45 protein-coding genes (2 of these 45 cut by a window edge) are annotated in these 57,671 nt (G+C 44.5%); 11 read left to right on the plus strand and 34 right to left on the minus strand.

Features of this window, described 5'->3' with window-relative positions:
- The 13 genes from sov to LX99_RS16575 form a co-directional block, all read right to left on the minus strand.
- A protein-coding gene (gene sov, locus LX99_RS16515) for a T9SS outer membrane translocon Sov/SprA (RefSeq protein WP_109609046.1) crosses the window boundary here: on the minus strand, nt 1-5,804 show its 5' portion. Its footprint begins 1,162 nt before the window's first position; 5,804 of the gene's 6,966 nt are visible here — the first part of the coding sequence; it begins with the start codon at nt 5,802-5,804; its stop codon lies beyond the left edge, outside the window.
- 89 nt (nt 5,805-5,893) lie between these two features.
- A complete protein-coding gene (ruvA, locus tag LX99_RS16520; protein WP_109608882.1) occupies nt 5,894-6,478 on the minus strand; it encodes a Holliday junction branch migration protein RuvA in 585 nt (194 codons plus the stop codon).
- A 330-nt stretch (nt 6,479-6,808) separates the two neighbouring features.
- Nucleotides 6,809-9,085, minus strand: coding sequence for an NADP-dependent malic enzyme (locus LX99_RS16525; RefSeq protein ID WP_109609047.1), 2,277 nt, complete (start codon nt 9,083-9,085; stop codon nt 6,809-6,811).
- 147 nt (nt 9,086-9,232) lie between these two features.
- Complete coding sequence (locus LX99_RS16530; RefSeq protein WP_109608883.1) at nt 9,233-9,601, minus strand: iron chaperone; 369 nt, start codon at nt 9,599-9,601, stop codon at nt 9,233-9,235.
- A gap of 110 nt (nt 9,602-9,711) precedes the next feature.
- Nucleotides 9,712-10,971, minus strand: a complete 1,260-nt coding sequence (locus LX99_RS16535; protein ID WP_109608884.1) for a lytic transglycosylase domain-containing protein — start codon at nt 10,969-10,971, stop codon at nt 9,712-9,714.
- Between the two features lie 66 nt (nt 10,972-11,037).
- Complete coding sequence (gene gatA / locus LX99_RS16540) at nt 11,038-12,462, minus strand: Asp-tRNA(Asn)/Glu-tRNA(Gln) amidotransferase subunit GatA (RefSeq protein ID WP_109608885.1); 1,425 nt, start codon at nt 12,460-12,462, stop codon at nt 11,038-11,040.
- Between the two features lie 104 nt (nt 12,463-12,566).
- Nucleotides 12,567-12,743 (minus strand): Sec-independent protein translocase subunit TatA/TatB, encoded by a 177-nt coding sequence (locus tag LX99_RS16545; RefSeq protein ID WP_022831519.1) that lies wholly within the window; start codon nt 12,741-12,743, stop codon nt 12,567-12,569.
- Between the two features lie 34 nt (nt 12,744-12,777).
- Entirely contained in the window at nt 12,778-13,215 is a 438-nt protein-coding gene (locus LX99_RS16550) for a Sec-independent protein translocase subunit TatA/TatB (RefSeq protein WP_109608886.1), read from the minus strand.
- Between the two features lie 59 nt (nt 13,216-13,274).
- Complete coding sequence (locus tag LX99_RS16555; protein WP_109608887.1) at nt 13,275-14,582, minus strand: murein hydrolase activator EnvC family protein; 1,308 nt, start codon at nt 14,580-14,582, stop codon at nt 13,275-13,277.
- Between the two features lie 16 nt (nt 14,583-14,598).
- On the minus strand, nt 14,599-15,387 hold the full coding sequence (locus LX99_RS16560) for a DUF4292 domain-containing protein (protein ID WP_109608888.1): 789 nt from the start codon (nt 15,385-15,387) through the stop codon (nt 14,599-14,601).
- Nucleotides 15,365-17,149, minus strand: a complete 1,785-nt coding sequence (locus LX99_RS16565; RefSeq protein ID WP_109608889.1) for a tetratricopeptide repeat protein — start codon at nt 17,147-17,149, stop codon at nt 15,365-15,367. Before LX99_RS16565 ends, LX99_RS16560 begins: the two co-directional genes overlap by 23 nt.
- Nucleotides 17,150-17,186: 37 nt before the next feature.
- Nucleotides 17,187-18,710 carry an oligosaccharide flippase family protein gene (locus LX99_RS16570; RefSeq protein WP_109608890.1) on the minus strand — a complete coding sequence of 508 codons (1,524 nt, stop codon included), beginning with the start codon at nt 18,708-18,710 and terminating at the stop codon, nt 17,187-17,189.
- Between the two features lie 35 nt (nt 18,711-18,745).
- Nucleotides 18,746-19,027, minus strand: coding sequence for an acylphosphatase (locus LX99_RS16575; protein ID WP_109608891.1), 282 nt, complete (start codon nt 19,025-19,027; stop codon nt 18,746-18,748).
- Nucleotides 19,028-19,177: 150 nt separating this feature from the next.
- Here LX99_RS16575 and LX99_RS16580 point away from each other — a divergent pair, with 150 nt between their 5' ends.
- Nucleotides 19,178-19,699, plus strand: coding sequence for a YceI family protein (locus tag LX99_RS16580; RefSeq protein WP_109608892.1), 522 nt, complete (start codon nt 19,178-19,180; stop codon nt 19,697-19,699).
- 222 nt (nt 19,700-19,921) lie between these two features.
- Here LX99_RS16580 and LX99_RS16585 read toward each other — a convergent pair whose 3' ends face one another.
- Entirely contained in the window at nt 19,922-21,091 is a 1,170-nt protein-coding gene (locus tag LX99_RS16585; protein ID WP_109608893.1) for an amidohydrolase family protein, read from the minus strand.
- A 151-nt stretch (nt 21,092-21,242) separates the two neighbouring features.
- Between LX99_RS16585 and rlmN the strand changes: the two genes are divergently transcribed.
- Nucleotides 21,243-22,310 carry a 23S rRNA (adenine(2503)-C(2))-methyltransferase RlmN gene (gene rlmN, locus LX99_RS16590; RefSeq protein ID WP_109608894.1) on the plus strand — a complete coding sequence of 356 codons (1,068 nt, stop codon included), beginning with the start codon at nt 21,243-21,245 and terminating at the stop codon, nt 22,308-22,310.
- Between the two features lie 23 nt (nt 22,311-22,333).
- On the plus strand, nt 22,334-23,032 hold the full coding sequence (locus LX99_RS16595) for a ComF family protein (protein WP_109608895.1): 699 nt from the start codon (nt 22,334-22,336) through the stop codon (nt 23,030-23,032).
- A gap of 60 nt (nt 23,033-23,092) precedes the next feature.
- On the opposite strand, the gene LX99_RS16600 is transcribed toward LX99_RS16595, so the two are convergent.
- On the minus strand, nt 23,093-24,895 hold the full coding sequence (locus LX99_RS16600; RefSeq protein WP_146203147.1) for a hypothetical protein: 1,803 nt from the start codon (nt 24,893-24,895) through the stop codon (nt 23,093-23,095).
- A 208-nt stretch (nt 24,896-25,103) separates the two neighbouring features.
- Between LX99_RS16600 and LX99_RS16605 the strand changes: the two genes are divergently transcribed.
- The 5 genes from LX99_RS16605 to secG all read left to right on the plus strand — a co-directional run bounded on the left by LX99_RS16605 (nt 25,104) and on the right by secG (nt 30,222).
- On the plus strand, nt 25,104-26,603 hold the full coding sequence (locus tag LX99_RS16605; protein WP_109608897.1) for a MiaB/RimO family radical SAM methylthiotransferase: 1,500 nt from the start codon (nt 25,104-25,106) through the stop codon (nt 26,601-26,603).
- 103 nt (nt 26,604-26,706) lie between these two features.
- Nucleotides 26,707-27,966 (plus strand): sigma-54 interaction domain-containing protein, encoded by a 1,260-nt coding sequence (locus LX99_RS16610; protein WP_109608898.1) that lies wholly within the window; start codon nt 26,707-26,709, stop codon nt 27,964-27,966.
- Nucleotides 27,967-27,972: 6 nt separating this feature from the next.
- On the plus strand, nt 27,973-28,497 hold the full coding sequence (locus tag LX99_RS16615) for an LptE family protein (protein ID WP_109608899.1): 525 nt from the start codon (nt 27,973-27,975) through the stop codon (nt 28,495-28,497).
- A 33-nt stretch (nt 28,498-28,530) separates the two neighbouring features.
- On the plus strand, nt 28,531-29,868 hold the full coding sequence (locus tag LX99_RS16620) for a hypothetical protein (RefSeq protein WP_146203148.1): 1,338 nt from the start codon (nt 28,531-28,533) through the stop codon (nt 29,866-29,868).
- Between the two features lie 9 nt (nt 29,869-29,877).
- A complete protein-coding gene (gene secG, locus LX99_RS16625; RefSeq protein ID WP_022831245.1) occupies nt 29,878-30,222 on the plus strand; it encodes a preprotein translocase subunit SecG in 345 nt (114 codons plus the stop codon).
- Nucleotides 30,223-30,500: 278 nt separating this feature from the next.
- Here the strand turns inward: secG and LX99_RS16630 are convergent, their stop codons facing one another.
- The 10 genes from LX99_RS16630 to LX99_RS16675 all read right to left on the minus strand — a co-directional run bounded on the left by LX99_RS16630 (nt 30,501) and on the right by LX99_RS16675 (nt 44,528).
- Complete coding sequence (locus LX99_RS16630) at nt 30,501-30,839, minus strand: hypothetical protein (RefSeq protein WP_022831243.1); 339 nt, start codon at nt 30,837-30,839, stop codon at nt 30,501-30,503.
- An 89-nt stretch (nt 30,840-30,928) separates the two neighbouring features.
- Nucleotides 30,929-31,798 carry an aldose 1-epimerase family protein gene (locus LX99_RS16635; RefSeq protein ID WP_245927949.1) on the minus strand — a complete coding sequence of 290 codons (870 nt, stop codon included), beginning with the start codon at nt 31,796-31,798 and terminating at the stop codon, nt 30,929-30,931.
- 127 nt (nt 31,799-31,925) lie between these two features.
- On the minus strand, nt 31,926-34,379 hold the full coding sequence (locus LX99_RS16640) for a bifunctional YncE family protein/alkaline phosphatase family protein (protein ID WP_109608901.1): 2,454 nt from the start codon (nt 34,377-34,379) through the stop codon (nt 31,926-31,928).
- Between the two features lie 220 nt (nt 34,380-34,599).
- Nucleotides 34,600-37,725: a PAS domain S-box protein gene (locus LX99_RS16645; protein ID WP_109608902.1), complete on the minus strand. Its 3,126-nt coding sequence runs from the start codon at nt 37,723-37,725 to the stop codon at nt 34,600-34,602.
- A 6-nt stretch (nt 37,726-37,731) separates the two neighbouring features.
- Complete coding sequence (gene glyA, locus LX99_RS16650; RefSeq protein ID WP_109608903.1) at nt 37,732-39,018, minus strand: serine hydroxymethyltransferase; 1,287 nt, start codon at nt 39,016-39,018, stop codon at nt 37,732-37,734.
- Nucleotides 39,019-39,215: 197 nt separating this feature from the next.
- The gene (locus tag LX99_RS16655; protein WP_109608904.1) at nt 39,216-39,512 is read right to left on the minus strand and encodes a type II toxin-antitoxin system RelE/ParE family toxin; all 297 of its coding nucleotides are present in this window, start codon (nt 39,510-39,512) and stop codon (nt 39,216-39,218) included.
- Nucleotides 39,512-39,745, minus strand: coding sequence for a hypothetical protein (locus tag LX99_RS16660; protein WP_109608905.1), 234 nt, complete (start codon nt 39,743-39,745; stop codon nt 39,512-39,514). The genes LX99_RS16655 and LX99_RS16660 overlap by 1 nt, the downstream gene beginning before the upstream one ends.
- Before the next feature lie 48 nt (nt 39,746-39,793).
- Nucleotides 39,794-42,208, minus strand: a complete 2,415-nt coding sequence (locus tag LX99_RS16665; protein WP_109608906.1) for an ABC transporter permease — start codon at nt 42,206-42,208, stop codon at nt 39,794-39,796.
- Nucleotides 42,209-42,385: 177 nt separating this feature from the next.
- The gene (locus LX99_RS16670; protein WP_109608907.1) at nt 42,386-43,159 is read right to left on the minus strand and encodes a segregation and condensation protein A; all 774 of its coding nucleotides are present in this window, start codon (nt 43,157-43,159) and stop codon (nt 42,386-42,388) included.
- Nucleotides 43,160-43,235: 76 nt separating this feature from the next.
- Nucleotides 43,236-44,528: a hypothetical protein gene (locus tag LX99_RS16675; RefSeq protein WP_109608908.1), complete on the minus strand. Its 1,293-nt coding sequence runs from the start codon at nt 44,526-44,528 to the stop codon at nt 43,236-43,238.
- A gap of 184 nt (nt 44,529-44,712) precedes the next feature.
- Here LX99_RS16675 and dxs point away from each other — a divergent pair, with 184 nt between their 5' ends.
- The 3 genes from dxs to LX99_RS16690 all read left to right on the plus strand — a co-directional run bounded on the left by dxs (nt 44,713) and on the right by LX99_RS16690 (nt 49,312).
- On the plus strand, nt 44,713-46,644 hold the full coding sequence (gene dxs / locus LX99_RS16680; protein ID WP_109608909.1) for a 1-deoxy-D-xylulose-5-phosphate synthase: 1,932 nt from the start codon (nt 44,713-44,715) through the stop codon (nt 46,642-46,644).
- 216 nt (nt 46,645-46,860) lie between these two features.
- Complete coding sequence (locus tag LX99_RS16685) at nt 46,861-47,730, plus strand: ABC transporter ATP-binding protein (RefSeq protein ID WP_109608910.1); 870 nt, start codon at nt 46,861-46,863, stop codon at nt 47,728-47,730.
- A 4-nt stretch (nt 47,731-47,734) separates the two neighbouring features.
- Nucleotides 47,735-49,312 (plus strand): hypothetical protein, encoded by a 1,578-nt coding sequence (locus LX99_RS16690; protein ID WP_109608911.1) that lies wholly within the window; start codon nt 47,735-47,737, stop codon nt 49,310-49,312.
- Nucleotides 49,313-49,336: 24 nt separating this feature from the next.
- Here LX99_RS16690 and LX99_RS16695 read toward each other — a convergent pair whose 3' ends face one another.
- The 9 genes from LX99_RS16695 to lptC form a co-directional block, all read right to left on the minus strand.
- A complete protein-coding gene (locus tag LX99_RS16695) occupies nt 49,337-49,570 on the minus strand; it encodes a Txe/YoeB family addiction module toxin (protein WP_281270975.1) in 234 nt (77 codons plus the stop codon).
- A 17-nt stretch (nt 49,571-49,587) separates the two neighbouring features.
- Complete coding sequence (locus tag LX99_RS16700; RefSeq protein WP_109608912.1) at nt 49,588-49,806, minus strand: DUF2683 family protein; 219 nt, start codon at nt 49,804-49,806, stop codon at nt 49,588-49,590.
- 40 nt (nt 49,807-49,846) lie between these two features.
- Complete coding sequence (locus tag LX99_RS16705; protein ID WP_109608913.1) at nt 49,847-51,433, minus strand: gliding motility protein RemB; 1,587 nt, start codon at nt 51,431-51,433, stop codon at nt 49,847-49,849.
- Between the two features lie 23 nt (nt 51,434-51,456).
- On the minus strand, nt 51,457-52,593 hold the full coding sequence (gene gmd / locus LX99_RS16710) for a GDP-mannose 4,6-dehydratase (RefSeq protein WP_109608914.1): 1,137 nt from the start codon (nt 52,591-52,593) through the stop codon (nt 51,457-51,459).
- 327 nt (nt 52,594-52,920) lie between these two features.
- The gene (locus LX99_RS16715; RefSeq protein WP_109608915.1) at nt 52,921-53,484 is read right to left on the minus strand and encodes a DUF3109 family protein; all 564 of its coding nucleotides are present in this window, start codon (nt 53,482-53,484) and stop codon (nt 52,921-52,923) included.
- A gap of 10 nt (nt 53,485-53,494) precedes the next feature.
- A complete protein-coding gene (locus LX99_RS16720) occupies nt 53,495-54,289 on the minus strand; it encodes a DUF3108 domain-containing protein (protein WP_109608916.1) in 795 nt (264 codons plus the stop codon).
- Between the two features lie 93 nt (nt 54,290-54,382).
- A complete protein-coding gene (locus LX99_RS16725; RefSeq protein ID WP_109608917.1) occupies nt 54,383-54,898 on the minus strand; it encodes a DUF2480 family protein in 516 nt (171 codons plus the stop codon).
- Between the two features lie 69 nt (nt 54,899-54,967).
- Entirely contained in the window at nt 54,968-57,094 is a 2,127-nt protein-coding gene (locus tag LX99_RS16730) for a peptidylprolyl isomerase (RefSeq protein ID WP_109608918.1), read from the minus strand.
- 93 nt (nt 57,095-57,187) lie between these two features.
- On the minus strand, nt 57,188-57,671 hold the 3' portion of the coding sequence (gene lptC / locus LX99_RS16735; RefSeq protein WP_022831398.1) for an LPS export ABC transporter periplasmic protein LptC. It continues 98 nt past the right edge of the window; 484 of the gene's 582 nt are visible here — the last part of the coding sequence; its start codon lies off the right edge, out of view — the gene reads right to left on this strand; the stop codon is at nt 57,188-57,190.

Below are 57,671 nucleotides of genomic sequence, written 5' to 3' on the forward strand. Positions count from 1 at the left end.
TTGGCCACGGCCTTGGCCCTGATATCGGCCTGGCTCCCCAGTAAAAAGCCTAAGCCAGGCGCACCGCCGCTCGAACCAAAAAAGCCCGATTGCGGCAAATAACCCGGTATAAACGTGCCTTGCGTATGCGTATAGGTAGCGCTCAGGTTTTTAACGCTGGTTAAAAGGCCAATCAACACATTGGGCTTTTTATTGGGATTATTGGCCTTGCGTATAAACGGAAATTTATTGTACAGGGAGGTAAGGTTAAGCGTTGGGTTAAGCTGGATAGCCCGCGAGTTTTGAATGCTGTTACCCACATCATAACCTGGGTTGTTAATAGCAAACAGCGGCTGTGTTTGCCAGTTAAAGTGTGTGCTGTAGCGGGCAATGGCCGATACCCAATCCAACCCCGGTATTTTATTAACAGGTACTGTGTAGTTAAAGTTAATGGTGTGGTTGTAATTGGTGGTACGGCCCAGCTTTTTCAGGTTATCCCAAAGGGTGTCGCGCTTTAAACCGTTAATACGGCCAGCCGGCTCATCCACTACCGCCAGGTTGGTAGCATCGATATCCATCTGCAAGGATTTGCTTAAATTCCAGCCGATACCGTAAACCCGGGTTATGTTAAAGTACTTGTTGAAGGTGGTTGTTGGTACCGGGATAAAGTTATTCGGATCGTTATCGCGGAGTGTGTTTTCGGAGTAAAAACGATCAAAGTTGATACTGAAATTTAACCGCGACGGCAGCAAGCTAAAATTAAAGTCCCTCAATAAGGCCAGCGTATTTTTTTTGATGATTTTGGCAAAGGGGCTGTAATATTTAGGTTGATTGGTATAGTTATACGCCAGCATTAAGTTATAAGTTTTCTCGATATCGTTCTGGGTTACAAAATCGTGGTGGTTATACTCGGTATAAGCGTAGCTGGCGTTAAAGTTTTCAATATCCCATATATGGTTTAAGGCATTGGTATTGGTACGGGCCTTACGCACGTTGGTAAAATTGATGCTTTTACGCATGGTAATATCAAGGGCGGCATTCCTGATCGAATCGCGCTCTTTAGTGCTTGTAGCCGCGGCCAGCGATGACTTCAGCTCTATATCAGGCGCGCCGGGATCATACTGCGGCATGCTGCGCTGTTTGGATACATTGATATAAGCAGGGATGTGAATGCCGCTTTTATCAGGAAAAAACTTACCAAGCTCCACATTGGCCGATACATCATAGGTTTGGTCGTCGCTCTGGCTCCTGTCGTTCAACCTCGAATCCAGGGTACCAAAACCTACGGTCGTTTTACTGCCAGATACGGTTACATCGGCAAAGTCGGCAAGTTTGGCATCTATTCTTGCAGTAGCCGCCCAGCCGCCGCGCTGGTCAAAGTCGGTCAGGCGCAACTCGTCAAACCAAACCGTGCCCGATTTATCCAACCCGTCATCAGCTATCACGCTGCTGCCTTTGTAAGGGTTGCGTACGCCCAGCATAATGGTACGCAGGCGACTTAAATCGGGCTGGCCTTTGATATATACCGTTTTATCCCCCTCAACATATTTAAACAATGTATTGTAAGCCACGTTCGAGTGGTTGCGGGCAAGCTTGGCGCGGATCAGCAGGTCGAGTTCCAGGTCCATCTGGTTGGCATCCGGCCAGATCGCCTGCGGATCGCTTGTGCCGGGCTGCGTAATTTTTAAAGGCAGTTCATATTCGTAGTAGTTATCCTGGTAGTCAACGCCTAAACGGATAAATGCGTTCAGGTCGTTATCTTTCAAATAATCGCCTTCAGCATGGATAAACATCTGCATCCGTTTATAACGGCGTAAATCATTATAAAACGTACGGAAAGCCGCCCGCGAGTAACCATCGCGCAGGTTTTTAATATTCAGCGACAAAGATTGCTCATTGAGCTTGGTATTGGTTTGCAGGTTGTTATAATTACGCTGGCGGTTAATACCCGGCGGTACCACGTAAGGCACAGGTGTGCGGTTACCGTTTTCCTCAATATTTACCGCCTGCACATCAATGGTGGAGTTATCGGCCGGTGGATTTTTAATAGCCGGATCGGCAATCACATTCAGCGGGTTTTTCTCGTTATTAAAAGCGCGCCATTCGCCGCGTACCAGTTCAAGCGCCGCGAAGCGGAGCACGGCCGTATCGGCAAAGTTGGTCATAAACATCCGCATAAAACGGATGGCCTTAAAATCCTGAATATTGCCAACTTTGCTTTGATAATCGGTAATCGGGATCCTGAACTGGTACCAGTTAACCGCCTGCGTGGTACCATTGGGCAGTTTTACCTGCGCGGTAACCTTATCGCTGATATAATTCTGGCCAACCACCAGATCCGCCGGGCGCATAGATACTTTATATTGAAAGTACGAATCTTCCTGGCTCATGTTGTTATCCCTGTTGATGTCTTCGCCATCGGGCAGCGAAGTTGATGCCGAGTTTTGCAAGCCAAGCTCGGCCTGAGATTGCTGCGCGGTTTTGGAGTTACCATCGGTGCCGTTGTACCTGCTGTACCTGTCAAGGATACCGGCACGGGCCTGGTCAAGCGCAGGGCCCTGGTAGTACTGGTAATCGTCAGACGATGGGTCGGCCGCAAGGTTAGCGGCGGCCTGCGCGTTCAACTGCCCCTGTAGCTGTTGTACTACGGGTGCGAACTTGGTTTTCTCATCCTGGTCGTTCAAACCATCCAGCCCCACGTCCTGCAGTTTACGGGCATCCGGATTGTTATCAAAAGCGTTAATAACCGGCTGCAGTTTTGATACCCGGCCCCAGTTGGTTTCATCAACCTTGGTCAGGTCGCCGTCAACCGGCAGGGCATTTTCCAGGCTCTTGCGGCCATCCTTTAAAATATCTTCAGATAGCGAACCCAGGTTAAAGTACAAATCCCCTCCCGCCGAGTTCGGCTTGTAGATAAAAGGGTCAAGCACCCAAAATTCAATGTACGATACGTTGAGCGATTCAAAATCATTGGTTTCCAGCTTTCTGAACATACCGCCCCAGCGGTTTTTAGGGTTTTGCAGCGTACCATCAGGGTTAATGCCGGTGGTAGCGTAGTTATAAGGCCCGCGGATGGTTGGATAAAAGGCCATATTTAAAGTAGCCAGGCTTAAGGGCTGCCCGGTGGCCGATTGCTTGTACGGGAAAACTTCCTGCTCAATAACCTGCCTTACGTAATGGTTTGAAAGTTCGCTCCGGGTTATAGGTATCGAGCCTGTGTTGGTGTAAAATATCGGGTCGATATTGTAAAAGGCCAGCCTTGCGCGGTTGTAGCCATAGCTGAGGTCATCAAACAAACCCGACTCGGAAAAAAGCTGCGGCGTACCCGAAATTTGCCAGGCATTAGCGCTTTTTAAATCGATAACCGACTGGCTGTTTTCAAAATCATCGAGGTAGGAAGTGCCGTTTTTCGATCCCGCGAAATTGAGCGCGCCTGGGCTGCCTGGCATCAGCCTGGCAAACTCGCCATAAAAATTGATGGATGAAGGAACTTTGGTATGAATACCCGGAATTTTATCAACCAGGCGGGTTAAAAACCTTGAGTTGGAGCTATAGTTTGCATCAAAGCCCCAAATGGTGTTCGATATTGATTCTTCGCCGGCAATTTCATTCTGGGTAATGGGTTGCTCGGTTAAGTGCATCAGGGTAGCCCCTAACTGCAGTTTATCGCTGGCGCGATAATCCAGCCGGGTTCCGTACAATGATTTTTGTTGTACGCCAAACAGTTCATTGTTTTCAAGCTTAACGGTAATAGGCTGGCCCGATGATAATAATGCCTGGTTAAGGATCCTGATACGGCCGGCGTTGTAATCAACCGTATAGTCATTCCCCTCCTGCAGTTTAACCGTACCGGCGGTAACCACTACCGATCCCTGCGGAATGTTCACCGCGTTAAGCTGGTACTCCGAACCGCCTGTTGATGTGTACGTACCTTTAATTACGTAGCGGTTAAGCGCCGGGAAGTATTGCTGGGCGATGGTTTTGGTAGAATCGTACAGGGGCTGGTAAACGTAGCGTTTGGCCAGGTCGGCCTCGCCCGCTGTAAATTTGGATGCCAGGTCAGAGCCGAAAGGCTCAACCGTTGGGAACGAAATGCGCCCGTTTTGCGAATCGATGGTGATCCCCTCCAAAAAGTCGAAATAACCATCCGGCTTTTTATCACCCTGCTGGTTCAGGTTATCCAAACCCGATACCTGCAGCCACAGTTTGCCTTTAAGGTTCTGTCCGTCTTCCATCACGGTTTTTTCAATGCCAGATTTATCGTCGAGGCGGGTAACGGTGAGTTTAAAGTTGGATGGCGAGATCTGGAAGGCCCCAAGGGAATAGATATTTTTCATCATCAGGTCCCACTGCGGCAAATTCGTTTTTAACAATTCACCTTTCAGCAATTTTACATACAGCATTTTAGGCGTAACCGGATCAACCGCTACATCGCTGCTAAACTCACCAACCTGGTACTGTACACCGTTAACCGTGTATTGGTAGGCTACGGCCAGCACCTCGTCATTATTTAAAGGATAATTCAGGGAGATATAACCCAGCTGCGGGTGCAGGGTAAACTCCTTATCGGTAAGCTTACGGGCGTAAGTGAGTTTTGAATAGTTATCGGTACTGCCCGAGCCCTGGAAAAAGCTGGCTATAGCGTTGGAGTTGGTTTGCTTTGGGTTGCCCGGCAAAGCGCCTATGGTAGCCAACAGGTTGTTTGACTGCTGTGTAAAACCCTGCCCGCTAAAACCGGCCGGCAAACCGCTGAAACCTGCACCGCCCCTGAAACGCGTTTTATTGTAAGGATTATTTTCGCCCAGATCGGTGAAAGCCATAATATCGCGCGAATCGGTAGTTACGTTGGTACGGTTGGTTGTCCAAACCTCAATTTTGGTGATGGTAACGTTCGAGCTGATGATGGGGATATTGGCCAGCGCCCTGTTGTAATTATTACGGAAATACTGCGCCAAAAAAAAGTGCTTGTTGGCCTCATAATCGGCCGGGGTAAGCCGGAACTCGCCCTGCTGCGAACCATTGGTAATAGTGATGGTTTTTGACTGCGAACGCTGCTGCGAAAAAATGCTGGTAACATCCAACCTGCCAAACCTAAGCTTTGTTTTAACGCCAAAAAGTGCCTGGCTGCCGGTAATCAGCGTGGTATTTAAAGGCATACTTACCGTACCGGCCTCAATTTTTTGAATAATTTCATCCGGCGAACCTGTATAATCAAGCTTGATCTGGTTTTCAAACTGGAACTGCGCGTCGGTATTGTAATTGGTAGTGACTTTTAGTTTATCACCTATATTACCGGTTACATTCAGTTGGATGCGCTGATCAAAATTAAAATTAAACTGGCTGCGCTGGCGGGTGTTAAATAAAGGGTTTTGATTTTTGTTCACCTGCCCGGCCATGATCATCTCGGCCGAGCCCTGGGGGCGGATATCGATCACCGAACTGCCAAAAATTTGCTCGAAGGTGCGGCTCCTTACCTTGATAGGCGGGATAAAGCCCGGCTGCTGCGAATCGTAAGCATAAGCATCGGCCTGTTGCTGGAAATTAATACGCCGGGTTGAACGCTGCCTTAGTTTTAAATATTGATCGAAGGTGAGGTATTGCGGCGGGCGATATAATAAATTGCCCACCCTTTCGTATAAAATATAGCGGTTGGTAACCGGGTCGTACTCAACTGTTCGCACCAAATTTGCAGGATCGGGACTAAAAATACCTTCCCTTAGCCGTGCGCTGCGCGGCGTAATGAGGTTTATAGGTGCATTGGTTTTAACTGTATCATTTTTGGTTGCAGGCTGGGTTTGCTGCTGTTGTGCATACGCGCTTCCCATCCCACCTAATACCACGATGAACAACACACTTATAAGAAGCTTATAAGTAAATATTTTGATCAAAAGTTTAGTCGAAATTTATTCACTAATTATAGGGTTTTTAATGCAAATTTAATAAGTTCCTCAACCGTTAATTCACCATTATTTTTCTTTATTTCCTGATCCAGTACTTTTTCGGCCGCGTTGCGTGCAAAACCCAGCATTACGAGGGCCGAAAGCGCCTCATCTTTAACCGTTGCGCTTACCGGAACCACGGTTAACGTATCCGGGCCTTCCTTCTTCAGTTTATCCTGCAACTCCAATATAATACGCTGCGCCGATTTGGGGCCTATGCCTTTAATACGCTGGATAAGCGATACATTACCATTTACAATAGCCGCCTGGATTTCGGTTGGGGTAATGGACGAAAGCATCATCCGCGCGGTGTTAGGCCCTATGCCCGAAATGGAAATTAAATGTAAGAACAAGCGCCGTTCGCCCTCGGTGGCAAATCCGTACAAGGTATGCGCGTCCTCTTTTACGTGCAACCATACAAACAGTTTGCACTTTTCATCCTCGTTTATACCCGAATAAGTATTTACCGAAATATTGATATGATAACCAATGCCGCCCGCGTCAATAACCACATACGAAGGGCTTTTAAACATCAGCCTCCCGCTAATATAATCATACATAAATTACTGCTTTGTTAAATTCTGTTAAAATAATCTGCAGGCATTGTTTTCGCGCAGCAGGAAAATATCCAAAGTTAATATTTCCCGCGGCATTGTCTGAACGCGAATTTGGGGGAATGAAGTAATTAATAGGATATCGGTCTTCTTCCCTATAGCAAGTTCATTGCATCTGATCCGGAGTTGCAAACTCCGGGCATAGCTAATTCGAAGTCGGAAATCGAACAGCGGAGTGCCTCGTTATAAAAGCAATATCGTAAGGGGCCGGGCACTAAACAACAAAGGTGCTAACATTTAAATGCCAGCACCTTTGTTAGTTAAATCTAAATAAAACTATCCTTTAGCCGCTTTTGCCTGCGCGTCGACCACGGCGATAGTAACCATATTCACAATCTCGCGCACCGAACTGCCTAACTGCAGTACATGCACGGGCTTTTTCAAGCCAAGCAATATCGGACCAACCGCTTCAGCCCCTCCTATCTCCTGCAATAATTTATAGGCAATATTGCCCGATTCCAGGTTAGGGAAAATCAAGGTATTGGCCGGTTTGCCGTTCAATGTTGAGAAAGGAAAATTATCTGCCAATAAATCGGAGTTTAAGGCGAAGTTGGCCTGCATATCACCGTCAACCACCATATCCGGGTATTTTTCATGAAGGATGGCCACCGTTTCTCTTGTTTTTTCAGGGATTTCACCTTCGTTTGATCCGAAGTTAGAGTAAGATAAAACTGCTATCCGCGGGTTAACGTTGAATTGCCTTACAGAGCGCTCCATCAAAACGGTAATATCTACCAGGTCATTAACACAGGGGTTTACGTTTACCGTGGTATCGCCAAAAAACACGGGGCCTTTAGCCGTGATCATCATATACATACCGGCTACGCGGTTAACGCCCTCTTCGGTACCTATAATTTGCAGGGCAGGTTTTACGGTAGTTACGTAATTTTTGGTTAAGCCCGAAATCAAAGCGTCGGCACGGCCAAACTGTACCATGCAGGCACCGTAATAGTTCCTGTCAATCAACAGCTTCCTGGCTTCGAACAGGGTAACGCCCCTGCGCTGGCGTTTGTTATACAGGTATTCGGCATACTCGTCTATATGTTCACAGCCTTCGCGCGGATCGATGATCTGTACATCGCCCAGATCAAGATCATTATCACGAATAATCTGTTTGATCTTATCCACATTGCCCAGTAAAATCGGGGTGGCTATACCTTCCTCTTTTACAATCTGGGCGGAGCGTAGTATTTTGTAATTATCGGCCTCGGCAAATACCACCCTTTTAGGGTCCTGTTTCGCCTTGGCGGTAAGGTTACGTAACAATTTATCGTTGGTGCCCAAACGCAGTCTTAATTCTTCGGCATAGGCGTCCCAATCGGTAATAACCTTACGGGCCACACCCGAATCAATAGCTGCTTTTGCAACCGCCATCGATACCTCGGTGATGAGCCTTTGGTCCATTGGTTTGGGTATAATATAATCCTTACCAAATTTAAGGTTGGTTAAGTTGTAGGCGAGGTTCACAGCCTCCGGCACCGGCTTTTTAGCCATTTCGGCAATAGCATGGGTGGCTGCAATCTTCATTTCCTCGTTAATGGCAGTGGCCCGTACATCCAACGCGCCCCTGAAAATATAGGGGAAACCCAATACGTTATTCACCTGGTTAGGATAATCAGACCGACCGGTTGCCATAATAATATCATCGCGTGTGCCCGCGGCCAGGTCATAATCAATTTCGGGAACTGGGTTAGCCATGGCAAAAACAATAGGTTTTTTAGCCATGGTTTTCAGCATATCCGGTGTTACCACGTTACCTGCAGAAAGACCCACGAATACGTCGGCGTTTTTCATGGCATCGGCTAATGAATGAACATCCTTACGATCGGTTGCAAACTCCATCCTGATCTCGTCGAGGTCGGTACGTTCGCGGTTCAGTACGCCGTTAATGTCAAACATCACCAGGTTTTCTTTCTTCACCCCTAACGACAGGTACATTTTTGAGCAGGAAACCGCGGCGGCACCGGCGCCATTTACCACCATTTTTATTTTATCCAGCTTTTTGCCCTGGATCTCGCAGGCATTCATCAGCGCGGCGCCTGAGATGATGGCCGTACCATGTTGGTCATCATGCATTACCGGGATGTTCATTTCGGCTTTCAGCCTGCGCTCAATTTCAAAGCAGGTTGGCGCCGAAATATCTTCGAGGTTCACCCCGCCGAAAGTTGGTTCGAGCGCTTTAACAATGTTCACAAATTCATCCACACTTTTAGCGTTCAGCTCCAGGTCGAACACGTCGATATCGGCATATATTTTAAAAAGCAGGCCCTTACCTTCCATTACCGGTTTGCTGGCTTCAGGACCGATGTTGCCCAGGCCCAAAACCGCTGTGCCATTGCTGATTACGGCTACAAGGTTGCCTTTGGCGGTATATTTATAAACATCTTCGGTGTTATCGGCGATCTTTAAACATGGCTCGGCCACACCTGGCGAGTAGGCCATGGTTAAATCGCGCTGCGAATTTGTTGGTTTGGTAGGTACAACTTGTATCTTTCCGGGACGGCCTTGCGAATGGTAATTAAGCGCATCCTGTTTACGATTGATTTTATTCATTTTTTTCAAATTGAAGCGCCCAAAATTACAATTCTTTTTATGCACCATGCATAAAAAAGCCCCTTTTTACAATTATGATAAAAAGAGGTTAAAATACGGTTAGTGTTTTGCAAAGATTGGGTTAAAAGAATGAAATATGCCTCAGCATCATTTTTTCTTCTTCGTTTTTTCCAAATTTTTCTGCACCCTGAACTTTACTATTTTGGTGATCAGTTCCAAAGGCAACGGCTCATCCAGCGGAAATTGCACTGATCCCTTAGCGCCTTTATACACGGAAAGTTCGTCCTTAAACCCCTCCAATCCCTGTGGGGCCGGGTAAAAACCAATATGATTTTTGAAACCGCCAAAGTGTACCAGGTTGCCGTTCAGGATAAAAGTGGGGATGGCATATTTAATAGCTTCCACTGCATCCGGCGCGGCGGCTTTTATGGTAGCTCGCACCTGTTGAAGTTTTTGCTGAACTTCCGGGGAGAAGTCGGCAATGTATTCATCGATAGTTTCCTTTGGCTTTTGCATATTTTCTGAATCAGAATTTACAGAATTTTAGAATGCACAGAATTAAAGTCGAAACCTATTTACAGCATTCTGAAAATTTTAAAATTCTGTAAATTCTGATTCAGACAACTCTAATTCTTCGAATACCCCTCATCGTCCTGCACGTTGGCAGCCACCTCGCCTGCCGATACTTTAAGCATTGTACCTACCGGCGCACGGTTGGTTTTTAAGTGGTTCCAGGCTTTCAGGTCGGCTACTTCGCAGCCAAATTTATCAGCTATCGAAGCCAAAGTTTCACCTTTGCGTACTTTATGATGTGTGGGCATCCTGCGCTCGGTCTTGCCGGGCGTGTAAGCAGCAGCTACATATGTATTAGTGTTAGCAGCGGCGGCCGGTATTGGCGCATCTCCGCCGTTTAAAACATTATATAAAGCGGCATAATTATCTTTAGCTGTTTGCGGTAATATTAACCTGCGCGGGGTTTTGGGGCTACCATTCACTATAGCCATCCGGTACGATGGGTTCAATATCGTAATCTCCTTTAAGCTTACATTCAATGCCTGGGCCACGCTGCTTAACGGCACTATTCTTTTAACCATAACCGTATCAGTACGGATGCTGAAATTACAGGCCTGCGGTACGATGTTATGTTTGTTAAAATAGTTCATCACGTAATTCATGGCGATAAAAGCCGGAACGTAGCCCCGGGTTTCTGCCGGTAAATACTGGCGGATGCTCCAGAAATCGGTAACGCCGCCTGCCTTTTCAACAGCACGCTCCACATTGCTTTTACCGCAATTGTATGAGGCTATGGCCAGCAGCCAGTCGCCAAATTCCTGGTAAGCATCTTTTAAATAGGCAGCGGCAGCATAGCTCGACTGGATGGGGTCACGGCGATCATCAATATAATTATCCATGTTGAGGCCGTAAATTTTGGCGGTATTACCCATAAACTGCCAAAGCCCTGTGGCCCCTACCCGCGAAACGGCATTAGGGTCAAGCTTAGATTCAACTATCGAAAGGAATTTTATTTCTTCGGGGATGCCTGCCTCGCGGAAGGCTTTTTCATAAATGGGGAAGTAATATTTGGTTAAGCCTACTACCTGTCCCATTTCTTCGCGGTTGCGCATGTACAGATCAATATAGGCCTGTACGTATTCATTATAATCCAACTGGATATCCTTGCGGATCGAATCCAATCTGCGCTTATAGATCCCCCCATAGCTGCTGCCAAGCGGCAACGGCTGGTTTAGCACCGGCAAAATGGTGGTATCGGCATCAATAGTCCGGGGTTTAAATTCAATTAAACCTGAGGAAGCGGCAGGAAGTGTTTTGGCTTGTAAAATTTGCAGTGATAAAAGGCAGATGGTCAGCGTAAATAATCTCTTCATTCTTTATGGATTTGATTAATTTATTAATGCCCAAAGCATCAGCATTTTACTAAAGTAACATTTTTATTATAGTTCAAGAAAATATTTGGCAAAATCCAACAGCTGCTGTTCGCCAAAATGCTTTGTTAATAACTGTAACCCTAACGGCAAACCTTTGCTGTTATTGCCCGTAGGTACTGATATGGCCGGCACACCGGTTAACGACGCTTGTACGGTAAAAATATCAGAAAGATACATTACCACCGGGTCTTTCTCCTCGCGGCCAATATTAAAGGCAGGTTCGGGCGCGGTTGGCACTAAAATAAAATCGTATTCCGCCAATATTTCATTGGTTTTCTGCCTGATCAGGCGGCGCACCTTCTGGGCCTTGGCGTAGTAGGCATCGTAATAACCGGCACTTAGCACAAAGGTACCTGTCATAATACGGCGCTTTACCTCTTTACCAAAACCCTCAGAACGGGATTTTTTATAAGTTGATTGCAGATCGACAGCCTGCGGACTGCGATAACCGTAGTGTACCCCATCATACCGGGCCAGGTTTGATGATGCCTCGGCCATAGCCAAAATATAATAAGTAGGCACCAGGTAATCCAGCAATTCAAAAGCTATGGGGGTAACCGTATGGCCTTCTTTGCGCAGTTTTTCGATATAGGTTATCAGGTTATCTTTTACCTCGGTATCCACGCCCGGGCTTGAAATAGCTTCCTGTAAATAGGCGATCTTCTTTTTACCAGGCTTTTGGAAGTTGGTATATGATGCAGGCGGAGGCGTTTGCGATAATGTACTATCGTAATCATCCGGACCGGCAAGCACTTCCAGCAGCAGGGCTGCATCCTCAACAGATTTGGTTACAGGGCCAACCTGATCAAACGATGATGCATAGGCTATAATGCCATGCCTTGAAATGCTGCCATAAGTAGGCTTTAAACCTACCACCCCGCAAAACGCGGCTGGCTGCCTTACCGAACCACCAGTATCAGTGCCCAGCGCCGCATGGCACATACCCGCCTGCACGGCTACAGCCGAGCCGCCTGATGAGCCCCCGGATACGCGGGTTTCATCAGCAAAGTTTTTTACCGGGCCAAAGTACGATGACTCGTTGGTGGCCCCCATGGCAAACTCATCGCAGTTGCAACGGCCTATAATCACCGCGTCTTCGGCCAGCAGGCGTTCAACCACGGTTGATGAAAAGATGGATTTGAAACCGGTTAGTATTTTTGATGAGGCGGTAACCTCATGGCCCTTATAGCAGATGTTATCCTTAATACCGATAACCATACCGGCCAGTTTACCGGCGGTGCTATTTTTTATTTTATTGTCAACTTTTTTCGCAGCAATCAGCGCCTCATCTGCAAACACCTCGTTAAAAGCGTTTAAATGAGCGTATTTTTCAATTTGAGCCAGGTAATCTTCTACAAGACCCTCAACAGTAATTTCTGCACGTTGCAACCCACTCTTTATTTCGGTCAAAGTGGAATAAGTAATAGCCATGGGGCTAAAATAAAAAACTTATCCGTTGAAATAAGAAATAAATCAACAGATAAGTTCATATAGTAAGTAAAAGCGGCTGTAAAACCTAATCCCCGTCAGGGCAATTACGCTTTTTTCTCTTCAGATGATGCTGAAGATGAACCTTCGCCGTTTTGCGCGTCTTTAAATTCTTTAACGCCTTTTCCTAAGCCTCTCATTAGTTCAGGGATTTTTTTACCGCCGAATAATAAAAGTATCGCAATGATGATCAGAATAATTTCTGGTGCGCCTAATCCACCCATGATTTTAAGTTTTTATGTAATGATTAATATAGTACTATAATTTATGCTCTTCCCTTTCGGCATCTATGTGGTTGCCCGTAATGGTTTTATCCAGGTCAACATGATCGCCGTTATGATGTTCTGCAGGAGTATTTACGTGATAATCGCTGATAGCGATTGTATTTGGAACAGTATTTTCAACAACCGGTTTTTCGTATTCAGCGGCGGTATTTTCCGGGGCTTCAGAAGCGTTTTCCTCTATTAAAGGAGTTTCCTTTTTTGGCTCCGGCTTTTTCTCTTCGTAATTGTTGATCTGGTTATTGATTTCGCGTTTTACATCCTCAGATGCATCTTTAAAATCGCGGATGCCTTTACCTAAGCTTCGCGCCAGGCCGGGCAGTTTTTCGCCGCCAAATAGCATCAATGCTGCAAAAAGTATCAGTACCATCTCGCCCGTACCAATATTTAAAAATAACAAAACTGAACTTAACATAGCATTTTGTTTAAGGATACAAATATATACAATTAAATTTTCTTATAATTCAAAACTAATTAGTTAGGCGCCAGCCACAGCTTAGGGTTAACGGGTGTTGTGCCTTTGTAAATTTCAAAATGGGCTTCCGTTTCACCGGTAGATGGTTCGGTTGCCACCGTTCCTAATGATTGTTTGGTAGTCACTTTCTGGCCTCTGGCTACATTTACCGAGCGCAGGTTGGCGTAAACCGTAAAATATTCGCCATGCCTAACCATCACCAGGTAAGTACCGCTTACATCAACTACCTTAATCACCTCCCCGTCAAACACCGACCGTACATTGGCTCCGGCATTGGTACGGATATCTATACCTGTACTTTCACTCCTGATCCCTTCGGGCGTGGTATAAATACCAAATCCTTGTGTGGTAACGCCATTGGCTACCGGCCATGGCAGGCTGCCGCGGTTCCCTAAAAAGTCATTAGACAATTTCGCAGCTTCAGGTGTAGCGTTAAGTACGCTTGAAGTAGTGCGGGTAACCGGCTTTGGAGCCGCCGCCGCAGCGGGAGCCGGCCTGTTTTCGGCTTTAGCTTTAGCCGCAGCTATCCGGGCCTCCTCGGCCGCCTTTCTTCTCGCTTCTTCTTCCAAACGGCGTTTTTCTTCTTCTATTTCCCTGCGGATCGCGTCTTTAATAGCGGCGTTGGTTTTAGCTATCTTAGCCTGCAAATCCCGCTGTTGTTTTTTCAGGATACCTTCATGCTGCGACAGTTCGCTCACTACTTTAACCTGGTTGTTACGCTCATTACCCAGCGTTTCTTTTTCTTTTTGCTGATCTTTTAACAGGCTGGTTTTCTCGTCTTTGGTTTTATCCAGCTCGTTAATCTTAATGTGCAATTCCTTCTGTGTACCCTGTATCGAAGCCGCCTGGCGCTCGCGGTAAGTACCAAATTGCTGCAAATATTTTAAACGTTTGTAGGCCTGGTTAAAATCCTTCGATGCAAACAGGAACATCAATTTGTTATAAGCGCTTTGATTTCGGTAAGCGAACAGGATCATGGCCGCATATTCTTTTTTAAGCTGATCTAACTGCGATTGTAAACTACGTACGTTATTAGTACTCTCAGAGATCTGGTTATCCAAATTTCTTATCTCCGAGTTAATGTTCTCTATTTTTTCCTGCCTCAGGATTATCTTGGCCTTAAGTATGCTTAACTGCTTTAAGGTAGCTTTTTTGTTATTTAAAGTTTCCTGGTAATCCTGGTTTAATTGCTCAAGCTCTTTGTTCAGCTGGGCTTTACGGCGCTTCAGTTCGTCGCTGCTTTGGGCCCTTACGTTAACCGCTGCCAGTACCAGTAGTAAAAAGAAAGTTGCTTTTATAAACTTCATCAAACAAACATATTAATTATTTACCTGGCTCGTACCCATCAGGTATGCTGAATGGATAATTTTGTTCAACTTCAAAGTCGGCCTTGGTATAATGCAAATTAACCTGTATTTTTTTATCTTTTACTACCGATGCTATATCTATTTGTGAGGGCAACACCCGGTTTGTTGCCTGTATAAACGCGTTATTGGTAACCTGTAACGATTGTGCCTGCTGCTCATTATCCAGTTTGGTTTGGGTAACTTTGTTATCAGGCCCCAATATCAGCTTGTAAACCAGATCGTTAAGCGTACCGCTCAGTGTGGTATTACCATCGGCATGCTCAATTGCCGCGTTTTCGTTTACCAGTTCGGGCACCGCGTTACCAATCAGTAACGATTCGAGCGTTTTATAGTTAACCTGCTTGCTGGCGTACGTATATATATAGCTGAACGGCTTTTTAATATAAACGCTTTGCAAACGGTTAATAATCATAATGCTATCGGGCGTTATTACCGCACGCGCGGCTTCAATGCCCAGTACCGCGGTTATGGATACCCAGATCCTTTTATCCCTGGCTATCCTTAAGTTCAGCGTAACATCATTACTGTTGTTATTGATGCTGAGCTTGGTTTTAGCTTTACCCGCAAAGGTTGTAAAATTAACCTGGCTTGCACGTATGGCGGCCAGTTTGCTTGCCAAATCGTTATTTACCTTCGCCGCCGAATCGGCCTTGCGGGTAACCAATACCTGTTTGCGTGTTTTACAGCTTGCCATTACAAGCAGGCAGCAAGCTATCAATAAACTATTCGCTATATTTTTTTTCATTTATCTTACGATCTAAGGCCGGGGAATTTCCGCCGAAACTTTTGGCTTTTTTCCAGTTTGCTACGGCGGCATCTGTATCTCCAACAAAAAACAAAATATCGCCGTAATGTTCGTACTTCACCGAACTATTTTCTTTATCATGTGCTATAGCCTTTTCCATCCACTGTTTTGCAGGCGTGTATTTTTTCTGCATAAACAGGATCCAGGCATAAGTATCCTCAAACGATGCCGTGTTGGGCTGTAACTCGTTTGATCGTGCCGACATCTGCGCCGCCTTTTCCAACTGCTCATTCCTTAACGATAAATAATAAGCATAATTGTTCAGCGTGAACGCATTATCAGGATTGTAAGCGAGCGCCTTTTCATAACTCTCGTCGGATGCCTTAATATTTTTCAGCTCATGATAACAATCGCCCAATAACGAAAAACTTAACGAAAGTAATTCCTTATCCTGAAGTTCTAATGAAGTAGCGTTTTTAAGGTAGGTAACCGCTTTGGCATTATTTTTTTTCTGCGCCCAGGCCACGCCCACCAGGTAATTCATCCAGGCCTGGTTCGGGAACAGCGATAAAGCGTTTTCACCATCCTTAATAGCGGCATCCAGGTCGTTATCGGCCAGTTCCAGTCTAACCAGCTGTTCCTGCACATTGTAAACCTGGCTGTTTAACTGCATGGCTTTTTTAAGCACCGGCCTGGCCTCTTTGTATTTGGCGTTCTGCAATAACATATCGCCGTAAATAGCATACGCCCTTGAATCGGCAGGGTGGGCCACGGTTAAAATCCGGCTCAGTTCGAGCGCGCTGGCTTTGGCATTGGCTTCAGGAAACTTGGGAAAATAGCCCGAAATGATATTAATTTTTCTGTCGATGCTTACATCCGGGATGGCAAAGCCTAAGGTAAGTTCATTAAAACTGGCCTCGTTATTTTTTTTATCGCGATAAATATCGGCCAGGGCAAAATGCACCATGCCGTTACGCGGGTCCAGTTTTTCGGCCTGCTGTAATATTTTCTGGGCCTTATCCGGAAAACCATTGGAGTTATAGATCTCGCCCAGGGCCAGGTAGTAGCGGATTTCGTTGGGGTTATCCGCAATCTGTTTCTCCAGATCGGAAGCGGCCTGGTCAACCTTACCCTGTTTTAAATATATCTTTTGGCGGTTAACCAAAATATCATCGCTTAAGCCGTTGCGGGCTTCAAGCTCATTATACACCTTAAGCGCGTCATCATATCGCTTTAAAATAACGTAGGCGTTGGCTTTATCAAAATAATAGTCCTGTTTATCGGGATTGAGCCTGATCAGCTGGTTAAAAACATTTTCAAGCTTATCAATCGTATTGGTTTTTTCGTAGCTATCGGCAAGGGCCGCCCAATACCACTCATTATCTTTATTGATAGCTACCGCCTGCTCAAGCAATGGCTGCGCCCCGGCATAGTCACTTTGCTGCCTTTTTAAGTTGGCAAGCTCATACAGCGAGGCATCGTTTGCAGGATCAGTTTGTACAACCCTTTCAAACATTTCGGTAGCGAGCTTATAATTTTCGATGGTTTTTTCGCGAAGGGCCGAAAAAAACATCTGCTTAACCATCAGGCTGTCCTGATAGGTTAATGTTTTAGCAGGCGTAATTCCGTTTTTTTTATGCTGAGCCTGGGAGGAAAGAGGCAAGACAGCAAGAGTCAGGAATAAAGAAGCAACAAGCCCGACAGAAAACAATGGGTTTTCCCGGCCAAGGCTCAAGCTATTATTGCTGGTTCTCTTTCTCATTTATCTTGCTTCCTGATTCTTGAATTCTTGATTCTTACTATCCCCGTTTAAATATAGCTTTTAACTCCCGCCGCTCAAAGTAATAAGCTCCGGCCGCAAATAACAGTAAAAGCCCGTTTCCAACAAATATATTACGATTAAATACCTTAAAAGACAAAAAAACAAACAACCCGGATACCATTATATACGCCAGGTTCTTTTTTAAGTTGTAAGGAATGGGGTAATTTTTTTGGCCCCAGATGTATGACAATACCATCATGGTGGCGTAAGCCGCGAATGAGATCCAGGCCGAAGCCATGTAACTGTATTGAGGAATTAACAACCAGTTGAGCAAAATAGTTAAAATGGCGCCAATACCTGATATGTACAAGCCGTATTTTGTTTGATCAGACAGTTTATACCATACCGATAAATTCATGTAAATACCCAGGCTCAGGTAACCGAACAGCAAAGGCGGTACTACACCCAGGCCCTGCCAAAAAGGGTTGTGAACAATATGGTTTTTAACCAGGTGAGTTTCCTTACCCACTATAAAGGTAGCCAGGATATTGATATTGGCCACCAGCCCAACACATATCACCGCCACCATTATTACAAAGTAATTCATGATACGGGCATAGGTATCGCCTGCATTTTTATTTTTGGCGTGGCTAAAAAAAAACGGCTCGGCCCCAAGTTTAAACGCGTTAACAAATAAGCTTAAAAACAAGGCTATTTTAGCGCAGGTACCATAAATACCTACATCCCTATCGGCGATACCGGCAGGCAGGATTTGTTTCAGCATTACCTTATCTAACGATTCGTTGATGATATAGGATAAATTGGCTATCAGTACCGGCCAGCTGTACGTAAACATTTCGCGGTACATGGCCACATCAAATTTCAGCCTCAACTGCAATACCTCGGGCAGTAACAGCAATATGGTTAACCCGCTGGCTATGGCGTTCGCTAAAAACACATAACCAACCCAATGCGGCCTGAACCAACTCACCATCCATGTACTGCCGGGCAAATGATGGCTGATCATAAACGGCACACCGAACAAAAAAAATAAGTTAAGGGCCATTACCAGGGCGATATTTGAACACTTGATAATGGCGTACTTCATTGGCCGGCCCTCAGCCCTCAATTTAGCGAAGGGCATTACGCAAAACGCGTCGAGAACGAGGATCACCAGGAAGCACTTTACGTAAAAAGTATAGTCGGCATGGTCTTTAACCACCCCGGCCTGCATGTAGTTAACAATAGGATCCAGAAAAAACAGGGCAAAAACCAAAAACAGTAATGATACCGCTATAATAACGCCGAAGGCATTATTATAAACCTGCTGTTTACTATCCGAGCGCTTTTGTAAATACCTGAAATAGGTGGTTTCCATACCAAATGCCAGTATGTTGTTGATAATGGAAGCGCTGCCGTAAACCGTTGTAAAAACGCCGTTAGCCCCTACCGTTAGGGTACGGGTATATATGGGCGTTAAAATGAAATAAATCATCCGCGAAATGATGGTGCTTAGACCATATATGGCGGTTTGCCCGGCAAATTTTTTTATTGTAGACAATGGGGATAGCTTATTTTAGTTGGCAGTAGTATGAGTTATGAGCGCCTTTTAACAACCTCAAAATTACGATAGTTTTTCAATTCGCCTTCATGGCTTTCAACAGCGGTAACCGCGGCGCCCTCCGGGCCTTCCTGGCACCATTCCATAAACATCTCGAGTGTTGCCTGGTCGGCTTCCGCTTCAATGTATACATCACCATTAGCCTCGTTAAGTACAATGCCGCGCACCCCCAGCTGATCGGCAACAGCTTTGGTAGATTTGCGGTAAAAAACGCCCTGCACCTTACCCTTAACAGTGATATTGAGATGTTTGCTCATGAGTATGATAATATTGTTGTTTATTTGATGTTATTAAGCTGCAAAGTTAACTTTTTCCGGCTAAGCAACCTGTTTAAACATACACACGTAAACACAATAAAACACTTCACAATTTATTAGTGGATGACAGTATCTTAAAAACTTCATTTTATGAAAAAACTCATTTTACCGGCAGTTATTATCCTGTTTACAAGCCTATCTGCATTTGCCTTTTTTACCAATTGGAAAGTTAAAGCCGATGCCGCCGAGGTTACCTTTGAGGGTCACCGGGTTAGCGGCTCATTTAGCGGACTGAAAGCGGATATAGTTTTTGACAAGGACCATCCCGAAGCAGCCAAAATTTCGGCAAGCATTGATGTTAACACGGCATCTACCGGCTTTTTTATTAAAACCAGCCATGTTAAATCGGCCCTGGGCGCCGATGATTATCCAACCATCAGGTTCGAGTCAACTTCGGTTGCCAAAAGCGGCAGTGGTTATGTTGCAAACGGTAAACTGACCATGAAGGGCAAAACCAATCCTGAAGCCATTCATTTTACTTTTGACGAAAAAGGCAACGATGCCACTTTTAAAGGCGATTTTAAAGTAGTACCCGCAAAATACGGCGTTGACAGGAGCGGCACGCCGCCAGAGGTTACTATTCATTTAACGGTACCGGTAAGTAAAGGATAATATTTACACGAATGCTTGTATTGCAGATGATATTTAAACGAATTACAAGAATGCTAATTGAGTACACACTTATCAGTCGCTTGGCTCCAGCCGAACGGTGGCGCAGAGAATAATTAAAAGAGAAAAACCGGCAAAAGCCGGTTTTTCTCTTTTAATTATTTACTCTATTGCAGTTTCAAATAATTTGTGCAATTCGATCTAATTCGTGAAAATTAGTGTCAATTACATTAATTTCTTTACGGTTGTATCCGGTGTGATCTTAAATCCGTCAAGACCGCTTATGAGGTTGAGCCCCGGCGTTTTGCCTGGATCCAATGTTCCTTTTTCATCGTCGATGCCGAGGTACTCAGCGCCATTTTTAGTTGCCCACTCCACCAGGCGGGGAAGACCTATGGATGGGAACTTTTGTTGAATAGCCTGAATTTCGCTTAAGATAGAAAGCTTACCGTTAGATGCAAGGCTATCAGTGCCGAGGGTAATATTAAAGCCCTGGTTAACAAACAAGTCGATTTTTGGCAAACGGCCTTCAATATATAAATTGGCATTAGGGCAAAAACACCAGTTTATTTTTTTATCAAAGCGTTTTATAAAGTAAATATCCTTAAGGTTGGTGCAGGTATTATGCACCAGTAAAACCTTCTGTTTACTGCTAAGCAGCGGGATGATGGATTGTACCGAATTGCGGGCCTGCGGTTTAAAGTACGATATATCCTTACCAAAGTGATCGTACAAATCCAAAAAAGCGCCTAATTTATAACGGTAAAACTTGTTCTCATCTTCACACTCCTGATTGTGGATGCTCAACAGGTTATCGTCGGCCCCATCGCTGTATTTTTTAATCAGCTTAAATAATTCCTTCGATACAGAATAGGGCGCGTGCGGGGTTAAGGAACATGCCCCGGGCTTAAATTCGCCAAGTAATTCCTGCGCTTTTTCAAATACCTCGGTAGCGCGTCCGGGCAAAAAGCCAAAGGTTTCAACAAAGGTATGGTAATACAGCTTGCTTTGCCTTTTCATGGCAACGCTGTTGTTGGTATTGGAAATGTCGCCAACGGCAACTATGCCGTTATCATACATTTCTTGATCGGCTTTGGCAATAGCATCCAGTACTTCCTCGCGGTCGGTATTGCGCAGGGACTGTACATCCTTTATAAAATTAACCAGGCCGCCGCGGGGCTTCACCCTATCCTTTAAATGCGACAGTTCGGTATGGCAATGGGTATTAATAAAACCGGGGGTGATAATACCGCTCACCTGCTGTACAGGTCCGCCCGGGGGCTTATTGCTTTCGGCAACGGCGATGATCTTACCCTCATCATCAACGGTAACAATTCCATTTTTAATCGGATCGGCATAAACAGGAAAAACGTAATCGGCTCTAAAACTTTTCATTCAAATAAACTTGGTATCGTAACACATAACGTTTTTCAAAAGACTACCCTCTGCAAATAAACACAATTAACTTTTAGTTATTGTTTTATCCAATCAAAAAGAATGACTTTAAAAAAAGATAGATTTTTTTAAATTTAAGTACTTTTGCATCGTGAACAATACAAATGGTAAAATCGATATCCGAAGCCTGAGCCTGAGCACCTTACAGGAGCATTTTATCCGCATGGATGAAAAAAGCTTCCGGGCAAAACAGGTTTACGAGTGGCTGTGGAAAAAATCCTGCTTTTCTTTCAACGAGATGAGCAATATTTCTAAAGAACTGCGCACTAAACTGGATGATAATTTTGTAATCAATAATGTAAAAATTAATTCCTCACAGGTTAGTGCTGATAAAACTATAAAAAATTCTTTTATTTTACATGATAACCATTTAATTGAGGGTGTTTTAATTCCTACCCCGGGCCGGATGACAGCCTGTGTATCATCGCAGGTGGGCTGCAGTTTAACCTGCAAATTTTGCGCTACCGGGTACATGGAACGCAAACGGAACCTCAACCCTGATGAAATTTACGACCAGGTTGTGCTGATTGACAAACAGGCCCGCGAAAATTACGGCCAACCGCTGTCGAACATTGTTTACATGGGCATGGGCGAACCTTTGCTCAATTATGCCAACATGATGAAATCCATCGATCGTATCACTTCGGAGGATGGCCTTAATATGGCAGCTAAACGTATTACCGTGTCAACAGCCGGGATCGCCAAGATGATTAAAAAACTGGGCGATGATGATGTTAAGTTCAACCTTGCACTATCGCTTCACGCCGCTAACGACGAAAAGCGGAACACCATTATGCCCATCAACGAGCAAAACTCGTTAAAAGCACTGGCCGAGGCTTTAAAGTACTACTATGCCAAAACCAAAAACCCTGTAACTTACGAGTATATCATTTTTGATGGCGTAAATGATAACATACAGGATGCCATGGAGTTAGCCAAATTTTGCAAACACCTGCCCTGCAAAGTTAATATTATTGAATATAACCCTATAGCTTTTGCCAGCTACATTAACGCCGGCGAGGATAAAGTTGAAGCCTTTGCGGCTTACCTTACCAAACAAGGCATTAACACGCATCTGCGTCGCAGCAGGGGCAAAGACATTGACGCGGCATGCGGACAGTTAGCTATTAAAGAAAAAGATAAACTGGCCGAAGTTTAAAAAATCCGCCTTAACTTAAGGCCATGAATTTGCTGCGCACCTACCTGGCCGATTTTGTTTCGTTGCTGTTCCCGGAGCTTTGCATGGCCTGCGAAGACAGCCTGGTAGCAGGCGAGTACATCCTGTGCAGCCATTGCCGGTTTAATTTACCATTTACCAACTTTCACCAACAACCTGATAACATTGTAGCCCGGCAATTTTGGGGCAAAATCAATATTGAGTTTGCTTATGCCCTGTATTATTTTCAAAAAGGTGGTAAGGTACAGCACCTGATGCACAATTTTAAATATAACGGCATGCGGCAAATAGGCAACCTGCTGGGTAATATGGCGGGCGGGCAATTATTGGGCAACCCTGCGTTCAAAACCATCGACGTTATTATCCCGGTGCCGTTGCATAAAAGCCGCATGCGCGAAAGGGGCTACAACCAAAGTACCTGTTTTGCCCAGGGACTGGCCGAAAAACTGCATGCGGTTGTCGACGATAAGAATTTAATACGCACGGTGGCTACAAAAACGCAAACCCACAAATCGCGCTTTGCCCGGTTTGAAAATATGCAGCAGGTATTTGAGGTAAAAAACCCGGGGTTATTGGAAGGGAAACATATTTTACTGGTGGATGATATTGTTACCACCGGCTCTACCCTTGAAGCCTGCGGGATTGAATTGCTTAAAATACCCGGCGTGACGTTGAGCATAGCAACGATCGCTTATGCGGAGTAGGAACGCCCATCGAATGATGTTGATTTGATAAAAATCCATTATTAGCTAACAAACCTGCCGCTAAAACTTTCCCTCATCCATTAATTTTTTCCTCTCGGCTTTTCGCTTTTGCCGCTCCGCTTTATTTTTTAGGCGCTCGGCTTTATTTTTATTGTGTTCGTCAATGCGGTCTTTGGTGGCTTTTTGCGATTTTTCGTCAAGACCGATGCAGGGTTTGATACCCGTAAGCAGGGTTTTCCAGATGGTTTTCCAGAAAGCGAAATCTTTAGGCCGTTTAAATACCACGTATGATGAGGTCAGTTTCCCTTTCTCATCCGGGTTATTGTGTTTAATTACAAAAAGGTTGGCGAAGATGGAGATGATGGTTTTGCGTTTAAGGCGGTCATTAGCCGTATCAGGCTTCAGCAATACCACTTTCAGGTCGTTATATAAAAAATCAACCTTACCTTTAAACACCTTGCTGTTGGCTGCTATATCAAAACTGAACTTTTTAACCTTTCCCGAGGTCATTTTTACCATGGCCAGGGGCATGGTTGCCGGGTTAAGCCGTGAAAAATCCATGGAGCCCAGGCTGCCTTTACAGCTAAAAGGGGCGTTATCATCATTTAAGGTAAATTTAAACTGAACATCCAAACGGCCGTAGTTCATAAAATAAGATACAAGCGTAACATCGCTAATGTTATTTTTAGCAACCGCCGAAGGATTGTTAGTTAAATTTAAAATAGTACCGCTGGTATTGTTAAACTCCACTGCACCCGTTTGCTGCGTTTTTTTGTTAAACTCGCTATAAACCACATCAACGCGGCGCAACTTTACGGTATCTACCCGCAAATCGAGGTTGAGTTTACGGATCAGCATGTTCGGGAAGGTTTTCACCTTGTCACTCCCGTCGTCAGGCCCTTTCACCGGGTTGGTAAACGCGGTGATCTTCCCGCCGGCAACACTTAAGCTCCTGGCCGAAAAGGTTCGATACTTATGATAGTTAAGGTAATCGAAATGATTGATCTGTATCGAATCGGCCAGGAAGCCGAGCCTGTCCTTCCGGCTTTTATCAAAAAAATTATCGGGCTTTAACGGCTGCACGGCCAATCCCTCAATATTTAACTGCGAAGTTAAGGTTGATAACTTAAGGTGTTTAATTTTATAGGTATACAGGCCGCTTGGTGTTTCGCCCGTATAATTATTAAGTTCGGTTACAATATCCCTGCAGTAAAGCAGGCGTGATTTATCGGTTTGCGTAGCCGAATCAATGAGCAGGTCGTTAGCGCTCAGGCTTAATTCTCTTAGTTTGGAGATGGCTACTTTATTGCCCGAATAGTCTTCATAATCGAGGTTAACATCATTTAACAGGATATTACCAATATGTACCGATTTCAGGCTTTTAGCGATCCGCTGCCAGGCAGTACGGTGGTCTTTAACCACGGTATCTTTGGTATGATTGAGCTGGTAGGTTACTTTTAACTTAGGTTCGCTCAGAATAATCTGGCCTATATTAAGCTTTTTTTGAAAGTAAAGGCTAAACGGGTGGGCATGGTTAATCACCAAACGTTTAACCGTTAGCTCAACAAGCGTATTAGGCGCCAGGTGCAGCCTTTTCCTTTGGTTATAAACCGCGGTGTCGGGTTTTAAAGTTATATTATAAAGGATGATCTTGCCCCGAAGGATATGCAGTTCGGCATCCGAAAAATCAGCCTTGTACAAGCCGTCGCTGCTTTTTAATACCACATCCTTTACTTTGGATGCCAGTATGGGCGACCAGTACCTGTTCACTACTATCGCCAGTACCAATATAACCACAACCGGTATCAGCACAAATTTAAATAATCGCTTTTGCCACCTGTGCTTTAAAAAGTTTAGCTTCATGTACCGGTTGTTATTGCTTAAGGTTAACAGCAAGATAGCAACTTTTGTTATCCTGTAAGGCAAACCGCCTGCTTTTTATAAAAAAATTCATTTGCGGTTCATATTCCGTACTGATTTTCACAGGCAAATTCATTTTATTAAATACTGACAATATGTCATCTATATAAGTATATTTTGTTTATTTTTGCAAACTAATTTTTATACAAGAATGATGGATTTGCTTATTCCGGATAAAACACATGATGAGAGCAGGCAGGGCGAGGCGTTGATGTTAAATGCCGAAACAGCTAAAAATAACGGCCGCAAGCTTTATATTGAAAGCTATGGCTGCGCGATGAATTTTTCGGACAGCGAGATAGTTGCTTCTATTTTGGCCGAACGTGGTTTTGAAACCACTACCGATCATACCTTGGCCGATGTTATTTTTATCAACACCTGCTCTATCCGCGAAAATGCCGAACAACGCGTTCGTAACCGTCTTAAAGAATTTACCATAACCAAGGTTAAAAATCCGGGCCTGGTGGTTGGGGTGCTGGGCTGCATGGCCGAGCGCTTAAAATCAAAATTCCTGGAGGAAGAAAAATTAGTAGATGTAGTTGTTGGCCCCGATGCTTACCGCGACCTGCCCAACCTGATCGATAAGGTTGATGACGGACAAAAGGCCGTAAACGTGCTGCTATCGCGCGAGGAAACCTATGCCGATATCAGTCCGGTGCGTTTAAACAGTAATGGCATCAATGCCTTTGTATCCATTATGCGCGGGTGTGACAACATGTGCTCATTTTGCGTGGTACCGTTTACCCGCGGCCGCGAGCGCAGCCGCGATCCGCTATCGATAGAAGCCGAATGCCGGGACTTGTTTGAAAAAGGCTACCGGGAAGTTACATTGCTGGGTCAAAACGTAGACTCGTATAAATGGAGCCCCACCCAAACCCTCCCCGGAAGGGAGGGCTTAGAAAAGGCCGAAAATCAAAAAGTCTCCCCTACCGGGGGAGATTTAGAGGGGGCTACTACCAACTTTGCAAATTTATTGGAGCGAATCGCCCTGATCGATCCTGATCTGCGGGTGAGGTTCTCGACTTCGCACCCTAAGGATATTACCGATGAGGTGCTTCACACCATCAATAAATACGACAACATCTGCAACTACATCCATTTGCCGGTACAATCAGGCAACAGTCGAATACTCGACCTGATGAACCGCACTTACGACCGTGAATGGTATATCAACCGCATCGACGCTATCCGCCGCATTATTCCTGATTGCGCTATTTCAACCGATATAATCACAGGCTTTTGCAGTGAAACCGACGAAGAGCACAAGGATACGGTAAGCATGATGGACTACGTAAAATACGATTTTGCCTACATGTTCAAGTACAGCGAAAGGCCCGGCACACTGGCCGCTAAACGTTATGCCGACGATATCCCGGAAGAAGTGAAGCAAAAGCGCCTCACCGAAATTGTAGCTAAACAGCAGGAATATTCTTTTTACCGGATGCAGGCAAGAATAGGTACAGTTGAAAGAGTGCTGATAGAAGGCTTCTCCAAAAAATCAGACAAGGATTATTGCGGCCGCAGCGATCAAAACGCGATGGTGATCTTCCCTGTAGGTGAAGGTTATAAGCCAGGGCAGTATGTGAATGTATTGATTGAGCGCAGTACAACAGCTACGTTGATAGGCAAAGTAATCCCCCAAACCCCCTGAAGGGGAGTTACATCCTGCGGTTTTTAGGAACCAGGGCATGTTTCGGGGTTCAAACTAAATTATAAACTTTTAAATAAACTCCCCCTTTAGGGGGGCGGGGGGTATGGAAGTACAAGAAATAAAACAACGCTTCGGCATCATCGGCAATTCGCCGTTGCTTAACCGGGCCATAACTATAGCAAATCAGGTGGCGCCTACCGATATTTCGGTATTGATTACCGGCGAGAGCGGTAGCGGTAAAGAGGTATTTTCGCAGATCATCCACCAGATGAGCCCGCGGAAGCACGGCCCATTTATTGCCGTTAACTGCGGGGCTATACCTGAAGGAACTATCGATTCAGAATTGTTCGGTCACGAAAAAGGCGCCTATACCGGCGCGGTTGGCGAGCGCAAGGGTTATTTTGAAACAGTAAACGGCGGTACCATATTTTTAGATGAAATTGCCGAAATGCCGCTTGGCACACAGGCCAGGCTGCTGCGTGTGCTTGAATCGGGCCAGTATATCAAAGTAGGCTCGTCAAAGGTAGAGAAAACCAATGTACGGGTTATAGCGGCAACCAATGTTGACGTTTATGACGCGGTAAAGAATGGCAAGTTTCGCGAAGACCTTTACTATCGCTTAAATACTGTTCCGTTAAAGATCCCGCCGTTACGCGACCGGAAGGAAGACATTTTTCTGCTTTTCCGCAAGTTCACCGCCGATTTTACAGATAAATACCGCACGCCGCCTATCCAACTGGATGACGACGCGCAGCAGGTGTTAACCAATTACACGTGGCCGGGTAACGTAAGGCAGCTTAAAAACATGGCCGAGCAACTGGCCGTGCTTGAGCGCGACCGCATCATTACAGCCCAGACCCTGCTTACCTACATCCCGCATGAAGTTGGCGGCCGTAACCTGCCCATGCGTTTGGAAAACCAGCCTAAAGAAGACTTTTCGGAGCGCGATATACTGTATAAAGTGCTTTTTGACATGAAGCGCGACATGGTGGAGCTAAAAAAACTGGTAGCAGATATTATTGAGCACGGGGGCGTTTCGCCGCATTACGCCAATAACCCGCAAACGCTTAACCAGCTTTACCGCGATATTGAACTGCATGGCAGTACCGAGCCACAATTTACTTTGCAGCAGCCCGTTAATAACGTTACCAGCAGCAGTAATAATAACAATACTACTATTGACGGCTTTAACATTACGCATGATGCCGAAGAGGTTGAAGAATCGTTATCACTGATAGATAAAGAATCAGACCTGATACGTAAAGCCCTTAAAAAACATAAAGGCAAACGTAAACTGGCCGCTAACGAACTGGGCATCTCCGAGCGTACTTTATACCGGAAAATAAAAGAACTAAATTTATAAAAATTGATGAAACGATTTTTGGGGATCACTACGGCATTTGCTTTGACGCTTTTATGTTCATCGTGCTATACGCTGAAAAACAATACCATCCCCGTTGATATGAAAACGGTTAATGTCCAGTTTTTTGAAAACAACGCGCCGCTGGTGGTTAATAACCTGAGCCAAACCTTTACCGAAGCGTTGAAGGACAGGATTCGTACCCAAACCCGCCTAAGCCTGGTACGCGGCGAAGCTGATGCAACCATGTCGGGCGCTATTACGGGCTACTCGATCGCGCCGGTTTCTATCGAGGCTACCTCAAACAATGTAGCTCCCATTGCCGATGCCAACAGGCTTACCATAACCGTAAGGGTTAAATTTAGTTTCGACGCCGCAAAAACTGCTCCCGATAAAAAACTTAGCTTTGAAGAAAGTTTTACTAAGTTTGCCAATTACAGGGGAGATATCGGATCGCAGGAACAGGCGCTTATACAACAAATTACTAAGCAGCTGATTGACGATATTTTTAACAGGGCCTTTTCTAATTGGTAAGCAATTTGTATTTTCAACCACGTGGATCAATATTTGAATAAGAGGGAGTACGATATATTAGACGGATTGTTGGCCAATCCGGCTGATGCGGGTACCTTTTACGGTTATAACCTGCAGCAACTGGTTAATAACTTTCCGCAAAGCGGCATTTTGAGGGCTTTGCTGGCGCATGCCGGTACCAACGATGATATTAAGCATGCAGCGGTATACTACAGCCCCCTGCTGTTACATAAACTGATTAACGATGCTGAAACGCTTCCGGCTGTATCTCCCGCTCAAATTATCAACCTTATTGACAGCACGCCATCAATAGGCAGATTTACACCAGCCGAAAATTATTTTAACAGCGGTACCATCAATGAAACCAAGGCGGTTGAAAGTGGGGTAAGCAACAACGAGCAAGTTACGGCCCTACATGAGGGCGACGTAACACCACCGGTAATTAGTTTTGATATACCGGATGCGCCACCAGCAGTGCCGGTATTTACAGAAAATGCTGCCGTTGAAGATTTATCCTTTACCAATATCGGATCCGCTAAACCGGGCGAGCAAATTGATGACGATGTGTACGACGAGATTGTAGGCATTGATAACATCGATATACCAAGACCGAATACTGTTGAACAGGTTATTGATCCCGCCTCTGCCGGCACCGTGGAAAACACGCCGGTTGATACCAAACCTGCAGCCAACGATGAAACCGACAAATGGATAATAGGCAATATCGCATCTACCGATTATTTTATGTTTGATAAATCGGTTGCCGATACCCGTAGTGAAGATAAAGCTCCGATACCTAACGCCGGTAATGTTCAAAAAGAAAGCCCCGCCGCGAAAGAGGCACCCGAAGTGATATCAAAGTATAACGACGAAAAGATGCCTTATACTTTTATGTGGTGGCTTGATAAAACCCGAAGAGAATACGCATCGGTTTATCAGCCTTACAGTATCGAATCAACCATTGCCGCAAAGGTTGCGCCGGCGCCTCCGGTATCGCCCGCTTCCGATGCCTTGCAGCACCAGTATTACGAAAATATTTTTCATGCGCAATCGCTCGAAGAGCTTGAAAAAACGCCGCAGCCGGATGTGCCGGAGATAAAAAGCAAGGAAGACCTGATCATTGAAAAATTTATCAGGGAAGAGCCGCAGATCAGGCCGCCGGCGGCAAATAAAATCGACAATGAAAACAAGGCCAAGAGAAGCTCGGAAGACAGGAATGAACTGGTGAGTGAAACCCTTGCCCGCATTTATACCGAGCAAATGCTATATCACAAGGCTATTGCAACTTACAAAAAATTAATGTTGAAATTCCCGGATAAAAGCCGTTACTTTGCGAGCCAAATTGAACAATTAGAAAAAAAAGTAAATTAATATAAAGAAATGTATATCCTTTTAATCATCGTTACCGTACTTGTATGCGCCTTGTTAGGGCTTATCGTACTTATCCAAAACCCTAAAGGCGGCGGTTTGGCATCAAATTTTTCAAGCTCGTCACAGCTAATGGGCGTACAAAAAACCGGCGATTTCCTTGAAAAAGGCACCTGGGCACTGGCTATAGCCCTGATGGTATTAACCCTCGCCATCAATGTATCGGTAAAAGGCGGCACATCAGGCAATGATAACTCAGACCTGCGCGAGAAGATCAATAACAACACTAAAGCTACCCCTGCGCCAACCAACCAGGTTCCATTTACACCGGCTGCAAAACCAGCCGACAAAAAATAATAATAAAGGTATCTTAAATTATATACAAAAGCCCCGGATAGTATCTAATCTATCCGGGGCTTTTGCTTTGGCTTGTTTTAGGATAATGTACCTCGGTGACTTTTAGTCGATACACGTTGCTGTGGGGAGTTTACACCTACCGCCGGTAAATTCATGATTAGCAACGGTCCGGTCACCGTTATATGCTTCAAAGAAAGATTGAGCAAAAAACATAATGAGCTCAAATAAAAAACGCCCCGAAAAACCCGGAGCGTTTTTGTTATCATTTTTAAAATCGGTTATAAAATCAAAATCAGCACCAAAATAATGATAATGATAGCGCCTACCGATAGGTAAATACCGCCGCCGCCTAAAGCGTTGGCTTCTTTTTTCATGCTTTTAAGCTCGGTACGCAATTCCTTACGCTCTTCTTTGCTCAGTTGCGATTTATCCATCGCTTTAATTTCCTGCACACGGGCTTTTATTTCTTCAACACGGGCCTGCTTCTGCTCGGTTGTCATGGTAGCGATTTCTTCTTTGCTAAGCGGAGTAAGCGCATGGCTATCGGCAGCAAATGTGTTTAACGCGGTAAACGATAACAGCAGGGTAAGGGCAAATAGATAAACTTTCTTTTTCATAGTATTAATATTTAAGTGTGATTTCACTATGAAAATTAAAATTATTGAAAAATGTTTTAAGAAATTAAAAATTCGTTGTTATCAAGCCCTCAAATACAAATAAAGTAGGCGGCTTCAAACACATGACCCACATTTAGTTTCTGTATGGCTTCTTTTTCTTTAATATCAACCTGTTTGCCTTCGGTATCGGCACAGCCAAGCCAGGGTTCAATGCAAACAAAATCGGCGCCGGGTTTTGCCCAGATACCCAGGTAATTAAAATGCGGAAATTCGAGGGCCAAAGTTTGGTCGTGCTTATCGCTTTTTATAGTCACCATACGCGATTTCAGATTTTTAAACACCAGGGCATCGGCGTTAAACAAATCGCGGGTAAGGTAAAGCTTCTTGTTTGGTGTTGGTACCGGGTGGGTTAAGCCATTAAAAAAACCATCCTTTGATAGTGCATGGGCATCAAGGTGCTCGTCGGTTTCAAACTCAAGGTAGTAATCCTCATACATTTCGCCTTTATTAAAGGGAACATTGAACGCCGGGTGGCCTCCTACCGAAAAGTATACAGGCTTTTTATCAAGGTTAATTACCTTGTAGGTAACACGTAAAGCACCTTCAATAAGATGATACAAAACCTGGAAATCAAACTTAAACGGATAAACCTTCAAGGTATTTTCGCAATTGGGCAGCGAATAACTGGCCGATATTTCATCACTCTCCAGCAAAAAAAACTCCGATTGCCGGGCAAAGCCATGGCGGTTCAGGTTATATTTTTCACCATCAACAACCAACTCGTTATTGATGAGCCCGCCAACAACCGGGAACAGGTTTGGGGCATGCCATGGCCAAATGTTTTCATCGGCCTGCCACATGTGCTCGGTTTTGGTGGCTTTATTATAATATGAACTTAATTGCGCCCCTTTGGTATCGATGCTTACACGGATAAATTCGTTTTCTAAAGTAGTGATCATAGGAAGATATTTTTTGTCTGAACCGGAATTTTAAAACAATTGTTCCTTTTCAGGAATTTTAGCTGCATGTTAACCTAATTCCGTCAATTATACTGTTGGATAACGCCGATCAAACGAAATTAACAAATCAATCATCATCCTGTTCTTTTTTAGGTTCTAAAATTACAAAGGCGCTTCTTTTTGGCGCAGGCATGACAGATGCTTCTCCTTTTACGTACTTCCAGATCACTTCATTTAAATCGATATCCGGCGCGGCATCTTCCCTTGCAAAATTAAAAAGCTCAGAGCGGCGGCTGCTTTCATTTACGGCCACGTTGCGTTGTTCCAGGTCAACCTGGGCTGCCTTGGCGGTGTATGGCGTAAAATCGGGCTTGCCGGTAAAACAATCATACAAAGGCATGGCTGCGGCATCATACTGGCTCATGGGCGGTAAACCTAATATCAGTTCTATAGTACGTAAAACACCGGATGTTGAGTACATGCCGTGAACCACCGCGTTGCGCTTTACGTAAGGCCCGGCCAAAAACACCGGCGAGCGGTGCGCGTCGATATGGTCGGGACCATTTTGCGCATCATCTTCCAAAATAAACACCACCGATTCTTTCCAGATCGGGCTATGCGATAAATGTTCGATAAACTGGCCTATTGCCAAATCATTATCACCAACAGCGGCAATAGGCGAAATAGCGCCTTTACGCTGTCCGCTGGTATGATCGTTCGAGATGCGGATGCTATTGAAACGGGGCACGGCATTGATGGTTAGCAACGAATCAAAATCATGAGCCCAGATCTCGGTACGTTTTACATCTTTCACATCAAGGTCAAACCCGGGCGAAGCTGCACAAAAATGCCCTTCTAACGATTTCAGGCTGGCTTTACCCGGATTGCCGTCGCTTACAAATTCGCCATAGGTACGGTAGCTTATACCGGCCCGTTTGCAATAATCCCATATAAAACCATCGCGCGGATAGGCGGCTTTGCGGGTGCCCTCAAAATCATAATTACCACCGCGGCCACCATAACTGGTTGGCCACGTTTTTTCTACAAAGTCGGTAGCATAAGCGGCCGTACTCCAGTTGTGCCCGTCGGCGCTCACCTCGGCATCCACATAAAAATTATCCAGCAATACAAACTCATTGGCAATAGCATGGTGATTTGGCGTTACCTTATTGCCGAAAATGCAAAGCGAGGTATCGCCGTTGCCCTGGGGCATATCGCCCAGCACCTGGTCGTAAGTACGGTTTTCTTTAATAATATAAAAAACGTATTTAATAGGGCTTTTTTCACCAACCCTACGCGGAATAGGGTTACCGTTTTCTCCGGGGGCTGTTTTCTCAATCTTGTCGGTAAACGGTGTATTGGCGTAAACCTGTTTGGTAAGCTTCTTCAACTCAACATCCTTGGGCTTATCAATAAAAGATAAAGTGCCTTTAAATAAACCGCCGATGTATTGTTCGCGGCTGTTAATAGCGCCCTGCTTATAACCGCTATTATCAGCTTTAGTTACAGGCTGGGGCCCTTTAGGGTTAGCCATCGAACTGAAGCCTTTACCATTTGATACCAATATTTTATTACCCAATACCTTTACATTGGTTGGGTACCACCCTACCGGTATAAAGCCTTTGCTTTTACTGCTGCCGGGCGTAGTTACGTCAAACACGGCAAGACAGTTGTTATCGGCATTGGCAATAAACAAGGTTTTACCATCCGGCGATAAGGCAAGGCCATTAGTGGTTGACCCGGTAAGACGGGTTGGGTAAAGTGCCGTCGATACGGTTTCGACAATTTTACGCGTGGCTGTATTCACTACCGATACAGCATTGTCGTTAGCATCAGCTATGTATAAATATTTGCCTTTTTTATCCAACAGTAACTCGTTAGGGTGACTGGGAGTTTTTATAGTGCTGAGCGTTTGCGAGGCAATATTATAAAAGCCAAGCATATCACCGCCCCACAACGATATATACAATGTTTTTTCATCGGGAGACAAAGTACAGGCATAAGCTTCGGCCGGTAGTTTTACCTTGTTTACAATCTCCTTTTTACCAGGATTGATAATGTACAGCGTGCTATCCTCTTTGGTTACCGAATAAAGGCGGCTATTACTCCTGTTGGTTACCAGGCCGGTTGGGCAAACCTTGCTTTTAGGCCAGGAATTAGCGGCCAATTTAATGGTATCTGGCGTACCCAGTTTATCAGCTTTGATGTTATAAACTAAAATGCAGTTATCATTGCCACCCGAGGCGTAGAGTTTTTTCTCATCGCGGCTGAAGGCGAGGCCATACCACGATTTCCTGATCACCTGCTCATCTAAAAGTTTTTCATTTTGAGGATCGATGAGCTGGATAGATTGAGTGCTTTGGCCGTTATTGGTAACAGCCAGCAGCCTGCCCGATGACGAAAGCTGCATATTAAGCGGCAGATCGCCAAGTGGCAACGACCTGCCCGCCGGACTCAGTTTCCAGCCGTTGGGCAATAAAACTTGCCCTGTCTGTTCAATTTTACCCGGAAGTTTGGTTTGAGCTAAAGACTGAAATGCGATACATAACAAGGCAATGCCGCCAGCCAATTTTAATTTCATACGAAAACGATTTTAGTCAAAATTACAAATCGTTTTGCTGGCAGAGGGAGAGTTAATAAAAACTTAATATTGAACGGGGTTAAAACTCTTCAACAAGATAAAAAGCAGGGCTCCTGGGGCAGCTTATGCCTTTGGGCCAATTGATGGCGGGAATTCCGATAATTAAGCAGCATGCTGATTTTCTCCTAACCGCCGATCTCCCTTCACTAATCTCTATCTTTTACTGTTGCTGATAACGGCTCAGCTTTTCATAAAGCACACGCGGATCAAATGGTTTAAGAATATAGTCGTTCATACCAACGCCATTAATTTCGCCTATCTCGTTACTGAGCATAGAGGCGGTAAGCGCGATGATGGGCAGGTTTTTAAAATATGGTTCGGCTTTTGAGCGGATAATGCCGGTGGCTTCCAATCCATCCATTTGTGGCATGTGGATATCCATCAGCACTACGTTATAGTTACGGTTACCTTCAACTTTTTCAATGGCTTCGATGCCATTTTCGGCAAAATCAGCATTCGCTCCCCACTTTTTCAATATTTTATTGATAAGCAGGCGATTGATCTGGTTATCATCCACTACTAAAACGTTTATTTTCAGTCCTTCTTCCACGTTGTTATTATTGCTGTTTAACTGGTTATTTCCCTTTTTAAAACTTATTGTAAACCAAAATGTCGATCCCTGCCCGGGCTTGCTATCCACATTAATACGCGAATCGTGCAGTTCAATCAGTCGTTTACTAATGGCCAAACCCAGACCTGTACCGCCATATTTGCGCGTAGTATCTATCTCAGCCTGCTTAAATTGTTCAAATATAGCTCCCTGCTTATTTGGCGCGATACCTATACCGGTATCAATTACCGCAAAACGAATGCGTACATCATGCTCACTCTCCTGTATTACCTTTAAATCGATAGTAACGCCACCCTTTTCGGTAAACTTAATTGCGTTACCGGTAAGGTTTAGCAGGATCTGGATTAACCGTGTCCTGTCGCCCAAAATAACGTTAGGTACGGCTTGATCAATACTATGGCTAAGATAAATATTTTTTTCGCCGGCCTTATATTGCATCGAGCTGGTTATGCTTTGTACAACATCGCGTAAATCAACCCGTTGCTTTTCAAGCTCAACATTACCCGTTTCTATCTTGGCAAAATCAAGCACATCGTTTATCAGTGTCATCAGGTTTTCGGCCGAAAATTTCAGGATATTAAGGTTTTCTTTTTGGCTTTCGAGCGGGTTATCCTCTGCCAACAGGTGCGACATTCCTATTACCGCGTTAAGCGGCGTACGGATTTCGTGGCTCATTACCGATATGAACATATCCTTAGCCCGGCTTAACTGTATCGCCTCCTCGCGGGCGTTGATCAGTTCTATCTCTGCCTTCTTTTTAGCGGTTATATCAATAATTACTTCAATATATTTATCAACCTCGCCTTTACTGTTCAAAATAACCGAATTGATAACCGAAATCCAGAGCGGCTGCCCGTCTTTACGGTAAACCAGCAAATCAACATCGAAAGACTGCTTGTTCCGGGATAATTCGCGGGCTTTTTGAATGATAGATACGTCCGTCAGTTCACCTTTCAGCACATCGCCAAGGTGATTGTTGTGCACATCTGTCAGCCTGTACCCGGTAATGTGCTCAAAGGCGCTGTTTACCCATTCAACCTTGCCATCGCTGTTGTTAATTACCACGCCGCTGGCCGTACTGCTGGCTACTAATGATAGTAACATGAGCTGATCTTCGGCTTTTTTTCGTTCGGTAACATCAACCATTACGGCTATCTGCCGCTCAACCTGACCCGTTTCATTTAGCAACGGACTGTTTGACAGGAACACCCATAAAGGCGTTTTATCTTTTTTGTAGATTTTGATCTCTACCTCGTAAGGTCGTTTTTCTTCAACAGCCTTTACTGCCGATTTAAAAACCTCCAGGTCGCTGTCTTCACCCAGCAGCATGGTACCGAAAGCCCTGCCCTTCATTTCGGTAAGGGTATAGCCTATGGTGTTTTCAAGGGCTTCATTCATCCATACCACCCGGCCTTGCGCATCCCGGATCAGAATGCCGCTTGGCGATTTGCGGGCCGCGAACGATAAAATTTCCACCTCCTGCTCGGCGAGTTTACGTTTGGTAATATCAATAATTACCCGGATTGACTTATCAACACTCCCGTCGGCATTATAAATCAAGGAATTCATTACCGAGATCCATTTCGGAGAACCATTTTTGGCATTAAAGAATAATTCTATCTCGTATGGTTTCTTATCGCGGATGGCCTCATCCAGCTTTTCTACAGCTTCGGGGCTCAATGGCTTGCCCTGTATTACATCGCGTAAACGGCGGTGTTCCACATCGGCAAAACTATAACCGGTGATATTTACGAAGGCATCATTGGTCCATATAATCTGGTCGGCGGCGTTACTGATCACTACGCCGTTACTTACCTTGCTGGCCACCAGCGAAAGCTGTTCAAGTTCCTGCGCCACCTGTTTTTGGTGGGTGATGTCGCGTCCGCTTGCAAACCATTTGTCGTCCTTAAAAGTAGCCGACCAACTGATGCATTTGGCGCCGTTTTCCCCGGTTAGTACCGTGGTTTCTATTTCAAATTTACGTTGCTGTTTGGCAATGCCGTTTTTTAATGCAGATAATGATCGCTCACGTTCCTCTTCCGGAAAAAAATCCCAGATAGCTTTATCCTTAACCTCGTCCGGAGTATATCCAAGCACCCATTTTACTGCGCGGTTTATGTGCCCGATTTTAAAATCCCTGTCCATAATACAATGGATATCGGGCGAGCTATCAAACAGATCATGAAACTCTTTATAGGCAACCAGGCTCTGCTCCAACTCAAGCTTTTGTTTTCGAAGCAAAAAATGCGACATTACCTCATCGGCAAGTACCCTAAGCGCGTCCTTCTGCTCTGCCGTTAGTTTACGGGGCTTCTTATCCATTACGCACAAAGAGCCAAGCCGGTGACCGTCGGGGTCAACTAACGGGGCGCCTGCATAAAAACGCAGGCCGTTGGCGCAGGCAAAAGGATTGGCTTTTAATTCCTCATCCTGCTGTATATCGGTTATTTCAAGAAGCGCGTCTGATTGAATGGTGCGGTTGCAAAAAGCGTCGGCGCGGGGTGTTTGGTCCGCGTCGACGCCATAAGTTGATTTAAACCATTGCCTGTCGGCATCAATAAGGGTGATGAATGCCACAGGCGCCTGGCATATATAGGATGCGAGCCGGGTAATGGCGTCGTATTCCTTTTCGGGCAAGCTGTCAAGTACCCTGTACGATTGCAGGGCGGCTAAACGTTTGTTTTCGGCACTGGTAGAAGCTTGCCTGTCTGTCATTTTTTATTATTCCGTATCCTTATCCCGGTACAGCGGGAAATCTTCCATTAATTTATGGACTTTTTTACGAACTTTTTTAATAGAATGTTCATTTTCAGGATCAGAAATTACAGCGTCTATCAATTCAACTATTTCTTCCATGTGTTTTTCTTTTAAACCACGGGTTGTAATAGCAGCAGTACCTACACGGATGCCCGAAGTTACAAATGGCGATTTATCATCAAACGGCACCATGTTTTTATTAGCCGTGATATCGGCGGCAACCAACGCGTTCTCGGCAGCTTTGCCGGTAATGTTTTTATTGCGAAGGTCGATCAGCATCAGGTGGTTATCGGTACCGCCGGATATTAACTGATAACCGCGCTTAACAAATGCTTCAGCCATAGCTTCGGCATTCTTTTTAACCTGTACAATGTATTTCATGTAGCCATCGCTCAAAGCCTCGCCAAAAGCGATAGCTTTAGCAGCAATGATATGCTCCAGCGGGCCACCTTGCGTACCCGGGAAAACAGCCATATCCAATAATGACGACATCATCCTGATCTCGCCTTTTGGCGTTTTTAATCCCCATGGATTTTCAAAATCCTTACCCATCATAATCATACCGCCACGTGGGCCGCGCAGGGTTTTGTGGGTGGTAGTAGACACGATGTGACAATGCGGAAGCGGATCGTTCAGCAAACCACGGGCGATAAAGCCTGCAGGGTGAGCGATATCGGCCAGTACCAAAGCACCAACTTCATCAGCTACTTTACGGATAAACTCATAATCCCAATCGCGCGAATAGGCCGAAGCGCCACAAATGATCAGTTTCGGTTTTTCGCGCAGGGCTACTTCCTTCAACTGCTCATAATCAACGCGGCCGGTTTCCTTATTCACCCCGTAAAAATGAGGCTCATATAATTTACCCGAAAAGTTTACAGGAGAACCATGTGTTAAGTGACCACCATGCGAAAGATCAAAACCTAATATTTTATCGCCCGGTTGAAGCACGGCAAGCAAAACCGCCGCGTTGGCCTGCGCACCAGAGTGAGGCTGTACGTTAACCCACTCGGCGTTGAACAGTTGTTTGGCACGTTCAATAGCAATGGTTTCAATTTCGTCAACCACCTGGCAGCCGCCGTAGTAGCGTTTGCCGGGTAAACCTTCGGCATATTTGTTGGTAGCTACCGAACCCGCAGCTTCCATAACCTGCCTGCTTACAAAATTTTCAGACGCTATCAGCTCAATACCTTCTTCCTGGCGCTGCTGTTCTTCATCCAATAACTTAAATATCAGTTTGTCTCTTTTCATTGTGTGATTTTAACGGCGCAAAGTTAAGCAAATGTTACAGATTTGAGACGTTAGATGTGAGATTTGAGACGCCGTAAGCGTAGATTTTAAAAAGGTTTTATACTGCCTAATTTTATTTGCTATTCAGGCCTTTACGACGAATAAACCATTCGTTTACATCTTCAATTCTAATGATCAAGTAGTGGGGATTTAAAATCTTAAAATTTGAGTTTGTTTGGATCAAGCCGGTTATCCCAAAACATCAGAAGTTCGATATTGCCAGATGTCACACGATAAAATAAACTCACTTGTTTTACCACCACACATTTATGTACATCGCTTCTTGCAGATCGAGGATAAAGTAGCGGATTATTTACAATATGACCTATTACTTCGTCTGTTCGCTTAATGAAGGCTGCTATCTCTTTAATAGTCCAGTACTCATTCAGATACTCTAACACTTGGGAATAGGTTAACTCCGCAACAGGAGACCAAATAACATCGGGCTTTGACATTATTTGTTCAAAAAACGCGATCTTATTTTTTCCATCACTTTTTCGTGCGGAATACCCTCACCTTGATCCAATTGGCTTTTAGCCTTATTGATAGCTTGCTGAACCAGGGGTGGAATATCTGACCAAAAATCACCATCTGATAAGCCCAATAATGAGTTTATTTCATTAAGTATAACATCATCCTGAGTTTGAATGATTTTCTCAACCATTTTATACTTTACCGAAATATCCATGAGTTTCAACTTTATATAAAGGTAGTAATTTTTAGAGAAAGGAAAGGCTTACTCACTCCTCAAACTTTTAACCGGATTAGCAAATGCCGCCCTAATGGTTTGTAAAACAATCAAAACAGCGGTAACAGCCGTAAGCACTACTATCGATACCACAAATGGCGATAAAGACATATCGATACGATAAACATAATCATTAAGCCACTTTTGCATAATAACATAAGCCAGCGGGCAGGCTATTAAACCGGCAATGATCACCACACCCAAAAAGTCCTTTAGAAACAAACCTGTGATACCTGCAACTGATGAACCGAGCACTTTGCGGATGCCTATCTCCCGGGTACGTTTTTGGATGCTCAGGGATATCAATCCCAACACTCCAAGCAATACAATAATCACAGCCAAAACAGCAGCTATGTATGCGGCCTTTTTTAGTTGCAACTCGGTGGTGTAAAGCTTTGTCAGGGCATCATCCATAAAATGATACTCGAAGGGGGCGTTAGGAATAAGCTCGGCCCATTTCTTTTGTACCGCGTTTAGGTTTTGCTGCATATCGCCCACCTTTAGCTTGAATGAAAAGTAGCGATAGGCGGTATAATAATTAACGTTCACAAATATCACCGGCTTGATGCGTTCATGCAGCGAACCAAAATGAAAATCGGCAGTGACACCGCCAATAGTATAAGGGATTGCCACATTGCCTTGCTGAATGATTATTTTTTGGCCGATAGCATCATCTGGCTGTTTAAAGCCCAATGCTTTTGATTGCGTTTCGTTAATGGCCACCAGCGTTGAATCGGCTGTTTTGTAAACCGGTTTGAAAAATGTACCGGCTTTTATGGGGATATTATAAGTTTCGGCGTAGTGGCTATCATCCATTAAAATTTGCGCGGCAACCGCCTGCACCGCAGTAGATCCCTGCCGGTAAACGGGAGAATTTACTCCGTTGGCCCCATCCGGAATCTCGAACGAGAGCGACACACTGCTTACCTGCGGCAATTGTGCCATTTGTTCACGAATGGCCTCCATTTTACTTACACCCGCTGCCGACCAATCGCGTGGTAGCTGCGCATACACAATATAATCTTTGCTATACCCCAAACTGTTGCCAAAAAACAAACTGATTTGTTTTGAAACAATAATAGCCCCAATAAATACCACCGCCGCTGTAGTAAACTGAAAGGCTACAAGCGCCTTTCTGAAAAACACACGTTCCTTCACCGCCGTCAGCTTACCTTTTATCGCATCAACCGAGCGTAAGGCCGATAGCACCAATGCCGGATATATACCGGCAAGCCCTCCTACCAGCAGCACAAATACCAACAAAACCGGGATAACGTAAACAGGAAAAGCCAACAGACCTTCTATCTCCCTGCCCAAAACATTGCTAAAATATGGTCTGGCGAATAGGTAAATAATAACTGCGAATAATGTTGCAAAAAGCACCATCAGCACCGACTCGACCAAAAACTGCCAGATCAGTTGCTTACGCAAACCGCCAAGCACTTTCCTCACCCCCATCTCCTTCATCCGGCCCGATGAACGACCAATGCAGATATTTACAAAATTGATAACCGCCATCAATAAAATAAACAAGGCGATAGCCGACAGCGTGACGATCATCTTTTTAACCACTCCGCCATCGGCAGTAAGGTTGTAATCCTTTAGCGAAACAAGGTATGGGGTGAGATCTTTAGCCACCTGCGGAATAGAATTCTTTACAAGCAATTCGCGCATAGCCCTTTCAACCGCTTTCGGGTCAACTCCTTTTTGCAGTTCGATATAGTTTACCCATTGCGCGTTGTTCCAGTTATTAACCGCGAAATTCCAAAAGCTATTTGAACTTTGCCCGAAGAAAAAATCAGAATTATTACTCTCGTTTAAATTGGTGACCGAGTTTTTGGGTAACTGGGGTAAAACTCCGGTTATGGCAAAATCGTGCTTGTTACCGTTAAAATTTTGAAAGTTTAGCGTTTGCCCTACCACATCTGTTTTACCAAAATATTTTAAGGCCATGCGCTGCGTTATCACCACCGATAAAGGGCCGTTCAATGCGGTAGCCGCGTCGCCGTGCAATAGTTTAAAGCCGTACATTTTCAGCAGTGTACTATCGCCAAACTGCATACATTCCCTGAAACTTTTTTCGCCTTTGCTTACTATGGATGTAATGCCGTTGAAGCTGTAGTAGTTGGCAACGAGGTTAGGATAATTTGCCTTTAGCGCCTTGGGCAAAGCATCAACAGAAGCGATATCCGCACCCTGGTTAGCATCGTGCCATTTACTTAGGATGATATATTGATTATCTGCATTTTGCAGTTCATCGTTTATGCGGAGTTCCCCCCAAACATAAGCGCCAATAAGCAGCGTAAAGGCTATCCCAACCGAAAGGCCAAATATGTTAATAATTGAAAACGCTTTGTTTTTCCAAAGGTTGCGCCAGGCAATTTTAAAGTAGGATTTCAGCATCAGTTACAGGATTTACACAAAAATGCGATTCAATAACCGATAAACGCTGTGGCGAAGTGTTAAATAATGTTATTTATTGGAGAGCTTAAAGCGTAAAGCTGAAGGCGAAAAGCTTCTCTCTAACTTCTCAAAGCATTTCGCTTTCGGCTTTCCGCGTTCTGCTTTTAGCTCCCAGCTTTAACTTTCAGCTTCAAAATGGCTTTCCGCCCCTGCCCTTGGCGAGATCCAAAAGTTGTTATACCCCAAACCTATCTGAATATCAATCAACTCCTGCTGCAGCATCTCCAACACCGCCAAAAAGTTATATACAAAATGCACCTTATTTTCAGATTCTTTGGCGATGGCTTTAAAATCCAGCATTTTATTGATCCGGAGCAGATCGGCAACGGCCTTTTTTTGTTTTTCGATGGTGTAGGGATATTGCACTACGGTGTGTTTCACCTCTTCGCTGCGACGGGCGAAATTGCGCATCATCCGTTCGTACACTACCGCCAAACGGTAAAGCGTAAGCTCGGATAGTTCTTCGCCGGGAACGGCTACCTTTTCAACCTGCTCTAAATCCTGCCTGATATTGCCCCGTTTTTCCTGCTTAAAGCGCTCATCTTCCATCGGCTTTAACTCATCGCAGGCTTCCTTAAATTTCTTATATTCAATGAGCTTTCGGATCAGGTCTCCTTTAGTATCGGCCTCGTCGGTTAAACCACCAGCTTCAAAGCGGGGCAGCAGCATTTTAGCTTTGATGCGCATCAGGGTTGCCGCCACAAAAATAAATTCGCTGGCAATTTCCATGTTCAGGCTGCTCATCTGGTGCAGGTAATTCAAAAAGTCGTCGGCAATTTTGGCTATCGGGATATCGTGGATATCCAGTTCATCGCGCTCAATGAAAAACAGCAAAAGGTCGAACGGGCCTTCAAACTGGGGCAACCTAATGGCAAAACTATCGTCGGTCATATTAAAGTGAGGTCAAAAATAAGCAATTTAGCAGTATTGAAACGGCGTAAAGTTTGTTGGCCTCAACAACTTATCCTTACCTGTTATACGGAAACTCGTTAACCCAGTGAAACCCGCGGTTTATCAGCTTAAAATTTTTCATATCGAATTTTTTCAGGTTGATATGAAGCGAATCCAAACCAAACTTACATTTCAAAACCAGGCTGTCTTTACCTATTTCGGTATACGTAAAATTATATTTAGCAGAGGTATCTGCATAGGTAAACATCACGATGGTATGCGCCTTGATATTTTCCCTGAAAGCATAATTCTGGGTACTATCATTCATTTTTTTAACCATGGCATAGCCCGAATTGCTTACTATCAGTTTGCGCCACCTCACAGTATTGGTAGTTAGCGGCGCGATAGTGTCTTTATTTACCACATAATTGCCGATATCATAAATACCGTAAAAGTGAGGCTTTTTAGCAGCGTCGCCATATTGGGCAGCAGCCTGTATATCACCATAAATATTTGATATCAGCAAATAAACCAGCATTACGTACTTTAAAACGCAAAGTGTTATATTTTTCCATTTTCGCCCGAACCTATGCGGTTCAATTTCTGACGGCGGCGCTGTTTTATTCAGGAAAAAGAAATTGATAAGCCTATGCGCATCCTTTGCTAACAAAAACAATGACATGATTACCAACGTGGTTGAAAGTAATTTAACCGGCACATCAAAACAATAGTTAATGGCCATAATATTACCGGCTACTACCAAACCCAATACCGCCCCCAATGTGGTGGTTTTACGGAAAAACAACAACAAACCGCAACTAACCTCGGCTATGCCGGTAAAATAGTTAAACCCCGTAGAATAGCCCATATACGTCCAGGCCAGGCCCATTGGCGAAGCATCACCAAACGATTGTAGCAACCTGCCGGGCGACGGGGATGGGAATTGCAACTTAATAACTTTTACAAAACCATAGCTAAGCATCGTTATGCCCACATAGTATCTTAAAATAACACATAACCAATAAAACAGCTTATTGTAGTCGCGCGCTTTCCTATCCAATACCGACCAGATCAATGTGCCTATAACCGATAAGGTTGTTATAAATAAAATAACCAGATAATCGTACGTTGTATCGCCGCTACCGTTGGTAAACGTGGTAACGGGTTCAGCCCGGTTCAGCAAATGTTTGGAAAGCCAGGGAATGATGGTATGAAAGGGCTCAATCAGGTAGCCGGCAATAACATCAGTATAAGGCAGCACGCCATTGGGATTAAAAAAGATGTGCAATGTAAACAGCAGCAAGAAAAACCTTAAAGCTATTTTTTTCGGGCCCGACCAATGAAGCGGGGCTGTGATAGTTTCGGTCATAAAACAAGGTTAACGGTTATGTAGGACTAAATATAATAATTTACAATGATGCACCGCGTGCATTAAACTTTAGCTGCTGCAATTACTATTCATAAAAAAGCATCCAAATAATTAATACATTTAAATGTCCTGAATTTAACAATAATTACCGTATTTTGCAGGTTAAACACCCTTACAAATGTCGATGCAGGTACCGGCCGGAAATTTATTACAAAAAATAAATTATCCATCTGATTTAAAGCAACTTAACGAGACTGAGCTTGAACAGGTGTGCCAGGAGCTACGCCAGTATATTATTGACGTGGTATCGGTTAATGGCGGCCACTTCGCTGCCAGCCTTGGCGTTGTTGAGCTTACTGTGGCTTTGCAATATGTACTGAACACCCCCTACGATCAGTTAGTGTGGGACGTAGGCCACCAGGCTTACGGCCATAAAATATTAACCGGCCGCCGCGACCAGTTTCATACCAATCGCGTACACGGTGGTATCAGCGGTTTCCCGAAACGTTCGGAAAGTGAATATGATACCTTTGGCGTAGGTCACTCCTCAACTTCTATATCGGCTGCTTTAGGCATGGCCGTTGCGTCGCAGTACAAGGGCGAAACCGACAGGCAGCACGTTGCCGTTATTGGCGATGGATCCATGACGGCCGGTATGGCCTTCGAGGCCCTGAACCACGCCGGTATCGAAAACTCGAACCTGCTGGTAATCCTGAATGACAACAATATGGCCATCGACCCTAACGTTGGGGCTTTGAAGGAATATCTTACCGACATCACCACATCAAAGCCTTACAACCGTTTCAGGGATGATATTGCACACGTGCTGGCCAAGTTATCTTCCATTGGCCCGGATGCTTTTAAAGTAGCCCAAAAACTTGAAAAAAGCATTAAAGGCACCCTGCTAAAACGCAGCAACTTTTTCGAGGCACTTAAATTCAGGTATTTCGGCCCTATCGACGGGCACGACGTAAACCATCTGATCAAAGTGCTAAAAGATCTGCGTGATATCCCGGGACCGAAACTTTTACATTGCATCACGGTAAAAGGTAAGGGTTACGCCCTTGCCGAAAAAGACCAGACCAAATGGCACGCGCCCGGTTTGTTTGATAAAATTACCGGCGAAATAAAAAAAGCGAAATACGATAAGCCGCAGCCTCCCAAATACCAGGATGTTTTTGGGCTTAGCATTATAGAACTGGCCGGGCAAAACCCTAAAATAATGGGCATTACCCCGGCTATGCCATCAGGCTGTTCATTAAACCTGATGATGAAGGCTATGCCTAACCGGGCTTTTGATGTGGGCATTGCCGAGCAGCATGCCGTAACCTTCTCTGCCGGTTTAGCTACCCAGGGCCTAACGCCGTTCTGTAATATTTACTCCAGCTTTATGCAGAGGGCATACGACCAGGTAATTCATGACGTAGCCATACAAAAGCTTAATGTGGTATTCTGCCTTGACCGTGCCGGCTTTGCCGGTGCAGACGGCGCTACACACCACGGCGCTTATGACCTGGCCTATATGCGTTGCATCCCGAATATGACGGTATCTGCCCCAATGAACGAGGAAGAGCTGCGCAACCTGATGTACACCGCCCAACAGGAAAATATGGGTCCGTTTGTGATTCGCTATCCGCGCGGTAACGGCGTTATGGTTGATTGGCAAAGGCCGTTTAAAGCAATTCCGGTTGGTAAAGGCCGTAAAGTTTGCGAGGGAGAAGATGTGGCGATACTTTCTATAGGAGCCATTGGCAATGAGGTAGTAAAAGCAACCGCCGCGCTTAATGCCGAAGGTTATAACCCGGCCCACTATGATCTGCGCTTTGTAAAACCGCTTGATGAAGCCTTACTGCACGATGTGTTTAAAAACTTTGACAAGGTAATTACCGTAGAGGACGGCTGCCTGGAAGGCGGCATGGGCAGCGCGGTGATTGAATTTATGGCAGACAATGGTTATACCAACATCAGCGTTAAACGTTTAGGCATCCCGGACGAATTTATTGAGCACGGAGAACAACCCGAACTTTGGGCCGAATGTGGTTACGATGCCGCAGGCATAGCCCGCCAGGTACGCAGCATGACCGAAAAACGGACGGTGAATACAATAGCGTCGTAGCCCCCCGGCCCCCTGAAGGGGGAGTAAAAGTGAGTTTTAATTTTTCAATCATTTCTCTGAAAATGGCAGGTATTATTACCAATACGTCTGTGTTACGCATTTGCTGATAGCATATACCCAAGAAAGGAGAATAATTTTAACATTCAGGAAAATTAACACCCCTCCCACTGTAACTTAAATCCGCAACCTGCATCTTATGGGACATAAACTGCAACCATGTCCTTAGTTATAAAAAATCTTACCAAACAATACAATAAAGATAAAACAGGCCTGTCTGATTATTCTATCACTATAGAAAAGGGCGTTTTAGGTTTACTTGGGCCAAACGGGGCAGGTAAATCAACGCTGATGAAAATAATTGCTACCATCAGTAAGCCCACTGCGGGTACGCTATTTTTAGATGGTGAGGACATTGTGGCCAATCCCGATAAAATCCGCAAAATACTGGGATACCTGCCACAGGATTTTGGGGTATACCCTAATCTTAACGCTCATGAATTTCTGGAATATATAGCCGCCATGAAAGGCGTTGGGGGTCCCAACCTGCGCAAACGGATAGATCTGCTGCTGGAAGGTGTAAACCTGACTACCGATGCCAAACGGCCTATAGGTTCTTACTCGGGCGGGATGAAACAGCGTATAGGGATAGCTCAGGCCCTGCTTAATGATCCCAAAGTACTGATATTTGATGAGCCAACCGTTGGCCTTGACCCCGAAGAGCGGGTAAGGTTCAGGCAACTGATCTCTGATCTGGCGGATGATTGTATCATTATCCTCTCGTCGCACATCGTATCGGATATTGAAACCATTGCTGATGAAGTTGCCATTATGAAAAGCGGCAGGCTGATTGCCAAAGCCACCCAACCCGATATCATACAACAGGTTGAAGGCCGCGTGTTCGAAGTTTTGGTTAACAGCGATGAACTTGGCGTTATTAAAAGCACGCAGCAGATTATTGATACCAGCAGGCAAAAAGATAAAACCAGGGTACGTTATATTTTAAAAACGGATCAGCCCTACACTTCATCAACCGGTGTTGCCGCCACTTTAGAAGATGCTTATTTATTTTTAACTCAAAAAGCCTGATTACGTGCAATACATTTACAGCATTATAAAAGCCGATTACCTGCAGCGTACCCGCAGCTACGCTTTTTTGATTACACTGGCTGTTACCTTTTACGCGGCTTATTCTTTTGTGCCGCCGCCTACAGCCTCGTATACCACACTAAACGTTGTTGGCTATAAAGGGGTTTACAATTCGGCCTGGGTAGGTTATGTTTCCGGAATGATGACGGCTATCATGCTTTCGCTTTACGGTTTTTTTTTGGTGAACGGCGGCATTAAAAAAGATATTGATACCGAAGTAGGCCTGATAATAGCCACCACCCCTATCACCAATTTTGGGTACCTGCTAAGTAAAATGCTCAGCAACTTTATGGTATTGTTGACTATCGCGGGCTGTACGTTCATCGTAAGCATAATCATGTTTTTTGTACGTACCACGGGCTATCCGTTTCTGATCGGCAATTTTATAATCCCTTACCTGACATTCGCGCTCCCGGCGCTGTTTTCCGTATCGGCGCTCGCTGTGGTTGCGGAGGTATTTTTAGGCCGAAAAAGCATACTGCAATACATTGTTTTCTTCTTCTTTTTCGGAATTATGATGGCTAATGTTGAAAATCAAAAAAACGATGCTGTTGCAACCTTCATTGATATGTTTGGCGTACATAGCCTTACCGGCAGCATAAAAAGCCAGGTAAACAGCCAGTTTCACGAACATATAACCGGGGTTAACCTGGGGTTTACCTTTAACCGAAAACAAGCGTTTAAAACCTTTGAATGGAACGGCATAACCATAACCGGCATCTTTTTAGTTAGCCGCCTGGTTTGGTTAGTGTTAGCCCTGGGGATTGTGTATTTTTCCTCATTCTTTTTCCACCGGTTTGATTTTAAACAATCAGCCCGTAAAACAAAAAAAGCAGTAGCCGATATACAACCTAACCGGCACACGGTTCTTCCATCAAATGGTATCAGTATGCAATTGCTGCCTCGTTTAGTTACCAATTACGGCATAATCCCTTTTATCAAAACTGAATTGTTATTGCTGATCCGTAAAGGCAATAAATGGTTTTGGCTGGTTAACGGCGGCGCATGGATAAGTATGTTTTTGGTGCCGATCAATGTAGCCCATTTATATTTACTGCCTGTATTGTGGTTTCTGCAGGTAACCCGCTGGTCTGATCTGGCTACGAAAGAAGAAGCTAACCGCCTCCATTATTTTACCTATGCAGCGTACAAGCCTTTACAGCGTATGCTATTGGCGCAAATTATAGCCGGCATGATCCTGGCGCTGCTGCTTGCTCTGCCCTTGGTAGTACGGTATGCTATCGCTTTGGATTATTATGCTGTATTTAATATTGTTAACGGGGCGATATTTGTTGTGATGCTGGCCGTGTGCCTGGGCATCGTTAGCAGGGGCAAAAAACTATTCGAAATACTGTTTTTCCTGCTTACTTACATCATTACCCAAAAAGTAACATTTGTTGATTACCTGGGAGCCGTAAGCCATGATAACCATATCGTTTATATTGTAATTTTATTAAGTGTAAATGTTATTTTAATGCTCGCGGGCTTTGGAGTAAGGCGTTGTCAGTTGAGACATGTGTAATATTAAAAACTCCTGTATTCATCGTTACTGATAGTGGGTCCTTAAAGAAATTATCTCTACAGTAAGTTCGTTAACCCTATAAATAATCCTATGTTCATGATCGATGCGCCTCGACCACATTCCTGAATAATTGTACTTTAATGCTTCTGGCTTGCCGATCCCGGTAAACGGCGACTGTATAATGGCTTCAATTAATGCGCGTATCTTCTTTAATTTTTGAGTATCCCCGATTTTCTTCCAGTGATCAAGATCGTTGATCGCCTTTTAAGAGAATACTATTTCCATACATCGTCTAAGGATATAATAACCTTTTTACCGTCCTTCAATTCCTGTATACTGTCGTCAAGATGTTTAATCATAGCCGGATTAGCCATAATTCTATCGGTTTCGTCTAACTCGCTTTCTTCGTTATATGGAACCTCTAAAGCCTCAAATATCGCTTTTATGGCTCGTAATTGAGCTTCAGTATTTGGATGCGCCACAAGTGTTTTCATATTACAAATATAAAGTTTAATTGTCCCTTTTATTCTAAACTCAATGCGCTTTATAACTTACAATATCATTATACACCGCCCTGAATGAGCTGCGGATACCAAAGGTTAACATCGATGTTTTATCATTAAACTGGCTGTTTTTATCGCGGCGTATCAGGCCGCCAAGCTCAAAGCGCAGGTTATATTTAGGATTTAAAAGGTAAGCTACCTTGCCTTCAACATATACCATGTTGGTGGTAAGCCCCTGCCCTGTATAGTTACCTAACTGGCGCGCCGGATCAATATAGCCCAAAAACAGGTCCTTGCCATAGTTAAGGTTATCTTTATCAAGGCCGTAATGGCCGTAATCAACCTCGCCCGAGAAATCAAAACGTTTGTACGAGTAATTGAGCAATGCTACGGCCTCGCGGAAATTGGCGCCCCAGGGATGACCGATAGGTTCGCCGTTTTCGGCATAATTGATAACAGATGATCTTTCTGAATAGGTGTACGGTTTGGCGTTGTTAGTTTCCAGCAGGTAATTTAAACCCTTTACGTTGAAAAGGTTGGCGCCTCTTATACCAAATTGCCATGCATATTTATTACGCGAGCTGCCATTGCTTGAAAAAAAGTTTTTTGACTCAAACTCGTCCAGCGCGAACTGTCCGTAAGCCGTAACACCATCGGTAAGCTTATACTTTCCGGTTAAACCGACCAAGGCGTTATCCGGCGAACCGTTTGAGGCCTCAACCGGCCTTAAAAACAGGATAGGGTTTATGTAAGTAAAATCAAACCCACGCGAATGCCCCAGGTCATCTTTGGCTGCCCAGATCACGGCATCGAAGAAACCGAGCGATAAACGATCAGTCACATTCCAGTCAAGGTAATGGAACACACCAAACTTCTTCCTGTCGCCATTGTCAACCTTTACCGAAAGCGGGTCGTTAAAATAAGCCCACATAGCCATATACCGTACATTGCCCAGCATAGCGGTCAACTTAAAAAAGGGATAGGGCGAGGCATAATCAGATAACAAAAGCGAACGGTAACCATCGCCTATAAAGGTTTTATCGCGCCCGGCGCTTAAATTTAAAAATTTCGCGGGTGTGTACGAAACATTCGCCGTTATATAACTCCAACGGTACTCGTTACCGTAGTTTGCGGCGTAAGCCTGCCCAGGTGCAATACCCACCTGGTTAACATAGGTAGAAAGATAAGCGGGCAGCACCGCGCGGTTTTCGTACCCGGCTATGTTGTATGAAAAATTATTGCCAAACGAGCCGCCAATTTGCAAGCCGAGCGTACCAAAGTTGGTATTTTTCTTTCCCGAAAAATCGCGGCTCAGGTTTAAGTCGGGCAGCAGATCGGCATAAAAAGTCGAGTTGCCTGTTTTTACATCTATCTGGTGCTCATTAAAAAAGCGCCCTTTCAGTCCATTGGCGTTCATCAACGAATCGTAATGAATCTTAAGCAGCGAATCATCGGCCATAAAAGGCTTTAATGAACTGTGAAAACGTGTTTTAGTTGAATACACATCTTCATTAAGCTTTTGGTAAAACTGGTAATTATAGGGTTGGTATATGGATTGAGCCTCAGTTATCCGGCTCATCAAAAACAATAAAATAATGCTTGTAAATATTTTCTTCATATAGAGGTTTGTGTCCTATCCTGTTATTCGAAATAATTCAATGTATTGAAGCCGCTTTTTTTCAGGTATTCATCTTTTTTAACCCTTTGCAAATCTGCCTGCATCATATCGGCAACCAGGGCATCAAGGTTATATTGAGGTTTCCAACCCAATTTCTGCTGCGCCTTTGAGGCATCGCCAATAAGCAAATCAACTTCGGTAGGCCTGAAATACTGCGGGTCAACCTTTACTACGGTTTGTCCAAACCTGAGCGCGTTTAAGTTTAAACCAAGTTCATGGGCTTTTTGTTCGTCAATATCTATAATCACTCCGCGTTCGTTCGTTCCCTTACCGCTAAACTCAACTTCTATGCCCAGTTCGGCAAAAGCAATCCTGATAAAATCGCGTACCGTTGTAGTTACGCCGGTTGCTATTACAAAATCTTCCGGGGTATCCTGTTGCAACATCAGCCACATGGCCTCCACATAATCTTTGGCGTGGCCCCAATCGCGCTGTGCCGATAGGTTGCCTAAATAAATGCAATCCTGCAAACCAAGGGCTATTTTAGAAGCCGCCCTGGTAATTTTCCGGGTAACGAAGGTTTCGCCGCGAACGGGGCTTTCATGGTTAAAAAGTATTCCGTTGCAGGCGTACATGCCATAGGCCTCGCGGTAGTTCACCATAATCCAGTAAGCATAAAGCTTAGCTACCGCATAAGGCGACCGCGGATAAAACGGTGTAGTTTCACTTTGAGGCACTGCCTGCACCAAACCGTAAAGCTCAGAAGTAGAGGCCTGGTAAACCCTGGTAGTTTTGGTAAGTTCAAGGATCCTGATGGCTTCCAGTATGCGCAAGGCACCTATCCCATCGGCATTGGCGGTATATTCGGGCGTTTCAAAACTCACCTTAACATGGCTTTGAGCCGCAAGGTTATAAATTTCGTCGGGTTTTACTTCCTGGATGATCCGGATCAAATTGGTCGAGTCGGTAAGGTCGCCGTAATGAAGCCTGAACTTTACGTTCGTTTCATGCAGATCGTGGTAAAGATGGTCAATCCTGTCGGTGTTGAATAACGATGACCGGCGTTTTATCCCATGTACCTCATATCCCTTATTTAACAAAAACTCTGCTAAATAAGCCCCGTCCTGACCTGTAATTCCCGTTATTAACGCCTTTTTCATTAAAAATGACAGTACATGCTTAGTATATTACAATAATATCCAATTTTATTGAAATTACCGCTTGTTGGGGAAGATATAAGATATAAAGAGAGTAGCGGTAGTTGGCTGTGGCAGTAGTAGTTTTTGTCTGAACCCGAATTTGGGGGAGTCATTTCAATTTATAGAACTTAAACAACATCAAAGGTAAGGAACGGTGTAATCCCCAAAACAAAAAGCCGAAATCGAACATCCGAATTCCGAAATCAACACTATTCCATCAACGGCCAGAATTGGTGTAATCCCCAAAACAAAAATCCGAAATCGAACATCCGAATTCCGAAATCAAAACTATATTCCGGCCACAGTGTCTTCCAGTTCCTGGTACCAATCGGCACCGTATTTGCGGATCAGCGGATCTTTTAAAAATTCATGAACATGTACCTTTAACTCATTGCCGAAGCTGCAGGCCGGGCTGCAGATGTTCCAGCGGTCGTAATTCAATACATCAAACTCCGGATACGAGGTTATGCGGATGGGGTATAAATGGCAGGAGATGGGCTTTTTCCAGGTTACAGCACCCTCTTCCCAGGCTTTCTCAATACCGCATTTGGTAATACCGTTTTCCCATATCACATAGGCGCATTCTTTATTGGTATCAACACAGGGTGTAGTATAATCGCCTTCAAAATCGGTTACGTAAACACCCTCCTTCTCGATGGTGGCAATACCTTTGGCTGTAAGATAAGGCTTTACTTTAGGGTAAATCTCCTTTAAAATATCAAGTTCATCGGCATTAAGCGGCGCGCCTGAATCGCCTTCAAGGCAGCAAGCCCCCTTACATTTGGTTAAATTGCAAACAAAGTTTTCTTTTACCACATCCTCGTGCAGTAATACATTGCCAACCTCAATCATCTTTTCAAAATCAATCTTTAATAGGATTAAGGGGATATTTAAGCCCCGTTGCCGATTTTAGTTCCATGCTCACGCTGCCTATCAGCACTTCAACATGGGCTTTAACCGGGATCCTGTTTTTATCATTAGTTACCCAAAGGTACAACTTACTATTTTTACGAAAAATACGCCCAGGGATTATTGCGGGGCTAAATTTAAGACAATTAAACTTACCCAGCGAACATTCAACCGTTTCGGTGCCTACATAAGTAATCTGCATTTTATGAAAGCTGTCTTCCAGAAAATATTGCAGATCAAAGGTATCGCCCTGTTTCAGCTTCGAAACATCGATGGCCCGCGCAAAATAATAAGCCGATACAAAATCAAAAGCCTCGCCCTGGTAATTATAAGTACCTTTATTTGCCGTTACTTTCTTATCCTTCTGATCGAAGGTAACGTTATCGGTATGGCGATATTTACCCTCACGCCTGTTTTCGGTATAAAAGTAGGGCATCAGCGTATTTTGATCAACGTATGATTCGTAGCGATTGCGCACTTTGTAAAACAGATCAAACGAACCTGCAGTTTTGCCTTCGGCAATTAAATGAAAAGCCGGGTTATCGCCAAACTTCTTATCGCTTGCCTCTACCTTAATGGTGGCTTCGGCAGCGGTAAAGAAGCCGTACTTCATTTTATAATCAAGTTTTTCGCCAGCCTTGAAAATAGATTCGTTGATCTTTTTCAACTCCTGTGCAAATCCGGCACAACACAGGGACACGAGCAGCAAGCAGGTAAAAGTGTATTTATTTATCAGCAGTTTCTTCATTTATTAATAGCCCTGATTTAGGGGCTTGTGATAGGACAACTGCTATTATAAATGGTTTAAACTATTTTTTATTGCCCCAGGCTCTGTAAATGTTTAATCCTTACGCTTATAGATGGGCACGGTTGAGCAAGGCTCGCCGAACATTAAGCTTTTTACTACCGCGCTTAACCTTTTGGTAAGCTCAACATATGCCGATGTAGGCACCTCGGTATCACCGCAACCTTTCAGCACAATACGCTGACCGCGGTATTGCTCAAAATCGGCCCGGGCTATCTGTTTTTCAAAAAGCACGGTTTCCAGCACATCCTTATCACCAAAAACAATTTCGCGGGCGTAAGGAGCCATGCGGTTAGCCAGCAGCATATAAGCCCAGGCAGGTACAATGGCATCTGCCGTGCAGGTTATGCCTATATTTTTACCTTCGTATTGCGCCCAGTCATGCTCCTTTATAAAATCCCTGAAATCCTTTTCCTTTAAAATAAGGCCGTGAAAAAGATTATCCTTTATATCGTAAATCACACGTTCGCCGGGGGGATAAAAATCTGCCGGGTCTATAGTAACCAAACCACTTTGCGCTACTTTGTTAATGATGTTCTCCTGGATCTCCATATCGCTTAAACAAAAAATCCGGGAGCAGCTGTATACCACTCCCGGATGCAAATTTACTTCAAATTTTGTTTAGAAAAATTTAGCTCTGTTATCTTTTACAGTAGCATTATCTTTAAGGGCCTCGATCAGCATGCCTTGCGAACGTTGCAGCATAGCCTGGATCACCTGTTCTTTTTGTTTTATAGCGTTTGATAATACAGGTGGATTAGTAAATCCGTCAACTACAAACACGTAAACGCCTTGTGTACCATCAATAGGTTTTGACACTTTGTTAACAGCCGACCCAAAAACAGAACCAATCACTTTGTACTCGGCAGATAAGCCCGGGATGATCGGGTTTGCAAATACTACGTTCTCAACCGGGGTAACTTTACCGCCAACTTTCTGAGCAACCTGCTCAATTGAGCCGCCCATAGCCGATTCAAATTTAGCCTGCAACTGTTTTGCTTTTACAGCAACGCGAACAGCGGGTTCAATTTGTTTTTTAACTGCTTCTAAAGGCAGGATACCTTTAGGTTTGATAGCGGTAAGGCGCGCAACAATATACTGATCGCCAACCTGGTACACTTTATCGCTGATATCACCTACATCGGCTTTATACGCCCACCTTACAATTTCGCGCGCGTTATCCAGGCCTGGTAAGCCTGATGCAACAGCGGTTACATCTTCGGCTGTGCGCGGTTTTAAGCCTTCTTTTCTAGCTTCGGCCTCAAAGTTATCAGGGGTTAACGATGCCAGGAATTTCTGGGCGTTGCTGTAAGCTATAGTTTGTGTTTTACTGCTGGCCGTTAATGGTTTATCAACAATACCAACTTTTACCAGTTTTACAGATCCTTTCTGATCTTCAACTTTAATAATGTGGTATCCAAATTGTGATTTGGCAACAATAACCGAGCCTTTTGCTGCTTTAAAAGCCGCATTGTAATATTCGGGAACCAAGGAACCTTGTCCGCCGCCCATGTTACCATTGGCATCAAACGATGGGATGTCACCGCCCTTTTCAGCGCTTCCTTTATCGGCTGAAAAAGTTTTGGCCAAATCGGCAAATGGTTTGCCGCCATCAATCAGTTTTTTGATTGAATCGGCCTTGGCTTTAGCTTTTTCGTCGCTGCCGCCAACTGATGCCAGGTCGATAAGGATATGTTTTGTTTTAACCGAATCAAAAGTAGTTTTAGCGTCAATAAGCTTAGCTACTTTGTAGCTGCCGTTTTCAAGATAAGGACCGTAAACAAAGCCTTTGGCAGCGTTAAACATGGTGGTATCCAATTTAGGCGAAATACTGCCTTTGCGCTGGAAAGTTAACGGCGCTTTTGTTTCGGCATTGATCTGTACAAACAGCGAATCGTTGGTTGAAGCCTTGAAATCCGCCGCCAGCTTTTCGGCCTGCAGCTTCGCCGCAGTGCTGTCTTCTTTTGAAGGCGCCGCGTTAAAGCTTACATATTCAAAATTCCTTGTATCCTGCGGGTTTTTAAACTCGTTTTTATGCGCATCGTAGTAAGCGCTGTAGTCCGCATCGGTTAACGTAACTTTGGCATCGGGTATTGAAGCATAATCAAGCATGGTGTATTTAAACTTAACCAGTTTGTTTTTCGCTTCATAGTCGTCGGTTGCATCCAGCGAGTTTGCGTAAAGACCATTAGTAACCAGGCTCATGTACTTGGTAGCTTTTTTGGCTTCAATCAGGTCGATAACGAAATCGCCCCAGGCTTTTACCTGTTCAGGCCCGGCTTTGCCCGATTTGATATAGGCTTTAAACTGATCATAACGGGAACGATCAAACTGGCCGGTTTGCGGATCAGAAAACTGACGAACGATCTGCGGATCGGGATTGTTATCACCAATCATTACATTCATCTCGTCATCGCCAACAACCAAACCCAGTTTTTCAATTTCTTTGGTCAGCAATAACTGGCTCAAAACCTGGTTCCAGGTGTTTTCCTGCAAATAGCTTGTTATCTGCGGTGAAATAGACTGGCCTTGCTGTTTAAACTGAGCCGAAGCCTGCTCCAATTTTTCATTAAATTTGTCGTAGGGCACTTTTTCGCCGTTTACAACAGCAAGCTCGTTACTATCGTCCCTGAAAAAGGAACCGCCAGACCTTACTACTTCGCTCACAATAAACGCAAGCAGCGCGAAACCAATAAAGAATGCGAGGATTTTCCCCATTCTTTCGCGCAAAAAACCCATTATACCCATATTACATTTATAATTATCTATTCTTTAAAAGAGGGCGCAAGATACAATTTTTACTAAAATTCTATAACACAAAATTTTCCTGAAAAAAAGTCATTATTGTGTAGCTTTTTCGTCTACGTGGATAATACCGGTGGCCTGCTGAAAAGTGGGGTTTAACAGCTTATCATCACTTTCAAAACTATCGCCGTTCATAACATTGCCGCCGCTAAGCAGGGCCTGTACCGGCTTTTTGGAGTAAACGCGCTTGGTTACCTGGTCCCAGAATAACTCGGCCGATTTGAAGGTTTCGTTTTTAGTATTGGTGGCCACCACATGCCCGTGAAATTCGATTAATTTTTCCTGCTCGCGCTGAATCCCGGTATCAGCCACAATGCTGCCCGACTGCAGGCCTGTTTCCTTATCAAAATAAACGATGTTTACGCCTTTAGGCATTATTTTATAAGGCTTTTTAATGGTTTGATAATCAATCATGAGCGGAGCGGTTAAATGGATCTCCACCCGTGCGCTGTCGCTCACAATCAAATCAAGCCCAACGGTTTTCTGGGCAACGGTATCAATCTGGTTGGCCGATATTTCC

The sequence above is a fragment of the Mucilaginibacter oryzae genome, from assembly GCF_003148845.1.
GTDB lineage: Bacteria > Bacteroidota > Bacteroidia > Sphingobacteriales > Sphingobacteriaceae > Mucilaginibacter > Mucilaginibacter oryzae.

What these genes read in the sequence shown, in the direction of transcription:
- ruvA (WP_109608882.1), bottom strand. Translation starts at nt 6,478, where the DNA reads ATGTATGATTATATTAGCGGGAGGCTGATGTTTAAAAGCCCTTCGTAT.
- LX99_RS16525 (WP_109609047.1), bottom strand. Translation starts at nt 9,085, where the DNA reads ATGAATAAAATCAATCGTAAACAGGATGCGCTTAATTACCATTCGCAA.
- LX99_RS16530 (WP_109608883.1), bottom strand. Translation starts at nt 9,601, where the DNA reads ATGCAAAAGCCAAAGGAAACTATCGATGAATACATTGCCGACTTCTCC.
- LX99_RS16535 (WP_109608884.1), bottom strand. Translation starts at nt 10,971, where the DNA reads ATGAAGAGATTATTTACGCTGACCATCTGCCTTTTATCACTGCAAATT.
- gatA (WP_109608885.1), bottom strand. Translation starts at nt 12,462, where the DNA reads ATGGCTATTACTTATTCCACTTTGACCGAAATAAAGAGTGGGTTGCAA.
- LX99_RS16545 (WP_022831519.1), bottom strand. Translation starts at nt 12,743, where the DNA reads ATGGGTGGATTAGGCGCACCAGAAATTATTCTGATCATCATTGCGATA.
- LX99_RS16550 (WP_109608886.1), bottom strand. Translation starts at nt 13,215, where the DNA reads ATGTTAAGTTCAGTTTTGTTATTTTTAAATATTGGTACGGGCGAGATG.
- LX99_RS16555 (WP_109608887.1), bottom strand. Translation starts at nt 14,582, where the DNA reads ATGAAGTTTATAAAAGCAACTTTCTTTTTACTACTGGTACTGGCAGCG.
- LX99_RS16560 (WP_109608888.1), bottom strand. Translation starts at nt 15,387, where the DNA reads ATGAAAAAAAATATAGCGAATAGTTTATTGATAGCTTGCTGCCTGCTT.
- LX99_RS16565 (WP_109608889.1), bottom strand. Translation starts at nt 17,149, where the DNA reads ATGAGAAAGAGAACCAGCAATAATAGCTTGAGCCTTGGCCGGGAAAAC.
- LX99_RS16575 (WP_109608891.1), bottom strand. Translation starts at nt 19,027, where the DNA reads ATGAGCAAACATCTCAATATCACTGTTAAGGGTAAGGTGCAGGGCGTT.
- LX99_RS16580 (WP_109608892.1), top strand. Translation starts at nt 19,178, where the DNA reads ATGAAAAAACTCATTTTACCGGCAGTTATTATCCTGTTTACAAGCCTA.
- LX99_RS16585 (WP_109608893.1), bottom strand. Translation starts at nt 21,091, where the DNA reads ATGAAAAGTTTTAGAGCCGATTACGTTTTTCCTGTTTATGCCGATCCG.
- LX99_RS16595 (WP_109608895.1), top strand. Translation starts at nt 22,334, where the DNA reads ATGAATTTGCTGCGCACCTACCTGGCCGATTTTGTTTCGTTGCTGTTC.
- LX99_RS16600 (WP_146203147.1), bottom strand. Translation starts at nt 24,895, where the DNA reads ATGAAGCTAAACTTTTTAAAGCACAGGTGGCAAAAGCGATTATTTAAA.
- LX99_RS16605 (WP_109608897.1), top strand. Translation starts at nt 25,104, where the DNA reads ATGATGGATTTGCTTATTCCGGATAAAACACATGATGAGAGCAGGCAG.
- LX99_RS16610 (WP_109608898.1), top strand. Translation starts at nt 26,707, where the DNA reads ATGGAAGTACAAGAAATAAAACAACGCTTCGGCATCATCGGCAATTCG.
- LX99_RS16615 (WP_109608899.1), top strand. Translation starts at nt 27,973, where the DNA reads ATGAAACGATTTTTGGGGATCACTACGGCATTTGCTTTGACGCTTTTA.
- secG (WP_022831245.1), top strand. Translation starts at nt 29,878, where the DNA reads ATGTATATCCTTTTAATCATCGTTACCGTACTTGTATGCGCCTTGTTA.
- LX99_RS16630 (WP_022831243.1), bottom strand. Translation starts at nt 30,839, where the DNA reads ATGAAAAAGAAAGTTTATCTATTTGCCCTTACCCTGCTGTTATCGTTT.
- LX99_RS16635 (WP_245927949.1), bottom strand. Translation starts at nt 31,798, where the DNA reads ATGATCACTACTTTAGAAAACGAATTTATCCGTGTAAGCATCGATACC.
- LX99_RS16640 (WP_109608901.1), bottom strand. Translation starts at nt 34,379, where the DNA reads ATGAAATTAAAATTGGCTGGCGGCATTGCCTTGTTATGTATCGCATTT.
- LX99_RS16645 (WP_109608902.1), bottom strand. Translation starts at nt 37,725, where the DNA reads ATGACAGACAGGCAAGCTTCTACCAGTGCCGAAAACAAACGTTTAGCC.
- glyA (WP_109608903.1), bottom strand. Translation starts at nt 39,018, where the DNA reads ATGAAAAGAGACAAACTGATATTTAAGTTATTGGATGAAGAACAGCAG.
- LX99_RS16655 (WP_109608904.1), bottom strand. Translation starts at nt 39,512, where the DNA reads ATGTCAAAGCCCGATGTTATTTGGTCTCCTGTTGCGGAGTTAACCTAT.
- LX99_RS16660 (WP_109608905.1), bottom strand. Translation starts at nt 39,745, where the DNA reads ATGGATATTTCGGTAAAGTATAAAATGGTTGAGAAAATCATTCAAACT.
- LX99_RS16665 (WP_109608906.1), bottom strand. Translation starts at nt 42,208, where the DNA reads ATGCTGAAATCCTACTTTAAAATTGCCTGGCGCAACCTTTGGAAAAAC.
- LX99_RS16670 (WP_109608907.1), bottom strand. Translation starts at nt 43,159, where the DNA reads ATGACCGACGATAGTTTTGCCATTAGGTTGCCCCAGTTTGAAGGCCCG.
- LX99_RS16675 (WP_109608908.1), bottom strand. Translation starts at nt 44,528, where the DNA reads ATGACCGAAACTATCACAGCCCCGCTTCATTGGTCGGGCCCGAAAAAA.
- dxs (WP_109608909.1), top strand. Translation starts at nt 44,713, where the DNA reads ATGCAGGTACCGGCCGGAAATTTATTACAAAAAATAAATTATCCATCT.
- LX99_RS16685 (WP_109608910.1), top strand. Translation starts at nt 46,861, where the DNA reads ATGTCCTTAGTTATAAAAAATCTTACCAAACAATACAATAAAGATAAA.
- LX99_RS16700 (WP_109608912.1), bottom strand. Translation starts at nt 49,806, where the DNA reads ATGAAAACACTTGTGGCGCATCCAAATACTGAAGCTCAATTACGAGCC.
- LX99_RS16705 (WP_109608913.1), bottom strand. Translation starts at nt 51,433, where the DNA reads ATGAAGAAAATATTTACAAGCATTATTTTATTGTTTTTGATGAGCCGG.
- gmd (WP_109608914.1), bottom strand. Translation starts at nt 52,593, where the DNA reads ATGAAAAAGGCGTTAATAACGGGAATTACAGGTCAGGACGGGGCTTAT.
- LX99_RS16715 (WP_109608915.1), bottom strand. Translation starts at nt 53,484, where the DNA reads ATGATTGAGGTTGGCAATGTATTACTGCACGAGGATGTGGTAAAAGAA.
- LX99_RS16720 (WP_109608916.1), bottom strand. Translation starts at nt 54,289, where the DNA reads ATGAAGAAACTGCTGATAAATAAATACACTTTTACCTGCTTGCTGCTC.
- LX99_RS16725 (WP_109608917.1), bottom strand. Translation starts at nt 54,898, where the DNA reads ATGGAGATCCAGGAGAACATCATTAACAAAGTAGCGCAAAGTGGTTTG.
- LX99_RS16730 (WP_109608918.1), bottom strand. Translation starts at nt 57,094, where the DNA reads ATGGGTATAATGGGTTTTTTGCGCGAAAGAATGGGGAAAATCCTCGCA.